This window comes from Streptomyces zaomyceticus, assembly GCF_014656215.1.
Classification (GTDB): Bacteria; Actinomycetota; Actinomycetes; order Streptomycetales; family Streptomycetaceae; genus Streptomyces; species Streptomyces zaomyceticus.
Genome location: NZ_BNBZ01000033.1, coordinates 1 through 57,671 on the forward strand (window position 1 = coordinate 1; position 57,671 = coordinate 57,671).

The window sequence follows — 57,671 nt, forward strand, 5'->3', positions numbered from 1 at the left end:
GAAAAGCTACGTTGCATTCACAGAACTGACAACGAGCACATTGCATGCGATCGCCATCACCGCAGGTCAAGGCAGAGAAATCGTTGCAGTGACCCTGTTACTTAACGCAACAACCCACCCCCGTTCGTTGCAATGAAATGGAAGCGAACGCTATGGTGGATCCCTCACGGACCACGAAGGAGAGCCGATGCCCGGAGGCAGACTCACGCAGCCCGAACGTCAGCAGATCGCGCTGGGGCTGGCCGACGGCCTCGCCTACGCCGAGATCGCCAGGCGGCTCGAACGCCCGACCTCGACGATCACCCGGGAGGTGATGCGCAACGGCGGCCCCACCGGCTACCGCGCCGACCTCGCCCATCGCGCCACCGAACGCCGCGCCCACCGGAGCAGGCAGACCACGCCCCGGGGAACACAGACACCCCCGCAGGCCCACGGGCGCGACGCCGAGGCCGTCCGCGAGTACGAGGAGATCTTCACCACCGTCCTCATGCAGTCGGGCATGCCCAAGATGATGGCCAGGGTGATGGCCTGCGTCTGCCTCACCGACACGGGCAGCCTCACCGCGGCCGAACTCGTCCAGCACCTCCAGGTCAGCCCGGCGTCCGTCTCGAAGGCGATCGCCTTCCTGGAGAGCCAGGACATGATCCGCCGCGAACGCGACGAGAACCGCCGCGACCGCTATGTCGTCGACGCCGACGTCTGGTACCAGTCGATGATGGCCAGCGCCCGCGCCACCGCGCACATAGTCGAGATCGCACGCCAGGGCGTCGGGGTCCTCGGCTCCGACACCCCGGCCGGCACCCGCCTCGAGAACATCGCCCGCTTCCTCGACTACGTCTCCGAGAGCACCGCCCGCGCCGCCGCGCAGGCCCGCGAGATCCTCCACACGAAGGCGGAGCCGGCTGCGGACAGCACCGCCTGAGCCGGAACCACCCTCCGGCCGAGGGCGCGCCCGGCACCCGCACCCCCCGCCGGACGCGCCCGGCACCCCCGCACCCCCGCACCCCGCCCGACGCCCCCGGCACCCGTACGGCCTTCCGCGGATTGCCGGGGGCCCGGGGGCGGCCGAGGATCGGGACATGTTCAGTGGCGCGCATGTGATCCTCTACACGAAGGACGCCGAGGCCGACCGGGCCTTCCTCAAGGACGTCTTCGGCTTCGAGCACGTGGACGCCGGGGGCGGCTGGCTCATCTTCAAACTGCCGCCCGCCGAGGTGGCCGTGCATCCCACGGAGGACGAACCGAAGCACGAGGTCTACCTCATGTGCGAGGACCTCACCAGGGTCCTGACCGAACTCGAGGACCGGGGCGCCGAGATCTCACGGGCCATCACCGACCAGGGCTGGGGCCTGCTGGCCGCCGTACGGCTGCCGAGCGGAACCGAACTCCCCCTGTACGAACCGCGTCACCCGACTGCGCACGGCCTGTCACCCTGACGGCCCACCCCGACGACAGGGGTCATCTCATATCTGAGATAACGTGACGCCATGGCAGACGACTACCTCGTACGCATCGGCAAGCTCATCCGTGACGCCCGTCAGCACCGTGGCTGGACACAGACGCAGCTCGCCGAAGCACTGGCCACGAGCCAGAGCGCCGTCAACCGGATCGAGCGCGGCAACCAGAACATCAGCCTTGAGATGATCGCCCGGATCGGCGAAGCCCTCGACAGCGAGATCGTGTCCCTGGGTTACGCGGGACCGATGCACCTCCGGGTCGTCGGCCGCCGCCGGCTCTCCGGCGCCATCGACGTCAAGACGAGCAAGAACGCCTGTGTCGCGCTGCTCTGCGCCTCCCTCCTCAACAAGGGCCGCACAGTGCTTCGCCGGGTCGCCCGCATCGAAGAGGTCTTCCGGCTGCTCGAAGTCCTCAACTCCATCGGAGTGCGCACCCGCTGGATCAACGACGGGGTCGACCTGGAGATCGTGCCGCCCGCCGAACTGGACATGGAGTCCATCGACGCCGAGGCCGCGATCCGTACCCGCTCGATCATCATGTTCTTCGGCCCGCTGCTGCACCGCATGGACCGCTTCCGGCTGCCGTACGCCGGAGGCTGCGACCTCGGTACGCGCACGATCGAACCGCACATGATCGCGCTGCGCCGCTTCGGCCTCGACATCACCGCGACCGAGGGCATCTACCACGCCCAGGTCGAGCGCTCGGTCTCCCCCGACCGCCCGATCGTGCTGACCGAGCGCGGGGACACGGTCACCGAGAACGCCCTCCTCGCGGCCGCCCGCCACGACGGCGTGACCGTCATCCGCAACGCCTCCTCCAACTACATGGTCCAGGACCTGTGCTTCTTCCTGGAGGCGCTCGGCGTACGGGTGGACGGCATCGGCTCCACCACCCTCACCGTGCACGGCGTGCCGCAGATCGACGTGGACGTCGACTACTCCCCCTCCGAGGACCCGGTCGAGGCGATGAGCCTGCTGGCCGCCGCCGTCGTCACCGAGTCGGAGCTGACGATCCGCCGGGTACCGATCGAGTTCATGGAGATCGAGCTCGCGGTCCTGGAGGAGATGGGCCTCGACCACGACCGTACGCCCGAGTACCCGGCCGACAACGGGCGGACCCGCCTGGTCGACCTGACGGTCCGCCCCTCCAAGCTGGAGGCGCCGATCGACAAGATCCACCCGATGCCGTTCCCCGGCCTGAACATCGACAACGTGCCCTTCTTCGCCGCCATCGCGGCCACGGCGCAGGGCAAGACCCTGATCCACGACTGGGTCTACGACAACCGCGCGATCTACCTCACGGACCTGAACCGCCTGGGCGGCCGCCTCCAACTCCTGGACCCCCACCGCGTCCTGGTCGAGGGCCCCACCCGCTGGCGCGCCGCCGAGATGATGTGCCCGCCGGCCCTGCGCCCTGCGGTGGTCGTCCTCCTGGCGATGATGGCCGCCGAGGGCACGTCGGTCCTCCGGAACGTGTACGTCATCAACCGCGGCTACGAGGACCTCGCGGAGCGCCTGAACTCGATCGGCGCGCAGATCGAGATCTTCCGGGACATCTGAGCACGTCCGGGGAACCCCGTGCGGCCCGACGGGGGCCGACCGGACCTCACGAACCCTTGAGGCCCCCTCGCTCCTCCTGAGCGAGGGGGCCTTTCGCGCCGTTCGTCAGGAGGCCGTCGGGGTGGTCGGGTCCCGGTACGGGGCGCGGGTCTCGAGGCGGGTCAGGAGGGAGGTGCGGTGGGCGGGGGTGGTGGCCAGGTCGAGGGCCGTCCAGGCCATCGCGAGGCCGCCGTCGAGGACCGCGCGGTCGGCCTGCGGGGTCGTGCCGTACCGGGTGAAGTCGGGGTTGTGCATGATCGTGTCTCCGCAGTCGTAGCCGATCATGGGGTGGATGGTCGGGACGTGGTGCGAGACGTTGCCCATGTCCGTGGAGCCGCCGCGGATCGACGGGTCCTCGGCCTTGGCGTCGCGGCCCAGCGCGCGGGCGGCGGCGAGGTAGCTGCGGCCCATGGCGAGGTCCTGGCGGAGGTCGGCGTAGTCGTTGCCGACGGCCTCCAGGGCCAGTTCGGCGCCGGTGGCGAGGGCGCCGGCCTCGAAGCAGGCGCGGACGCGGGCCTGGAGCTCGCGGAGTTCCTCGCTGGTGCCGGCGCGGCAGTCGTAGTCGGCGGTGGTACGGGCCGGGATGACGTTGGCGGCCTCGCCGCCGGAGGTGACGAAGCCGGAGACGACGGCTCCGGGCCGCATCTGCTGGCGGTACGCGGCGATGGCGACCTGCGCGATCATCATCGCGTCGGCGGCGTTGACGCCGCGCTCGGGCATGGCCGCGGCGTGTGCGGCGCGGCCCGTGTAGCCGACCTGCCAGCTGCTGATGGCGAGTGAGCTCATGCCGACGGAGTCCGAGGGCGCGGCGTGCACCATCATCGCGGCGGCGACGTCGTCGAACGCGCCGCCGCGCAGCATGTCGACCTTGCCGCCGCCGGACTCCTCGGCCGGGGTCCCCAGGAGCTTGACGGTGATGCCGAGTTCGTCCGCCAGCGGCGCGAGCGCCAGGGCCGCGGTGACGGCGGCGGCGCCGTTGACGTTGTGGCCGCAGGCGTGGCCGATGCCCGGCAGCGCGTCGTACTCGGCGCAGATGCCGAGGACGAGCTCGCCGCTGCCCGCGGTGGCGGTGAACGCGGTCGGCAGGTCGCATACGCCTCGGGTCACGTCGAAGCCGGCCGCCTCGACGAGGTCGGTGATCCGGCGCGCGGAGCGGTGTTCCTCGTAGGCGAGTTCGGGGTCGGCGTGGAGCTGGTGGCTGAGGGCGAGGACGGCGTCCTGGCGTCGTGTCACGACGTCGCGGGTGCGTGCGCGCAGCGGGTCGAGAAGCGCCGTGGTGGTGGTCATGAGCGGGCCTCGCGGTCCTTCGGGGTGCGGTAGAGGAGGGAGAGCGCGGCGCCGGCCAGGGAGACGACCGCGCAGATCGTCCAGGACGTGGTGTAGGCGCCGAGAGCGGGCAGGGTCTCGCCGGCCGGGGTGCGGGCGGCGAACACGGTGAGGACGATCGCGGCCCCGACGGAGCCGCCGACGTTGATGAGGAGTTCGTTGATCCCCGAGCCGACCGATGTCCGGTCGTGCGGGACGGACTCGACGGCGAGGGTACGGGTGGAGTGCTGGAGGAATCCGATGCCGAGCCCGGCGACGGCGGTGCCGATGAGGAACAGCGGCATCGAACCGTGCCAGGCCAGGGAGGCGACGTAGCCGGCGGCCATGAGCAGGGAACCGGTGCAGAGGGTGAGCCGGTCGGAGATCGCGGCGGCGACCGCGGGCGCGGCCAGGGCTCCGGCGGCGATGGCGAGGAGGTTGGGCAGCATGGCGAGGCCGGTGGCGAACGGGTCCAGGCCGAGGCCGTAGCCGTGCTCGGCGGGGCCGGTGCCCATGAAGACGGGGTTGGCCACCTGGAGGCCGATCATCGGGACGGTGAAGGTCACGGTCACCAGGGAGACGGTGACCACGTTGCGGCGCCGGAACATCCGGACGTCGATCATCGGCTCGGCGGTCCGCAGCTCGACGCGGACCCACAGGGCGGTGACGAGCGCGCCGCCGACGAGGCAGCCGAGGGTGCGCGGCGAGGTCCACTCCCAGCCGGGCAGTCCGCCCATGCCGAGGCCGAGCATGACGGCGACGAGGCCCGCGCAGAGGAGGATGCCGCCCGCCCAGTCGATCCGCCCGCCGGGGCGCGCCTGGGACTCGGGGAGCAGCGGCCACGTTGCGGCGAGGGCCAGGCCGACGGCCGCGGTGGGGACCCACAGGGCCGCGGTCGGGCTGTCGACGGCGCGGGCCACGAATCCGCTGGCGACCAGGCCGACCGCGATGCCGGCGACCAGCGCGGCGACCATGTAGCTGATGCCGCGGCGCGACTCCCCCTCACCGTCCTTCCCGCGGCCGCCGCCGCGGTTGCGGAGGATGCCGACGAGCAGCGGGAAGAAGCCCGCGAACGCGCCCTGCAGGATCTGGCCGGCGAGCAGGACGCCGAAGGAGCGGCTGAAGCCCACGAGGACGGAGCCGAGCAGGACGATCGCGAGGTTCCAGCGCAGGATGCGCCGGTGGCCGTAGAGGTCGCCCATGCGGGACAGGACCGGGGTGAACGCGACGGACGCGAGCAGGTTGGCGATGCTGATCCAGTTCAGGTCCGCGGCGGTGACCCGGAGGGTCTCCGTGAGGCCTTTCAGCAGCGGGGAGAGGAAGCCCTGAGTGATGCCGCTGGACAGCTCGACCAGTGCGACGGAGGCGATCACGGCGGCGCCGGGGGTCGCGCGGACGGCGGCCCGCGACGCCGGTGGCGTACGCAGGGTGTCGGTGTCCGTCATACGTACCACCTGTTCGAGGGAAGGGGGCCGGAGGGCCTGGGCGGGGAGTGCCGGGAGCGCGGAGAGCTCGCGGGCGGGTGACGGAGAAGCCTGCCGACGGCCGGTCGTCGACCGGCGGCCGCACGGCGGAATCCGCACCACAATGTCCCCAGCCGACGGGCAATCGGGCAAGAGTGCGCCTCACAATCGGGTGAAGGCGTCATTCGACGGGCTCGGATCGGCGGATCCTGGCGCGGTCCGCCCTCCGGCGCCCCTCCTCCGACACGCCCTCGCGGTCCGCCGGGCCCGCGCCGTAGGGTCCGGCCCCGCACCCCGCCCGCTCCCCAGGAGGTCCCCCCGATGCCGACCGGACCCTCACGGCCCGAGGCGCTCGACGCCCTGGACCACGCCGTGCTGCGGGCACTCCACCGCGACCCCCGGGCCCCCTTCTCGGAGGTGGCCGCCGCGGCCGGGGTGCACGAGCGCACCGCCGCGCGGAGGCTCGACCGGATGACCGCGACGGGTGCGGTCGGGTTCACCGCGGCCCTCGTCCCCGAGTACCTCGGCGAGGGAGTCACCGCGGAGGTGGCCGTACGCTGCGCCCCCGGCCGCGTGCACGACACCGCGCTGGCCCTCGCCCGGCGGCCGGAGGCGCGGTCCGTGGAGGTCGCCACCGGCGCGCTCGACGTGTTCGCCGAGCTGATCGTGCCCGACCACGACGCCCTGCTGACCCTCGTCGACGCGGGGATCGGCAGGCTCGACGGTGTCGTCGACATCCACTCCTCGGTGGTGCTGCGGCTGCTCCTCACCACCAGCGACTGGGCCCCGTACGACGACGAGCCCACCGACGTGCGCCGCCACGCCGTCGAGGGCCGGCCGCTGCCCGAGCCGCCGGTGGTGGACGAGCTCGACCGGCGCCTGGTCGCGCTGCTCCACCGCGACGCCCGGATGTCCACCACCCGGTTGGCACGCGAACTCCGGGTCGGCGAGACCACCGCGCGCCGCCGGCTGGGCCGGCTGATGGCCTCCCACGTCCTCCATCTGCGCCTGCACGCGGAGCCCGAGGTCCTCGGCTACCCCGTCGAGGCGCGGTTTCGGCTGGCCGTCGGGCAGGCCCGCCTCGATGACGCGATCCGCCGCCTGGCGGGGGCGCCGGCCGTCCGCCACCTCGTGGTGACGACCGGCACGACGGCGCTCCTCGGCTATTCGAGCCACCGCTCCACCCGGGACCTGCACGACTTCACCGTGCGCGTCCTCGGCTCGCTCGACGGCGTCACGTCGGCGGAGGTCGCCGTCCTGATGCGCACCTACAAGCGCGCCGGCTTCGAGTCGGGGCCCTGAGCCGGGCCGTGTCCGGGGTGGGCCGCCGGTCCTGGTTCAGGCGCCCACGCCCGGCCCCACCCCGCCCTTGAGGCGGTCGATGTCCGACTGGCGGACCTGGATCACAAAGAGGGCCACCAGGGCGCCGACCACGGCGAAGATGGCCGCCGTGACGAAGCCCGCGGAGACGCCGGAGGTCAGTACCTGGTCGCCCCAGGGGGCGGGGAGTTGGCCCGTTCTGGCGAACTCGGCCTTCTCCAGCGGGGTGGCCTGGGAGAGGAAGGCGGGGACCTGTACGTCCGCCTCGTTGCGGCTGGCCGTGCCGAAGACCGTCACCAGGATCGACAGACCCAGTGAACCGCCCACCTGCTGCATGGCGTTCAGCAGTCCGGACGCGGCGCCCGACTCCTGGGGTTCGACGTTCGACAGCGCCATGATGGTCAGGGAGACGAACATCAGGCCCATGCCGAGGCCGAAGACGAGGATCGGTCCGAGGATGCTGCCGAGATAGGTGGAGTCGATGTCGGTCAGGGTCAGCCAGGACAGTCCCGCCGCGGCGAGTACCGAACCCACCACCATGAAGGGTTTCGGGCCGTACCGGGGCAGCAGGTTGGACGTGAGGCCGGCGCCGACTCCGATGATCGCGCTGACCGGCAGGAACGCGAGACCTGTCGCCAGGGGGCTGAAGCCCAGCACCTGTTGGACGAACAGGGTGAGGAAGAAGAACATCCCGAAGATGGCCGCCGCCAGACAGAGCATGATGATGTAGGTGCCCGAGCGGTTGCGGTCCGCGAACATGTGCAGTGGTGTGATGGGTTGTTGGGAGCGCCGCTCGATCAGGATGAAGGTGGCCAGGAGGACGACCGCCGCGACGAACGAGCCGATCGTGTACGGGTCGCTCCAGCCTTCCTGGGCGGCCCGGATGAAGCCGTACACCAGAGCCACCATGCCGAGTGTGGAGGTGAGCGCGCCGGCCAGGTCGAAGTGGCCGGGGTGCCGCTCGGACTCCTTGACGTGTCGCGGGGTGAGGAAGGCGATGAGCAGGGCGATCGGCACGTTGACGAAGAAGATCCAGCGCCAGTCGAGCCATTGCACGAGCATGCCGCCCGCGACCAGACCGATCGCGCCGCCGCCGGCCGAGACGCCCGCGAACACACCGAAGGCCCGGTTGCGTTCCGGGCCTTCGTCGAACGTCGTGGTGATGAGGGAGAGCGAGGTCGGGGAGGCTATCGCGCCACCGACGCCCTGCAGGGCACGGGCCGCGAGGAGTTGCCACTCGCTCTGGGCCAGTCCGCAGAACAGTGAGGCCAGTCCGAAGAGCAGCACGCCGAAGATGAACACACGCCGCCGGCCCAGGATGTCGCCGGCGCGTCCGCCCAGCAGGAGCAGACCGCCGAAGGTCAGGGTGTAGGCGTTGACGACCCACGACAGGCTGGTGGTGGAGAAGTCCAGCGCGGTCTGGATGTGTGGGAGCGCGATGTTCACGATCGTGATGTCGAGAACGACCATCAGTTGACAGGAGGCGATGACGAACAGGGCGATGCCCTTGCCGTCACTGCCTTTCCTGGGGGTGGCCGTCTGTGCCGGGGGCGTCGGCTGGGGTGTACTCATTTGGCGACCTCGGGTCCTCGCCTGGTGAGTGAGCCGTGGGCCGGTCAGTCCACCTTTCGACACTAAGCCCGGCCTGCCGGGGTGACCAGTTGATCAAGCGTGGACGGGCTCGTCCAGGACCGCGAAGCCGTCCAGTTCCACCCGGGCCTGCTCGTCCCAGAGGCGTACGACTCCGATGACGGCCATGGCCGGGTAGTCGCGGCCCGCCAACCGTCGCCAGATCCTCCCGAGTTCGTGGGCGTGGGTGCGGTAGTCGTCGACGTCGGTGGTGTAGACGGTGACGCGGGCCAGGTCGGCGGGGGTGCCGCCGGCGTGCCGCAGGGCGGTGAGCAGATTGCCGAGGGCGGTGGTGAACTGCTCGGTGAGGGTGTCCCCCACGACGGCGCCCTCGTGGTCGAGGGCGGTCTGCCCGGCGAGGAAGACCAGCCTGGAGCCGGTGGCCGTCACGGCGTGGGAGAAGCCGGTGGGCGGGGCGAGTTCGGCGGGGTTGTGCCGGTGCAGGCTCATGAGGACGGCACCTCCTGGAGGCTGTCGAGCCTACGCCGGTGGGACGCGTACAGCTCCTTGGCGATGATCGTGCGCTGGACCTCGGTGGCTCCCTCGTAGATCCGGGGCGCGCGGACCTCGCGGTAGAGGTGTTCGAGGAGGTGACCGCGTTGCAGGGCGCGGGCTCCGTGGAGTTGGACGGCGGAGTCGACGACGTACTGGGCGGTCTCGGTGGCGAGGAGTTTGGCCATGGCGGAGCGGCGGGGCACGTCCGGGTCTCCGTCGTCGTACGCGGTCGCGGCCGCGTAGACGAGCAGGCGGGCGGCTTCGGTGCGGGTGGCCATCTCGGCGATCCGGTGGGCGACGGCCTGGAGGTCGGCGAGGTGTCCGCCGAAGGCGGGGCGGTCGGCGGTGTGGGCGAGGGCGGCGTCCAGGGCGGCCTGGGCCATGCCGACGGCGAACGCGCCGACGCTCGGCCGGAAGAGGTTGAGGGTGTGCATGGCGACCCGGAAGCCCTGGTCGGGTTCGCCGAGCAGGTCTTCGGGGCCGACGGGGACGCCGTCGAAGGTGAGGGTGCCCAGGGCGTGCGGGGCGAGCATGTCGAGGGGGTCCCCGCCGAGTCCGGGCCGGTCGGCGGGGACGAGGAAGGCGCTGACCCCGCGGGCTCCGGCGCCTTGGGTGGTGCGGGCGAAGACGGTGGCGAAGTCGGCCTCGGGGGCGTTGGAGATCCAGCGCTTCTCGCCGTGGAGGCGCCAGCCGCCGGCGCCGTCGGGGCGGGCCTCCAGGGCGAGTGCGGCGGCGTCGGAGCCGGCGTCGGGTTCGGAGAGCGCGAAGGCGGCGACGGCCCGTCCCGCGGTGGCCTCGGGCAGCCAGCGGGCACGCTGCGCGGGGGTGCCGAAGGCGGCGACGGGGTGGGTGCCGAGGCCCTGGAGGGCGAGGGCGGTCTCGGCCTCGGTGCAGGTGCGGGCGAGGGATTCGCGCAGGAGGCAGAGTTCGAGGGCGCCCGCGTCGAAGAGCCGGGCGAGCAGGCCGAGCTCGCCGAGGGCAGCCACGAGGGGGCGGTTGACCCGGCCGGGTTCGCCCTTGTCGGCGAGGGGTTTCAGGCGTTCGGCGGCGAGTGCGCGGAGTTCCGCACACCAGGTGATCTGTTGCGGATCGAGCGAGAATGCGGGCATGTGGGCCCTCTCCGACGCCCTCGGGCGTCTTCGTCCCTGCGCCGACGGGCGGGTGCGTCCCCGCGCCGCCCGGCGCCTTCCTCCGAGTGCTTCCCCGCACTCTTGTCGCGAACCGTTGACTGCCGTCACCAACACGATACGCTCGTGGAGCGACGGGCGACCCCACCACGACAGGGGGACGGACTCATGGAGCTGACACCCTCGGCCCACCTCGATACATTCGCCCGCGACCGGCTGCCGCCGCCGGATCGGTGGCCGCGTCTCCTCTTCGACCTCCCGGAGCTCTCGTACCCCGACCGGCTCAACTGCGGGACGGAACTCCTCGACCGCACGACGCGGCGATTCGGCGCCGACCGGCCCGCCTTCCTCGACGGCGAGGGCGGTGTCTGGACCTACGGGGAACTCCAGGACCGGGTCGACCGGATAGCCCATGTCCTCACCTCCGACCTGCGGGTCAGGCCCGGGAACCGGGTCCTGCTGCGCGGCCCCACCACCCCCTGGCTGGCCGCCTGCTGGCTCGCCGTGATGAAGGCGGGCGCGGTCGCCGTCACCGTGCTGGCCCAGCAGCGCGCCCCCGAACTGGCCGTGATGGCCGACGCGGCCCGCTGCACCCACGCCCTCTGCGACGCCCATGTCCTCGACGAACTCCTCGCGGCCCGGATCCCGGGACTCCGCGTCACTCCCTTCGGCGGCGACGGACCGGACGACCTGCTCGCCCTGACCGCCCGCCGCAGCGGCCCCTACACGGCGGTGGAGACGGCCGCCGACGACGTGGCCCTCATCGCCTTCACCTCCGGCACGACCGGCCGCCCCAAGGGCTGTGTCCACTTCCACCGGGACGTCCTGGCCGTCGCCGACACCTTCTCCGCGCACGTCCTGCGCCCGCTGCCCGACGACGTCTTCGCCGGCTCGCCGCCCCTCGCCTTCACCTTCGGCCTCGGCGGGCTCGTCGTCTTCCCCCTGCGGGCCGGGGCGAGCGCGGTCCTGCTCGAACAGGCCGGGCCCAAGCAGCTGCTCGCCGCGATCGAGCGGCACCGGGTGTCGGTGCTCTTCACCGCCCCGACGGCCTACCGCGTCATGCTCGAGGAACTCGACCAGGGCACCGCCCCCGACATCGGCTCGCTGCGCCGCTGCGTCTCGGCCGGCGAGAACCTCCCGGAGGCCACCTGGACGGCCTGGTACACCCGCACCGGCCTGCGCATGATCAACGGCATCGGCGCGACCGAGCTCCTGCACATCTTCATCTCCGCCTCCGACGGCGACATCCGCCCCGGCACCACCGGCCGCCCGGTGCCCGGCTGGCAGGCCAGGGTCGTGGACCACGAGGGCAGGAACGTCCCGGACGGCGAGGAGGGGCTGCTCGCCGTCCGCGGCCCGGTGGGCTGCCGCTATCTGGCCGACCCCCGCCAGGCGGAGTACGTACGCGAGGGCTGGAACGTCACGGGCGACACGTACGTCCGCGAGCCCGACGGCTACTTCCGCTATGTCTCACGGGCCGACGACATGATCATCTCGGCCGGGTACAACATCGCGGGACCGCAGGTCGAGGAAGTCCTCCTCGACCACCCCGACGTCGTGGAGACGGCGGTGGTCGGCCGCCCGGACGAGCTCCGCGGCCAGGTCGTCGTCGCCTACACGGTGGTACGGGACGGGGTGCCGCGCGACTCCGCCACGGCCGCGGCCCTGCGGGCCTTCGTCCGCGCCCGCCTCGCCCCCTACAAGTCGCCCCGCGAGATCGTCTTCCTGGACGCGCTGCCGCGCACACCCACGGGCAAGCTCCAGCGCTTCCGGCTGCGGGACCCGGCATGACGACGATCCCGCCGGCGGCCCGCGCCGGGAGCCGCCGCCCGGCACGACCGGGCGCGGCCGGGCTCGACCGCAGGAGCCGGCACGACCGACGAGCCCGCCCGCGGAACCACCCTCTAAAGTGATCACGTGGCCGAGCAGCACACTCCCCGATCCCTCATCGTCTCCCTCTACGGCGCGTACGGCCGTACGCCCGACGGCTCGCCGATGCCAGTGGCCGCGCTCATCCGGCTGCTCGCCGTCCTCGGGGTGGACGCGCCCTCGGTGCGCTCCTCGGTGTCGCGGCTGAAGCGGCGCGGACTGCTGCTGCCGGGCCGGACGGCCGACGGGGCCGCCGGGTACGCCCTCTCGGCGGACGCCCGCCGGCTCCTGGACGACGGCGACCGCCGGATCTACGCCCGCACCGAACCGAAGCTCTCCGAGGGCTGGGTCCTCGCCGTCTTCTCGGTCCCCGAGGCCGAGCGGCACAAGCGGCATCTGCTGCGCTCCCGGCTCGCCCGCCTCGGCTTCGGCACGGCGGCCCCCGGCGTCTGGATCGCGCCCGCGCGGCTGTACGAGGAGACCCGGAACGCCCTGGAGCGCCTGGAGCTCTCCCCGTACGTGGACCTCTTCCGGGGCGACCACCTCGGCTACGCGGCCACGGCCGGGGCGGTGGCCCGCTGGTGGGACCTGCCGTCGATCGCCGGGCTCCACGAGGAGTTCCTCGCCGCCCACGAGCCCGTGCTGCGGGCCTGGCGGGCGGCCCCGGCGGGCGCCGAGGACGCCTACCGGGACTATCTGCTCGTCCTGGACTCCTGGCGGCGACTGCCCTACGCGGACCCGGTGCTCCCGGCGGAGCTCCTTCCGGACGACTGGCCCGGCCGGCGCTCGGCCGAGGTCTTCGCGGCCCTGCACGAGCTGCTGCGGGACCGGGGCGCGGAATTCGTCCGCCCGTTCGTCTCCGGCGCCGGGGAGCACTCCGGGGACGGTGACCCGACCGGGGCCGGGGACTAGTCCCGGGACCGGCTCCTCGCCGCGAAAGCCCCGAGCAGGCAGACGAAGCCCGCCGTGCTCAGGACGGCGCGGACGATGTTCCACGCCACCCAGGGGCCCTCGAAGGCGTCACGGGCGGCCGACACGTCCCCGGCGGCCGCGAGCGCGTCGTTGAGCGGCACGTTCACCGCCGAGGTGACCACGAGGACGGCCACCGAGAGGGCGAGACCGGCGAGCGTCCAGACCCTCGTCCGGGTGGCGCGGTACTGCCAGGCCGCCACCGCCGTGAGGATCGGCGCCCCGAAGAACACGCCGAAGAAGAGCGGGTTCTGGATCACCTCGTTGATGTTCCGCATCACCTCGGCGAAGACCCGGTCGTCGCTGCGTGCCAGGGCCGGCATCACCGAGCAGACGTACGCGAACCACACACCCGCGACCAGTCCGGTCGCCACCGTCGCCGCGCCGAGGACCGCCCCGGCACCCTTCCCACCCCGCTGCTGTGTCATGTCCTCATTCAAGGGCAGGGGCGGTGCGCGGACCATGGTCCCGCGTCGCACCCGCATACGCGAGCGTCCACGGGCTGGGGCGGCCCCTCAGCCCCGGCGGCCGGTCGGGGGCGGGCGGTTGCCCGCGCGGTACGGGGCCGGCCAGGGCGCGGCGGGGCCCTCGTAGCCCTGTTCGGCCGCCGCGTGCAGGGTCCAGTGCGGGTCGTAGAGGTGGGGGCGGGCCAGCGCGCACAGATCGGCACGGCCCGCCAGGAGCAGCGAGTTGACGTCGTCCCACGAGGAGATCGCGCCGACGGCGATCACCGGGACGCCGGTCTCGTTGCGGATGCGGTCGGCGTACGGGGTCTGGTAGGAGCGGCCGTATGCGGGTGCCTCGTCGGGGACGACCTGACCGGTGGAGACGTCGATCGCGTCGGCGCCGTGGTCCGCGAAGGCGCGGGCGATCGCGACGGCGTCCTCCTCGCTCGTGCCGCCCTCGGCCCAGTCGGTGGCCGAGATACGGACGGTCATGGGGCGCTCCTCCGGCCACACCTCCCGTACCGCGTCGAAGACCTCGAGCGGGAAGCGCAGCCGGCCGTCGAGGTCTCCCCCGTACGCGTCGGTGCGGTGGTTGGTGAGCGGGGAGAGGAAGCCGGAGAGCAGGTAGCCGTGGGCGCAGTGCAGTTCGAGGAGGTCGAAGCCCGAGCGGGCGGCGCGCCGGGCGGCGGAGGTGAACTCCTCGCGCACGGCGGTGAGTCCGGCGCGGTCGAGGGCTCGGGGCGTCTGGTTGACGCCGGGCCGGTACGGGAGGGGCGAGGCGGCGACGAGCGGCCAGTTGTCCTCGGGCAGCGGCTGGTCGATGCCCTCCCACATGCGCCGGGTGGAGCCCTTGCGGCCGGAGTGGCCGAGCTGGACACCGAGCGCCGTACCGGGTGCCTCGGCGTGCGCGAAGGCGGTGATCCGGGACCAGGCGGCGGCCTGTTCGTCGGTCCACAGGCCGGTGCAGCCGGGGGTGATCCGGCCCTCGGGACTCACGCAGACCATCTCGGTCATCACGAGTCCGGCGCCGCCGAGGGCTCTGGACCCGAGGTGGACGAGGTGGAAGTCGCCGGGGACGCCGTCCTCGGCGACGTACATGTCCATCGGGGAGACGACGACCCGGTTGCGCAGGGTCAGTCCGCGGAGCCGGAAGGGGGTGAACATGGGCGGGGTGCCGGGCGGGCAGCCGAAGTCGCGTTCGACGGTGGCGGTGAAGGCCGGGTCGCGGAGGCGCAGGTTGGCGTGGGTGACGCGGCGGCTGCGGGTCAGCAGGTCGAAGGCGAACGGGCGGGGCGGCCGGTCGACATGGCCGGCGAGTTCCTCGAACCAGCGGAGGCTGGCGGTGGCCGCGCGCTGGGTGGACTCGACGACGGGGCGGCGTTCGGCCTCGTACGCGGCCAGGGCCTCCGGGAGGGTGCGGTTCCCGCCGTCGGCGGCCGCGTGCCCCTCCAGGCTGTTCACCAGGGCGAGGGCGTCCTCGACGGCCAGTTTGGTGCCGGAGCCGATGGAGAAGTGCGCGGTGTGGGCGGCGTCGCCGATGAGCACGGTGTTGCCGTACGACCAGTGTGCGTTGACGACGGTACGGAAGGCGGTCCAGGCGGAGCGGTGGGAGCGCAGCTCCCGGCCGCCGAGCGCCTCCGCGAAGATCTTGGCGCAGCGGGCGGTGGACTCGGTCTCGTCGAGCTCCTCGAACCCGGCGGCCCGCCAGACCTCCTCGCGCATCTCGACGATGGCGGTGGAGGCCCCTGCCTCGTAGGGGTAGGCGTGCAGCTGCATCACGCCGTACTCCGTCTCGGCGATCTCGAAGCGGAAGGCGTCGAAGGCGAAGTCCGCGGCGAGCCAGATGTAGCGGCAGCGGTGGGTGGTGATCCGGGGGCGGAAGTGCGCGGCGTGGGCCTCGCGGGTGCGGCTGTGGACGCCGTCGGCGGCGACGACCAGGTCGTGGCCGGCGGCGAGGACGTCGGGTGGCGGTGCCTCGGCGCGGAAGCGGAGCCGTACGCCCAGCTCGGTGCAGCGGGCGTGCAGGATCTCCAGGAGCCGGCGGCGGCCGAGGGCGGCGAAGCCGTGGCCGGTGGAGGTGGTGCGGTGGCCGCGGTGGACGACGTCGATGTCGTCCCAGCGGACGAGGTCGCGGCGGAGTGCCTCGTACACGACGGGGTCGGCGTCCCGGATGCCGCCGAGGGTCTCGTCGGAGAGGACGACACCGAAGCCGAAGGTGTCGGAGGGGGCGTTCCGCTCCCAGACGGTGACCTCGCGGCGGGGGTCGAGCCGCTTGAGCAGGGCCGCGGCGTAGAGGCCGCCGGGGCCGCCCCCGACCACGGCGATACGGGACGGGGTGGGGCCTGAGGGGCCGGCGGCGGAAGCGGCGGGGATCCGGTCGGGGCCGGGCACCGTCAGCACCCCCGCCATTTCGGGGGCCGCTTCTCCGTGAAGGCGGCGTGGAACTCGGCGTAGTCCGCACCGTTCATCAGGAGCGCCTGGGTGGCCGCGTCCATCTCGATCGCGGCGGCGAGCGGCATGTCGAGTTCGGCGGTGAGCAGCGCCTTGGTCTGGGCGAGGGCGAGCGCGGGTCCGTCGGCGAGACGGCGGGCGAGTTCGGCGGCCCGCTCCCCCGCCCGGCCCTCCTCGGTGAGCTCGGAGAGCAGTCCGATCCGCTCCGCCTCGGCGGCGTGGACGGGTTCGCCCAGCATGAGGAGGCGGGTGGCGTGGCCGAGTCCGACGACCCTCGGCAGCAGATAGGCCGCGCCCATGTCGCCGCCGGAGAGGCCGACCCGGGTGAAGAGGAAGGCGAAGCGGGTGGTGGGGTCGGCGATCCGGAAGTCGGCGGCGAGGGCGAGGACGGCCCCGGCGCCCGCGGCGACCCCGTGAAGGGCGGCGACGACCGGGAAGGGGCACTCGCGGAGGGCCCGGACCACCTGGCCGGTCATCCGGTTGAAGTCGAGGAGCTGGGCGGTGTCGAGGGAGAGGGTGGCGCCGATGATCTCGTCGACGTCGCCGCCGGAGCAGAAGCCGCGGCCTTCGCCGTCGAGGACGAGGGCGCGGACGGACCGCTCGCGGGAGAGCTCGGCGAGGAGGTCGCGCAGATCGGCGTAGGCGCCGAAGGTGAGGGCGTTGAGTTTCGCGGGGCGGGCCAGCGTGACGGTGGCGACGCCCCGGTCGATGTCGAGGCGCAGATGCTGCCAGCGTGCCGTGCGGGGCGTGGAGCCGGTAAAGGGGCTCATCCGGAACGGCCTCCTTCCTCCGTTCGGAGGGTATCACTCTACTGTGACCGTCGTCACGAGCGCGCGATAAAGGAGGGATGCGAAAGGGGCGCCCAAGGTCCTCGGCAACAGATGACCGAGGTCCCTACCGCTCAGGGAGGGGCGCCCCTGGAGAAGAAACGCGCACCTCGTAGGGTTGAAACCAGGACGTCTCGGGATGCTCCACCGCACTCGCCCACCCGCCCCCACTCGGTGAAGGGAGCCCGCCCCCATGCCCGAAGCCTCCGGACCCTCGGCCGGCGGAGCCATTCCCGGCGGATCCGCCGGACCCCCCTCCCTCCGGGCCCCCAACGGACCCGGTGAAACCCCCGCGCTCCTGGCCGCCGCGGGTTCCCCCACCTCCTGGCGCGTCCGGCTGCCCCACACCACCGCCGCCGTGCCGATCGCCCGCCATCTGATCCGTGCCGCGCTCGACGACCTCGGACCCGGGACCGTCGGCCTGCCCGACGGCGACACGGCGGAACTGCTCACGGCCGAGCTCGTGGCCAACGCCGTCGAGCACACCGCGGGCCTCGGCCCCATCGAGCTGGTCGTCGAGCTGTTCTCCGCGCCCGGCGGCTGCCAGATCGAGGTCCACGACTCCCAGCCCGCCCGCCCCGGCGAGCTCGACGGCCCCGCCCCGGGCACCGAGGTCGACCCCTGGCAGGAGCACGGCCGCGGCCTGCTCCTCATCCGCGCCCTCAGCAGCGACTGCGGTCACCGCCCCACCGCGCACGGCAAGGCGGTCTGGTTCACACTCCCGGGGATACCGGCCCAGCGCCGTCCGCCGCCGTGACCAGCCGCGAGCGGCTCCGCCCGTAGAACGCGTACACCAGCGTCCCGACGACCAGGAACCCGGCGAACTGCAGCCAGGTCGTCCAGCCCGTGCCCCAGATCAGATAGAGGCAGAATCCGATCCCGAGGATCGGGCTCAGCGGGAAGAGCGGCACCCGGAACGAGCGCGGCAGCTCGGGGTTCCGGCGCCGCAGCACCATCACCGCGAGGTTGACGACCGCCATGATGGCGAGCGTGCCGATGGTGGTCAGGTTGACGACCACGTCGAGCGAGGCGAAGGCCGCCGGTACGGCGAAGACGGCGGCCACGATCCAGGTGTTGGCCACGGGAGTGGCGGACTTCGGCGAGACCCGCTCGAAGACCCGGGGCACGAGACCGTCGCGGGACATCGACATCAGGATGCGGGTCTGCCCGTACATCACCGCGAGGACGACGGACGCGATGGCGACGACCGCGCCGAAGGCGATGATCCCGCCGCCGACCGACGACCCGGTGACCTGGTCGACGACGAGCGAGAGCGCGGCCGGCTGACCGGCCACGGCGTCGGCTCCGAGTGCCCCGATCGCGGAGAGCGCGACGGCGCAGTAGAGCAGGGTGACGAGCCCGATGCAGACGAGGATGGCGATCGGGATGTTCCGCCGCGGGTTCTTCACCTCCTCGCCGGCCGTGGTGATCGCGTCGAAGCCGATGTACGAGAAGAAGGCCACCGAGGCGCCCGCGGTGATCCCGCCCACGCCGTGCTCGGCGAACGGCGACAGGTGGCCGGCCCGGAAGGCCGAGAATCCGATCGCGCAGAAGACGATCAGGATCCCGATCTTGAGGACCGCCATGGCGGCGGTCGCCCGCGCGCTCTCCCGGACCCCGCGCACCAGCAGGGTGGCGGCGAGCAGGATGACGACGACGGCGGGGACGTTGACGACACCGCCGTCGGCGGGCCCGGCGGACAGCGCCTCGGGGAGCTGCACGCCGATGAGGCTGTCGAGCAGCTCGTTGAGGTACTGGCTCCAGCCGACGGCGACCGCGGAGACGGAGACGCCGTACTCCAGGAGGAGGCACCAGCCGACGAGGAACGCGGTCCGTTCGCCGAGGCTCGCGTAGGCGAAGGAGTAGGAGGAGCCCGAGACCGGGATCGCGCCGCCCAGTTCCGCGAAGGAGAAGGCCGTGAAGACGCAGGTGATCGCGGCGAGGACGTAGGAGATCACGACCGCGGGGCCCGCCTCGGCGACGCTGTCGGAGAGGCCGACGAAGATGCCGGTGCCGACGATCGCGCCGACGCCGAAGCACACGAGCTGGAAGAGCCCCATGGTGCGCTTGAGGCCGTGGCCTTCGAGGTCGGCGCCGGATTCGGCGAGGAGCTGCTGCGGGGATTTGATCCGCGAGGTCCGCGAGGTCATGCGGTGGTTCTCATTCCTGGTGGTGCATGCGTGAGGGGGTCCGGACAACCGCACCCGAACCCCCTGAAGGATGCGATCCTAAGCCGCACCACGCATATTCACCCAATCGGGCGTAAAGCTATGCCGTCGCCTCGGCCGTCGCCGTCGTCGCCGCCGGATCCGCGCTCGGAGCCGGGTCGGCCATCGTCGCGACCAGGACCGCCTTGATCGTGTGCATCCGGTTCTCCGCCTCGTCGAAGACGACCGAGTGCGCCGACTCGAAGACCTCGTCGGAGACCTCCAGCTCGGTCAGGCCGTGCCGGGCGTGGATGTCCCGCCCGACGGCCGTGCCCAGGTCGTGGAAGGCCGGCAGACAGTGCAGGAACTTGACGTCCGGGTTCCCGGTGGCGCGCAGCACGTCCATGGTCACGGAGTACGGGGCGAGGGCGGTGATCCGCTCGTCCCAGACCTCCTTGGGCTCACCCATGGAGACCCAGACGTCGGTGGCGACGAAGTCGGCGCCGCGGACGCCCTCCGTCACGTCCTCGGTGAGGGTGACGGTGGCGCCACTGGTCTCGGCGAGCTCGCGGGCGGCGGCCACGACGCCCTGGGCCGGCCAGTACGCCTCCGGGGCGACGATCCGCACGTCCATGCCGAGCAGGGCGCCGGTGACCAGGTAGGAGTTGCCCATGTTGAATCGGGCGTCGCCGAGGTAGGCGAAGGCGATCGTGTCCAGCGGCTTGTCCGTGTGCTCGGTCATGGTGAGCACGTCGGCGAGCATCTGGGTGGGGTGCCAGTCGTCGGTGAGCCCGTTGAAGACGGGGACGCCGGCGAAGGCGGCGAGCTCTTCGACCAAGGCCTGCCCGTCGCCCCGGTACTCGATGCCGTCGAACATCCGGCCGAGGACGCGGGCGGTGTCCTTGACCGACTCCTTGTGACCCATCTGGGAACCGGAGGGGTCGAGGTAGGTGGTGGAGGCGCCCTGGTCGGCGGCGGCGACCTCGAAGGCGCAGCGGGTGCGGGTCGAGGTCTTCTCGAAGATCAGGGCGATGTTCCTGCCGCGCAGCCGCTGGACCTCGGCGCCCGCCTTCTTGGCGGCCTTGAGTTCGGCGGCGAGCGCGACGAGGCCGCGGAACTCCTCGGCGGTGAAGTCCAGCTCCTTGAGGAAGTGGCGGCCGATGAGGTCTGTGGCCATGACACGCGCTCCTGTGGGTACGGTCGGGGGACGGCGATCGAGGACCCTGGAAGTCTATACGCAGTCCAGCATTTATATACAGCCCCCTCCGTGCGGGACCCGGATGCGGCCCAGGCCCGGGCGCCCAAGCCCCGGCTCACGTCCGACAGCCGACGGCACCGGATTCCCCGTGACCGTGGCTGTGACCTTCCCCGTGACCGTCAGGAGGCGTCGCGCTCCACCGGGCAGCTCATACAGCGCGGGCCACCCCTCCCCCGGCCCAGCTCGCTGCCCGGGATCTCGATCACCTCGATGCCCTGCTTCCGCAGATGCGTGTTCGTGGTGACGTTCCGCTCGTACGCGACCACCACCCCCGGCTCCACGGCGAGCACGTTGCACCCGTCGTCCCACTGCTCGCGTTCCGCCGCGTGCACGTCCTGCGTCGCCGTCAGGACGCGGACGTCCGGGAGCCCGAGCGCCGCGGCGATGGCACTGTGCATCTGCTCCGGCGGATGGTCGGTCACCCGCAGCGGCTGCCCCTCGTCCCCCGGTTCGATCGTGTACGAGCGGAGCATCCCGAGCCCCGCGTACTGGGTGAACGTGTCCTGGTCGACCATCGTCATCACCGTGTCCAGGTGCATGAACGCCCGCCGCTTCGGCATGTCGAGCGCGACGATCGTGCGCGCCGAACCGGCCGCGAACATCCCCCGGGCCAGCATCTCCACCGCCTGCGGCGTCGTCCTCTCGCTCATTCCGATGAGCACCGCGCCGTTGCCGATGACCAGGACGTCCCCGCCCTCGATCGTCGACGGGTAGTCGGCCTGCCCCTCCGACCAGTGGTGGAACGACCCGGCCTCCGCCCCGGTGAAGAGCGGGTGGTGCTTGTAGATCGCCTCGAAGTGGACGGTCTCGCGCTGCCGGGCCGGCCAGCGCATCGCGTTGATCGAGACGCCGTCGTAGATCCAGGCCGAGGTGTCCCGGGTGAAGAGATGGTTCGGCAGCGGCCCGAGGAGGAAGTCGTCCAGATCCATGGCGTGGAACCGGACCGAGGTCGGCTCGCGGTGCGCCGCCAGGAACTCGCGCTTCGTCATCCCGCCGACGAGCACCTCGGCCAGCGCGGGGGCGTCCAGCGAGTCGAACGCGGCCCGGAGATGATCGGTGGCGAGCGGCCCGTACTCCTTCTCGTCGAAGACCCGGTCCAGCACCAGCGCGCGGGCGGTCGGCACCTCGAGGGACTCGCTCAGCAGGTCCCCGAAGAGATGCACCTCCACGCCCCGGTCCCGCAGCACGTCCGCGAATCCGTCGTGCTCCTGACGGGCCCGCCGCACCCAGAGCACGTCGTCGAAGAGCAGGGCGTCCTTGTTGGTCGGGGTGAGCCGCTTCAGCTCCAGATCGGGCCGATGAAGGATGACGCGGCGCAGCCGCCCGGTCTCGGAGTCGACATGGAATCCCATGCGCCCATCCTGACGGAGCATCGCGGCCGTGGCCCGCCTTTCGGAGCAGGCCGGGCCGGGGCGCGTCGGAGGGGACGCCGGACGGGAGCCGGGGGCGTCGGCGGGTGCCCCGCCGACGCCGGGGGACGCGGTCAGCCGAACCACTCCCCCACGGCCACCAGGAGAAGGATCGCCACCACCAGACCGCCGAGCAGCATCGCGGCGCGGCGCAGGAAGCGGCGGGTGTAGCCGTTGCCCGGATCGTCCGGGTGGTAGGCCGCCGGGGAGGCGGGCGCTCCCGGGCGCGGTGCCGTACGGGGTACGCCGTACGCCTCCCGGAGAAGACCGAGCCAGACCGCCTCCGGCAGGCCGGGGCGCTCCCCGTCGACGATCAGCCAGAAGGCCTCGCGGGCGGACGGCGCCGGACTCCTCCGCAGCCGGGAGAGGAGCTCTCCGACCGTGCCGACCGGAGCGTCGCCGCCGCTCAGGAGCGGGCGGACCGCCCAGCGGTGGAGCTCGGCGGCGTTGGCCGCGCGCTGCTCCTCCGCCGGCTCGGTGGGGTCGGCCCCGCCGCCCGCCGGCCCGACGGCCCAGAGCTCCCGGCCGAGGGCCACCTCGCACAGTTCCCGGCGCAGCGGATGCTCCCAGGACGGCAGGCGCCGGGCCGTCTCGCGGAGGAGCAGGGTGAGGACGACGTACGCCTGCGGGCGGCGCAACGCGTCGAGCAGTTCGCGACTGCCGGCCCGCTCGACGAGCGCTCGGGCCTCGTCCGAACTGCGGGCGGTCGGCAGCTTGTGCACGAGGCCCGTCTCGGCCTCGCGCTCCCTGCCACGCCCCCGCAGCCGGGGCCAGGGCCGTCCTCCGGCCCCGCCGGGGCCGGTCCAGGCGGGCTCGGCCGAGGGCAGGACGGGACGGGGATACGGGTCGGCGTCAGGACCCGGGGGCGGCCGGTGGTACGGCCCCTCCTGCGCGGTCCGGCCGCCCGGCCCCTCGGGAGCAGGCGTCCCGGGCGCGCGCGACGGTTCGTCCCGGCCCGGGGACGCCGACCGGTCGCCGGGCTCGGGGAGGCGCTTCGAGAGATCGGGGCCGTGGGGGTCCACGGGGCGGCTCCGGTGCGGGGGAGCCGGTGGGTCCTGGGGGTCGGGGCGGATCTCCGTATCGGCTCGACCGGGCCGAGCGGGGACGGCAGGGGGGCCGGAGAGGTCGGGGGCGGCAGGGAGGTCGGGGCGGGAGGGGAGGTCGGGGCGCGTCGGCGGTTCGTCCTGGCCGGGGCGGTACGAGTCGGCCGGTGGGCGCGGGAGTTCGGTCTCCGTGTCCGCCCGGCCGCGACGGTAGGCACCGGTCCGTGGGTCTACGGGGGTGGGGGACGACGGTCGGGCGGCGTCGTACCGAGGGGAGGGGGCGGGCATGTACGGCTCGTACGGCTCGTACGGCTGGGGGTCCGGGACAACGGCGGCCGCGGCGCCGGACCGGCCGTCCGGAGCCGACGGGCGATCCCCACCGTCCGGAGCCGAGGGACGGTCCCGGTCGACGGCTCCGGGCAGACGGTCCCGGTCGACGGCCCCGGACAGGCGGTCCCGATCGGCGGCCCCGGACAGGCGGTCCCGATCGGCGGCCCCGGACAGGCGGTCCCGATCGGCGGGGGGCGACGGGCGGTCCCCGTCGTCCTCCCCCTCCGGGTCCTGGCGGAACCAGAGGTCCGGGCGTTCCGAAGGGCCGGGGCGGTCGGCCCCTCGGGGCTCTCCCTCGGCGGGCCCGGAACGGCCGTCCGGCGGCGGGGCGTCCTCCGCGGGTCGTCCCCCCGAGGCCCAGGGCCACAGCCGCCCCGGAGCCCTCTTCGACGGGGCGGGCGGGGGCTCCGGCGGGGCGGCGGGCTGCCGGGGCACCGGGGAACGCGCGCTCTCCGGCGCGCCGCCGGTGGCCCGGCCGCCCGGGCCCGACGCACGCCCGGCGCCGGACGCGTACCCGGCGCCCGGGGCGGGTCCGCGCCCCGCACCCGGGCCGGGCGGGTACCCGGTGCTCGGGCCGCCGGCGCGCCGGTCGAGGTTCTGCAGGGCCTGTGTCGCCGTCTCCAGGAGCGAGGCGCGGCGGGCCGCGAGCGCGGAGGAGGCCGCGTGGAGGGCGCTGCCGACCGCGTACTCGCCGCCGTCTCCCTCCGCGACTCCCCGCAGGTGGTGGCGGACGAGTCGGGCCGCGATCCCGTCCGCCCGGTCGCCGGTCCGCTCGATCGGGTCGACGCGGCGGCGTTCGCTGTTCGGGCTCGCCGCGCCCGACCACTGGCCGACGAACACGAAGCGGAGCGCGCTGAGTTCGACGGTGTCGTGGGTGGCGAAGGCCCAGCGGCCGGTGAGTGCGCCGAACATGCTGTGCAGCCCCCAGAGCACGGGGCAGGCGGTGTCGCCCCGTGCGTCGAGGACGGTGAAGCGTCCCTCGGGATGGCGCAGCAACTCCGCGACGGTTCCGGTGAGTTCCTCGGCGGCGTGGACCAGGAGGCCGTCGAGGTCCCCCTGCCCCCGCCCGGCCGCGGGAAGGAGGACCTCCTCCGGGATCACGGGCAGCGGCCCGAGCACCCGCTCGGCGTTCACGTCCGCGCCCTCCCAGTTCCAGGCGTGGAGCCCGAGGCAGGTGGCGGGTTCGAGGAGGCCGGGCGAGCCGACGAGGGCGTGGCAGAGCACGGAGGTGCCGCCGTCGGCGTCCTTGAACGGCAGGCGCCGGATCAGCATCACGTCCGCGCGCCGCTGGAGCCGGATCAGGGCGGGCCGGGTCTCCTCGCCGTTGGCGCGCAGCACGGGCCCGGAGATCCGGTAGAGGTTCTCCGCCTCGTCGCGCGGCCCGGACCAGGCGACCGGTCCGAAGCCGGTGCTGCCGGTGGGGTTCTCGCTGTCCCAGCGGAAGACGATCTGGTCGACCTCGTTCTCCGACCGTGTCATCGGACGTTCCCCTCCCTGGGGCTCACGGGTTCCGCCCCGGGCAGCAGCCCGCACATGGCGAAGAGGGACAGCAGTGGAGCGAGGACCCGGCGCGGCCGGGCCCCGTGCGGAAATCGGTCGCCGCGCGCCTGCCCGCCGGTGGCGGCGACGAAGTGCAGGGTGCAGTCGGCGCAGTCGTCGAAGGGCTTGAGCCAGGCGGCGCTGGCGTGGTGGGCGAGAAAGGCGTAGGTGTCCCGGCTCTCGGCCCGGAGCGCGGCCGGGTCGTGGCGGCTCGGCAGGGCCCTGCCGAGCCAGCGGTCGACGACCGGTTCGAAGCGCACCAGGTCGCTCTTGTTGACGGCGAGCGCGGCGGGTGCGGCGACGAGGCCGCCGCGCTGCCGGGGGATCCGGTTGAGCACGGTGGCGAAGGCCTCGTCGCCGAGCTCGCGCCGCCGCAGTCCGCTCTGTTCCCGTACTGGATCGAGGGCGGGGAGCCGGAGCGCGCGCAGCGGGTCGAGGACGAAGATGAACGCGTCGACGCCCATGAGGAAGCGGCCGACCTCGCTGTCCTCGGCGAGGTCCTCGCCCGCGAGGTCGAAGAAGACGACGGGCCGGGGGGTGGCGCCGGCCGCCGAGACGAGCAGCCCGTCGGCGAACCGCGCGAAGGTCTGCTGGCCGGTTCGGGCCAGCTGCCGCCCCTGCTGGAGGCTCTGGACCCGTTCCCGCAGATAGGTGCGGTGCGCGTCGGGGTTGAGCGGCAGGCATTTGAGTCCGTACGGTTCGAGGCCGCCGAGTTCGACCTCGCCGAGCATGGCGGCCAGGAGGTGGGTCTTGCCGACGGAGGAGCTGCCGACGAGGGCGATGGAGAGCGGTTCCCCGTTGACGAGGTAGGGCACGGGGAGTTCGTGTCCCTCACCGCCGTCCCTGGTGTGCGGGCAGAGGTGGTACGCCTTGCGCAGGGCGTCCGCCCGGTGGCCGGGCGAGGGTTCGCCGCCGAGGTCCAGCGGGATGCGGTTTCCCTTGGTGTCGATGGTGACGAGCAGCCGTTCGTCGAACTCGACGGGGAGCAGGCAGTGCGGGCACATCCGGCTCCTGGCCGGTGGTGCCGGAAGGGGTTCGGCCGCCGCCGTGGGCGGGGTGGGACGGGCTGACGGGTCGGCGCCGCCGAAGAGCCGCCCGATCAGGGAGGTGCGCGGCAGGCGGGGGTCCCGGGCCGGGGCCTTCGGGGGCGCTCCGGCGTGCTCGGAACCCGGCCGGGCTCCGCCGGACAGTCCGCGCTTCCGCTCGATCTGGCCGTCGTACTCGGCACGCCATCTGTCGAGCGGATCGACCACACCGCCGGTGAGCGGGTCGGGTACGTGGAGGAGCCTCAACAGCTCGCTCGGGTGCGGTCGTTCCGATGCGTTCGGCGAGAAGAGGCCGCTGTGCTGGAGGGCGGCGAGACGGCGGTACTCGGCGAGATCCGCCGGGGGTCCCTCACCCCGGTCCGGGCGCCCGGAGAGCAGGTAGTAGGCGAGGGCGGCGACCGACCACAGATCGTCGCGGGGGTCGGCGGCGCCGCGCCCCGCGCGCTGTTCGGGCGAGGCCCAGGGGGCGGCGCCGAAGGGCTCGCGGGTCTCCCCGGCGCGCAGTGCCGCGTGCGGCTCACGGAGCCGCACCCTGGCCCCGTCCCACCGCACCGTCTCGGGCGTGATGGCCCGGTGGACGAGGTCGAGATCACCCAGGAGGCGTACGGCCATGGCGAGTTGGCCGGTGATCCGTTCCTGCGCCTCGGCACCGAGGCGGCCCGTCCAGTCGGAGAGGGGACGCCCGGTCGGCGGCCGGTAGAGGACGAAGGGCTCGGCGGCGGTCAGGTCGAAGCCGACGATCCGGGTGAGGACGGCGCCGAACTTCTCGCTGCCGTACCGCCGTTCGAGGGCGACGGAGGCCGCCACCTCCCGTTCCAGGAGTCCGTACGCCTGGGGGTCGTCGTGCGCGGACGAGGTCAGCCGGTACTGGAGGACCGGCACCGCCCCCGCTCCGAGGAACGCCCGGCGCCCGAGGAAGCCGGGGCGGTCGAGGGGCCGGTGGTCCTCGCCGTACCGCACGACGAAGCGGCTGTGCTCCTCCCTCGGGTTGAGGAACTCCAGTTCCCGGTAGTACGGGTGGGGCGGCGGGCTCGACCGGACGAGGTGGTCCGGATGGTCCGGGCCGATGGGCCGGTTCGGGTCGGCCGGACGGCGACGGCGATCGGCGTCGGGGTCGACCCCGGGTCCGGGGCCGGGATCGCGGCCGCGGCCGCCGTCGGGGTCGATGCCGGAGCCGTCCCCGAGGTCGATGCCGGAGCCGTCCGGGCGGTACGAGAGGGCCGGGCCGGTCCGCTGATCGGGCTCGTCCGAGTAGTCCTCGTACTCCCATCGGTTCCGGTCGACCCGACGGCTCGGATCGCCCGGATCGCCCGGATGGTTCGGGTGCTTCGGATGGTTCGGGTCGGTCACGGTTCTCCCGCCTCCTCGGCGCGGACGGTGTGCACGACGTCCGCGCGCAGGGGTACGAGACGGAGGATTCCGGCGTGGCGTCCCGCACCGGTCCAGACGACGTCCTCGGCGGTGCCCCGCCAGACGTCGTCCCCGGCGGCCCCGCGCCGCATCGCCTCGGGCACGAAGCGGACCTTCCGGGCGGCGAGCGGGTCGTGGGAGAGCAGCCGCAGATGCTCGGGACCGCAGAGCGCGACCGTGCGGCCGGGGTCGTCCTCGGCGAGCAGCAGCCGGGCCACCGCGTCCGGGGCGACCCCGGTGAGCCGGGCCGCGTCGGGCCGGTCGGAGCGGTCGGTGAAGGAGGAGAGGGCGGAGAGCGCGTCCGCGTCGCGGACGCCCTCGTGGCGGGGCGGCGGCGAGGCCGCCACATCGCGCTCCAGACGGATCCGGGTCTCGTCCAGGAGCTCCGCGATCCGCTGCTCGTGGACCGTGGACGCCATGGCCCCGGGGTCGCGTTCGACGCCCGCCCAGCACCCGTCGAGGATCAGGAGGGTACCGGCGACCAGGTCGCCGACGAGCGTGTCGACGAGCAGGGGGCCGCCGTCCCCGTACCGCCGCTCCAGCCACGCGGGCGCGGGGAGGGAGCCGGGCACGGGCGGGGGCCCGCCGTCCGCACGGACCGGGTCCCGGTCGGACGGGCCCGCCGGGTACGGGGACCCGGGCGGCGGGCCCGGGGCACGTACGACCGGTTCCTCGTCCATGTCGGACCAGACGTCGTCCTCCACTGTGTCCCATTCCTCCCAGTTCCAGGAGGAGGTACCGCTGTCCGGGCCCGGGGGCTCGGAGCCGGAACCCGCCCATTCCCCGCTCCCCCGCGCGTCGGCCGGGGCCGCGTACGACCGCTCCTGCCCGTTCGGCCGACCGTCCGGGCCCCCGTGGGGCCGGCCGCGGGCGTCGGCCGTCTCCGCGAGGCCGTGGAGCAGCCGGGCCACCGCGCCCGCGCCCGCCGAGCAGTGGTGCCGCACCTCGGCGAAGAGCCAGTCGTGCACGGCGGTCGTGACGACGAGGGTCTGGATCTCCCGCAGGATCCGCCAGGCCTCCTCCGGGTCGGCCCGCGCCCACCAGTCGTCCACGGCCAGGCTCCAGTCCCGCAGCGCGAGGAGGACGACGGCCACCAGGGACACGGTCAGCGCCACGGCCCCCGCCCACGGCGGAAGGCCGAGGAACTGGCCGAGACCCGCCCCGGCGAGGCCGCCGAGCACGCCCCCGAAGAGCCGGGGCGCCGCACCCGTGGCGCCGCCGCCGTCGATCCGCCCGTCCGGCGAACGGTTGGGCCTGCGCCGCAGCATCAGATGGGCGAGTCCCGCGGCCAGCACTCCGACGGCCGGGCCGAGGACCCAGCCGAGGAGCGGCCAGACCCCGGCGAGCAGGGCCAGGACCCCGGTCACGGCGAAGGCCACGGGCCGCGAACCACCCGCCGTGAAGGGATACCGGCCGCCGAGCCTCCGCAGCCGCTCCGGCCCGCAGAGGGCGTCGAGCCGGGCGAGCCGGGCGGCGCTGCCCACGGGCGCGGTGCGCGCGGAGAGTGCGGAGAGCCGGGCCGCCACCGAACGCAGCGGCAGCCCCTTGCCGATCAGCTCGTGCGTGTGGTCGCGCAGCGCCGGGACGATCCCGGCCCGCGAGATCTCCCGCGGCAGCTCCGGGAGTTCGATCCCCCGGTCCCTGAGCACGCCCCGGTGCTCGGCGGTGAGCCGGCTGCCGCCCGCGGCGGCGAACGCGTCCGCGACGGCCGCACGGACCCGGTCGAGTTCGGCCGTCACCCGCTCGATGTCCCCCGGCAGATCGACGGCGCGGCCGGCCCCGGTGAGGAGCCCCGCCGCGCCCCGTACTCGGTGGTAGCCGTCGACGGCGTCCCCGACGGCCTCGTCGCAGGCGGCGATCCGGGCCCCCGCCCGGCCCTGGGGCGGCAGCCAGCGGTGGTCGGAGAGCGATCGCGGAACGCCCTCGTCGAGCAGGAGCGCGAGCGCGCCCGGCACCTGCTCGGCGGAGACGGTTCCGGCCGGGACGTCCGGGCCGGTGAGCCCCTCCACCGCCTGCCGCCAGGCGCGCGCCCGCGCCTCGTCGCTCAGGTCGTGCTCCAGGACGCGCACGGCGGGTACGGCGACGCCGTGCACCACCTCGCCGAGCGCGCGCAGGACGGCGTCGAAGACCTCGGGGGTGGACAGCACGTCGACGAGCGGGCGCAGCACGGCCTCGCCCGGGACGCCTTCGTCCGCCGTGTCGAACACCCACAGGACTCCGGCGGCGGGCGGGCGGAGCGTCGGGGTGCGGCTCAGGGTCCGCTCGCGGCGGCCGCCGACGGCCAGGCAGACGATGCGGGCGGGCCCGTACGAGGAGAGACGCTCGTAGAGCAGCTGGTGGGCGACGAGCCGGTCGGCCTCGTCGAGGACCAGGAAGCGGCGCTCGCCCCCGGGTTGCGGGGCGTCCAGGGCCGCCCGGACGACGGCCTCGGGGTCGTACTCCCCCGCCGGCCGCAGATCGAGGCAGACGGCGTGGCCGGGCAGCGGCCGCTCGGGCAGGACACGGGCGCTCACTCCGCCTCCCCCGCACGGTCGCGGGGGCGCGGCTCGTCGTCGAGGTAGGCGTCGAACTCCGGCTCGGGCTCCAGCTCCCACCCGTCCCCGAAGGCGGATTCCCGCGGGGGCGGCGCTGTCGCCCCGGAGCCCGGTCCGGGGGTGCCGCCGTTCCCGTAGGCGGTCCGGGGATCGGGCACGGTGGCGTTCCCGTTCCCGTACGGGGGGCGGGGGCCGTCCCTGTACGGGGGGCGGGGGCCGTCCCCGTACGGAGGGCGGGGGTCGCCCCTGTACGGAGGGCGGGGATCACGCTCGTACGGCGGACGGGACGCGCTCTCGTGTCCGGGTGGGGCGTCTTCGCCGTACGGGGGACGGGCGCCGGGCTCGTAGGCGGGCCGGGAGCCGTTCTCGTACGCCGGGCGGGGGCCGTTCTCGTACGCCGTGGGCTCGTACCCCCTGCGCGGACCGGAACCCTGACCGGAGCCGTGCCCCGACACCTGCCCCTGACCCTGACCCGGTCCTCGTCCCTGCCCCGGGCCTCGGCCCGCCCCCTGCCGCGGGGCGTGCCGTTCGTACAGGGCCCGCAGGGACGACCTCGTCGCGCGGGCCGCCCTGGGGAAGCGCATGTCGAGGGCGCCGGGGAAGGTCACCTCCCAGAAGTGGCGCAGGGGCGCCAGCCATTCGGTGTCCGTCTCGCCGTACTCGCCGTACTCGGCGACGAGTTCGGCGATCAGGCCCAGCTGGCGCGGGGCGACCTCCTCCACGAAGTGGATGAAGAGCGGCGACGGGGGCGCCGGCACCTGTGCGAGCCCCTTCGGCAGGGCCTGCATCAGACGTTCGCAGAACTGCTCGATGATCTGTCCCTCGTCGAGCAGCGCCCAGCGCTCGTACGCCCGCAGCAGCCCCACCCAGCTGGAGAGCGAGCCGTCGAAGGCCTCCAGGCGCAGCGCCATGGTCGCCGAGTCGCCGTCCTGGAGGCGGATGCGGACGACGTGCGGCGAACCGGCCGGGCCCTCGGTGTCGATGTGCCCGTTCCACATCGCGCAGAGCAGCCGGTGCAGGATGCGCTGCCGGTCGCTCTCGGTGGAGACCAGCCAGTCGTCCTGGTAGCCGAGCCGCTGCCGCCAGTGCAGGAAGTCGTCCTCGCCGGCCGAGTCGCGGGCCTCGGCCCAGAGGGTGAGGACGTTGCGGACCTCGGAGATGTCGGTGAGGTTCATACCGCTGCGGAAGAAGACGACGGTGATGGAGTCGGTGTCGCCGGCCCGGCTCTCCGGGGTCACCCGGGCGGGCAGGTTGAGCTCCTGCTCCAGGTACTCGCGGGCCCGGCCGTCGGCCTCGCTCGACGGGTGCACGATGAGGATCTTCAGCGGGCCGCTGCCGTCGGGGACGAAGCCCACCGGAATGAGTCCCGCGAGACGGGCGCGGAACTGGTCGAGCCAGCGCCGGTCGATCTTCGCCTCGGCGGTCTCGTCGCCCGACGCGGCCCGGAGGAGCAGCTCCATGGACGGCAGCAGGGGGCGGGCGAAGTAGTCCTCGTTGGCCTCGCCGAAGAGCCGCTTGACCCGCCGTTCGAGGACCTGCTTGATCTCCTTCACCGCCGCGCCGCCCGGGCGGCGGACCGCGTCGAGGGCCCGCCGCCAGTCCTCGGGGCCGATGAGCCGGCCGAGCAGGGTCGCGGCGTCGGCGGTCTCGCGCAGGCCCTCGCTCTGGGCGAGCCGGTCGACGACGTCGTCGTAGAAGGCGCGCAGGGTGTTCTGCGGGGGCAGCAGATAGGCGATCCCGGCGCGGTCGTCGCGGTAGAGGTCGCGACGGCTGTCGGCGAAGGACTTGGCCTCGTCCTGCTCGTGGGAGCGGAGCACCTTGGCGAGTTCGGTGACCTCGGAGGTGACCCGGTTCAGGGAGGGGCGCCACTGCGCCTCGCCCGCCTGCCAGCCGCGGTGCCAGAGGGTCCGGGCCCGCCACTGGTACCAGGCCTCCTGTGCGGCGAGCGCGTCCTGGACGTCGGGGTCGTTCCAACGGGCCGGGACGACCCCGCCGACCGTGCCCTTCACCTGGGGGATCGCGGGGGCGGAGGTCTGGACGTGCGCGGGCCGTTCGGGTTCGTTGCGCCGGTTGTCGAGCATGCCGGTGAAGCCCTCCCTGGCCACCCGGTCGGGGTGGCCGGGCAGGCCGGTCAGCAGGACCTCGATCTGGAACGGGTCCATGGAGCCCAGGAGTTCACGGACCCCGGCGCCCGGCCGGAAGTCCTCGGTGAGGCGCGGGATCTCGCGGGCCAGACCGGAGTCGAGGCGGCGCAGGGCCTCCTCCATGTCCCCGATCCGGTTGCGCAGCTCCTGGATGACCTTGCCCTTGCCCCGGGGCAGTTGCTCGGGTGCGGGGACGTCCGGGGCGTCGCGGCTCCAGAGCCGGCCGATGCCGGAGCGGGTGAACAGGTCCCGGACGTTGGTCTGCCCCTCCCGGTCCGGTCGCCGGGCGCGGTCGGACATGCCGCGGACGGCCTGGGCGAGGAGCCGGGCGGCGACGATCTCGGCGAGGTCGTCCACGGGCACGGTGAGGGAGGCGGCGAGGCTGGTGGACATGCCGCGGTAGCCGATGCCGCTGCGGGCCGGCGTGGAGCGCTCCACGCTCTTGTTGATGAAGCTGGCGGCGAAGGACTGGTAGTCGTCCTCCGCGCGGGTCGCCGAACCGGTGTCCTCGCCGAGGTCGGTCCCGATCAGCGACATCACCATGGCGGCGATGGAGCGCCGCAGGTCGTCGCTGCCGATGACGGACGGCTTGGAGAAGAGGAACGCCGTCTGCATGGTGGCGGGGCGGAGCGCGACGACGCCGTCGCCCGGGTACGTGACGCTGAGCCGGCCCCGGTTCTCGACGTCGCCGACCTGGTCGACCGCGTCGGGCACGTTCTGGTCGTCGACGAGCCGGGAGAGGTCCACGAGGGCGCGCGCCGCGTTGAGTTCGGCCTCGCGTCCGCCGCCGGCCTCCAGGGGGAAGGCGGAGGGCATGACGACGAGCGGGTAGATCTTCACCCCGGGCACCCGGGCGTTGCGGAACTCGTGCCCGATGAGATGGATGAAGTCGTAGAAGATGCCGGCCCCGGTGCCGCCCGCCACGGAGAAGGCGACGAACACGTCGCAGCCCCGGATCCGGCCGCCGCCGACCCGCCGGAGGTCGCCCGCCGCCTGGCCGATGGACCCGATGGCCTCGCGGAGCTGACGCAGCACGGGTTCGAGCCCGGACCGCAGGGTCGCGAAGAGCGCGGCGCGCCCGACGGTCGGCAGCTGGCCGGCGCCGCTGTTGAGGGGGGCCACACGGGGCTGGCGCGCCTTCGGCGGCAGCCAGAGCCCGGTCTCCTCGGGGATGGAGGTGCGCAGCATGCGCGTCACCTCGGACGAGGAGTCGAAGTCGGTGGGCAGCAGGTCGCGGACCATCCGGGAGGTACGGGCGAAGGCGGCGGCCTCGGCGCCCTTCGCCTTGAACTGCGGCTGCTGGAGCAGCTCGGCCTCGCTGAAGTCGGCGTAGACGAACTGGAGGCAGTCGGGGAGCTGGAAGGGCAGGCGGCGGCCGCCGTCGACCAGGTCGGTGCCGTCGGGTCCGCACAGCTCGCGGCGGAGGCTGCGTTCGAGCTCGCTGCCGATACGTCCGCCGGTGCCGCCGAGGCCGACGAAGAGCATGGGCTGATAGATCTTCATGTCGTTCTCCTCGGTGACCCGTTCAGAAGTGTTCGGTTCCGTCGGTCGGTCCCCCGACGGAATCCTGGACCGGTCCGATGCCGGAGCCCTGGCCGGTGCCCCGGCCCGTATCGCCCCCGGTGCCGGGGCCAGGGCGGCGGGAACGGCGTGGCCACGAGGGGGAGCCACCGCTGCGCGGGGCCGGGCGGCCGCCCCGCACGACGAGCTCGTGGTCACCGATCCCGGCCGGCTCGCCGATCCTGACGGGGACCTGCCCACCGCCCCGGACCCTCAGCAGCAGCTCGCCCGCGCCGTTGCGGCGCAGCACATGGGCGGCGGAGGAGCCGCCGCCGGGGATCCGGCGGAGGGTCGGCGGCCCGCCGTACGGCTCGTCGACGGCGAAGGCGAAGGCGCCGCCGGGGCTCTGCCCCCGGCGGACGGTGAGCGAGTCGTGCGACCGCTCGCCCTGGCGCAGTTCGAGCGTGACGCCGGTGAGGTCCCGGCGGCGGCGCCGGGCCAGGATCCGGGCTCCGATCAGGGCACCGGCGACGAGGACGAGGACCGCCCCGGCGACCACGGCCTTCCACCAGCGTTCCCACCAGGTCGGCGGCGCCTCCACCCGGACGTTCAGGAAGGCTCCGCGCAGGGTGCGGCCGCCGTCGGCGGGGTCCACGACGGTGACCCGGCCGCCGAGTTCGCCGTAGGGGGTGCCCTTTCCGAGGGTGATGGTGAAGGGGATCCGGGTGCTGCCGTTCGGGGGCGCCGTGACGGTCGCCGGGGCGACGGCGAGCTCGGCGCCGGGCGTCTGGTCCTCCAGGGCCAGCCGCAGGGCGCGCGGCGCGGAGTCGTTGTTGGTGACGTCGAGGGTGCCGCGGACGGTGCCGCCGGGGTGCACGGCCGCGCCGTCGACGGTGAGGGCGGCGGTCACGAGCGGGGCTTCGGGGGCCTTGCTCGTGCGCAGCGGGCGCCGGTCGGAGGTGATCCCGGGCGCCTCCATCCGGGTGACGAGCTCCAGGGTGCCGGTGGCGCTCGCGGGGACGGTGGCCGTACCGGTGAACCTGGCGTCGCCCGCCTCGGCGTCGGGGGCCTTCCCGTCGTCGGCGAGCCGGAAGGCGACGGGGTCGAAGCCCTCGCCGGTCAGGTCGGCGGCGGCCGTGAGACCGGCGAGCTGCCGCGGGTCGGTGATGACGACTCCGCGCCGGGTCTGCATCCGTACCTCGACCTTCACCCGCTCCCCGGCGCGCGGGGACGCCGGGTCGAGGACGACGGTGGAGCGGAGCCTGCCCTGCCAGAGGGCCCGGACGGCGACCTCGCGGTCGCGGTGTCCCTCCGGCGCCTCGATGTGCACGCGCCAGGCGCCGGGCAGCGGGTTCTTCACGCGGAGCGCCTCGACCGGGCCGTTCTGCCCGCTGACCTCGAAGGAGGATCCGTCGAACTCGCCCCGGACGGGCACCTTCCGGCCCGCCGGGTCGAAGTAGGTGACCTGGACCTTCGGGTCGTGCTTGGCGACCGTGAGGGAGCCGTCGGTGGCGATGGGCGGGATGGTGACGGTCAGGTCGGCGGGCGGCTTGCCGACGGTGCCGTGGGCGATCCGGGCGCAGCGGGCGGCGGCGAAGGTCTCCTGGAGGGCCTTGTCGATCTCGGCGGAGGTGTCGACGACCCGCATGCGCGGGACGGAGCCGGGGACCTCGGAGCAGGCGCCCCGGTAGCCGCCCTCGGCCATCGCGGTGAGGGCGCCGCGGTCGATCTCGCGGCCGAAGCCGAGGGGCCAGATCTGGACACCGGCGGCCCGGGCGCGGGCGAGTTCCTCGGTGAGCCGCTTCTCTCCGTTGGACTGGCGGCTCTCCGGGTCGGTGCCGTACTCGGGGCTGTCCTTGACGTCGAGCTTGCCGTCGGTGAGCAGGAAGACGACCTTGGGGGTGGGTGTCTTCTTCTCCGTGCCGGTGCCGGTTCCCGTGTCTGATCCGGTGCCGGTGCCCGTATCGGTGCCGGTGCCGGTGCCTGTCCCGGTTCCCGCTCCGGCTCCGGCTCCGGCTCCGGCTCCGGCTTTCGCTGCGGTGAGGCGGGTGACGGCCTGACGGATCGCCGCCGGGAAGTCGGTACCGGGGCCCGTCCGGGCGGCGTCGCGCCGCTCCAGCTCCTGGACGCAGTCACTGAGCCGCTCGCGGCCCGCCGCGTCGACGACGACCAGCGGGCAGACCTCGCGCACGGGCGACTGACCCGGCTTCTCCGAGCTGCCGAAGCCGATCACGGCGGCCCGGGAGCGCTCCGATATCTCCCCCTGGCTGAGCAGCGCGGCCGCCTCGGTCTCGCGCGCGAGATCCTTGTCGGCGAGGCTCGCCGACTGGTCCACGACGACGGCGAAGTCGACGGGGTCGGGTCCGTCGGCCGGGTCCGCGGGGGCGGCCGCGGTGCGGGGGACGGCCCGCGCCCCCGAACCGCCGGGGGCGCCCGCTCCGGGCACGCCCGAGGCGGTGGTCGCCGCGAACGGGCCGGAGAGCGCGATGAGCGCCCCCGCGAGGAGCAGGGCGCCCCCCTTGTTGGTCCACTGCATGTTCTCTCTCACCACAGTTCGCTGAAGAGGGCCAGAAGGGCGCCGAGCGCGAGCGCGCACACGCCCAGGCGCAGCCACCGGTACTTCGCCGCGAGCACGAGGCCGTGCACGCTGGCCTGTTCGAGGAGCCAGCCGGTGGCGTCCGCGCCGGGTGCGGAGAGCCGCTCGCGCAGCGCGGTCTCCGACGGCCCGGCCGTCAGCTCGCGCAGTAGCGTGCGGTCGGCCCCGATCCGGGTGCGGGGCAGCACCACCGAGACGAGCATCAGGACGCCGGCCGTCCAGAGCACTCCCGCCACGAGGAGCAGGGCGAGCGCGGGACCGGCGGTGGGCAGGGGGCCGCGGTCCCCCGAGAACACGACCGCGAGGAAGGCGAGGGCGCCGGAGAGCAGGATCGCGGCCTTGGTGTCGGCCCGGCCGATGTCCTCACGGACGGTGGCGAGCAGCCGCTCGGCCATGAACCTGAGCTCCTCGGAGGGCACGGGGGCGGGGTTCGGTGCCGGGTTCGGCGCGCGGCCGTCCGCGCGACCGCCCGCGGGGACGGGCGCGGGCGCGGGGACGGGCGCGACCCGGTCCGGCGCGGGTGCCTCCGTGCGGTCGGGTACGGGGTCCGGGGCGGGACCCCGGGGGGTGGTCATTCGTCGTCCCAGTCGTCGAACTCGGAGCTGGGGCGGACCGGGCGGGCGGGCCGGCGGCTCCGGTCGGGCCGTTCGCGGTCGTACGGGTCTTCGCGGTCGTAGCGGTCGTTCCGGTCGTCGCGGTCGTTCGCCTCGTTCCGCCCGTACGGGTCGTCGTCCTCGTACCGGTCGTGGCCGTCGTCGAAACCGTCGTCGTGCCGGCCGCGCGACCGGCCCCGGTCGCGGTGGTCGCCCTCACGGGCCCTCCCCCGCTCCCGGTCCCGCTCGCGCTCGGAGCCGGACTCGACCCGGGTCGGCTCGTAGACCCGGGCGTCGCGCGGGGCGTCCCCGTGCTCCTCGTCCCAGTCGGGGCGGCTCGGCTCCGGCAGCGCGTCTTCCAGGGCGAGCCGGCGCGGCCGGCCGTCGCCCGAGGGGTTGAGCACCCGGTCGGTGATGCCGCCGAGGACGCTGCCGGTCTGGGTCCGCAGATACATGAGGACCTGGTACATCTGCTCGCCGATGTCGTGCCGTTCGAGCACACCGGTGTCCAGGAGCCGGTTGAACACGGCCAGGTAGTCCTCCTGGCCCTCGCGCCGCTCCCGCTGGAGCTGGCTGCGGATCTCCCACTGCTTGTCGGGATGCATGGCCATGTGGTGGGCGATCTGAGCGAGGTCGCCGCGCTGGAAGAGGGCCTCCATCTCGCGGGCGCGGTCGGAGATCAGGGCCCGGTCGGCGGCCTCCCTGCGCCGCTCCGCCTCCGCGACGCGCTCGTCGGCCTCCATCGTGACGCCGACCTTGTCCCGGCGTGAGACCTCGGCCTTGACGGCCTCGTCGAGGTCGATGAAGACGATGACGCGGGTCCGCAGCCCGATGTCCCGGCCGAGGCTGAGACGTCCGGTGCTCAGCTCCTCCCGCACGGCCTCGTCGGCGCGCTGCGCCTCGGTGATCCGGAACCTGCGGGAGAGCCTGCGCAGTCCGTCGAGGAGTTCGTCGTGCAGCAGCTCGGCGACGTCCTCCACCCCTTCCCTGACGACGAGGTGCGGGTCGGTCACCACCCAGTGGACCCTGGCGACGGCCTCGAAGAAGACACCGTCCCCGGCGGCCGGGAGCTGGAGCCTGAACTCCGTCACATTGCGTCCCAGCTGGACCTCGAAGACCGTGTACGGGGAGGCGAACATGGGCTTGTTCACATCCTCCGTGCGGTCCGGCCAGACCACCCGGTGGCCGCCGTTGCGGTAGAGGAGAACGGAGGCGATCCGGCCGCTCCGGCGGCGGAACGGAGGCGCGTACTCGCCGAGCAGCGGACCGCGCGGCCGCCCTCCGGACCCGGCCGCGGAACCGCCGCCGGTGTCTCCGCTCCACCGCCCGCCCCGGTCCCGGACGCGCCCCTGCGCCTGCTCCGGCTCGTGGTCCAGCTCTTCCTCCGGGTCCATGTCCAGGTCCTGTTCGTCGTCACGGCCACCGGGGTGCCGGCCGCCGCCGTTCTGCCCCGCGTACCGCTGCTCCTCGTACCGGCGCCCCTCGGACCGCTGCCCCTCGGACCGCTGCCGTTCCCGCCCGTCCCGCTCCGTGCCGTGGCGTGCCCGCTCGTCCCGTGCCCGCTCGTCCCGCCCCCGGCCTTCGCGACCGCGCTCGTCGCGCTCCCGGTCGTACCGGCGTGCCCGCTCGTCCCGTGCGTTCCTGTTCTGCTCGGGCCCGGTCATCGGTTCGCTCCTTCCGTCACGGCGTTCCACATCCGGCGCGCCGCGCCTCTGTCCAGGGGCCGGTCGCGGTCCCGGACCAGTTCGTTCAGCAGGCCCCTGAGCCGGTCGCGGTCGCGGCGGTCCACCGCGAGGCGCGGCAGGAAGGCGCAGACGTGCCCGAGCGCCTCCGGGTCCTTCGCCGCGCGCCGGAGCAGGCTGCCGAGCGCTTCCAGGGCCGCTTCCCCCGAGCGGGCCGTGGCGAGCGCGTGCCGCAGCAGCGACGCCAGTTCCGAGGCGAGCTCGGGCCGGGTGGCGAGCAGTGCGACGAGCAGGGGGCGGGCCGCGTGCCCGTCGAGTTCGGGGACCTCCCGCAGCCCCCAGAGATGGGTGGTCCTGGTGCTCAGGGCGCGGATGACGGCGAGGTGGACCAGGTTGGCGAGGTTGAGCCGGCCGTCCTCCAGCCACTGCCGGAGCCGCCGCAGGACGGGGGCGGGTTCGCCGGAGGCGAGCAGCCGCGCCACGCTGAAGGAGGCGGGCACGAGGACCTCGACGTCGGTCGCCTCACGGTTCCTGACGACCCGGGCGAGGGCGTCGAGCGAGCCGGAGACACTTCCGGCGGCGAGCACATAGCCGTGGGCGAGCAGGGCGGTCCTGACCAGGGTGTCCGAGTCGGAACCGGCCCAGTTCTTGAGGACGTCGGCGACGGCGGGCCGGACGCGCGGATCGCGCGCCGCCTCGGCGAGCGCGGTGGCGGCGGCCATCCGGGCCCTCGGCTCGTCCGTCACCGCGAGCGGCACGACCAGCTCGCGGAAGCCGTGGATCCAGTCCCAGGAGCAGAGCACGCCGGCGGCGATGGAGGCCCGCACCCACACTTCGGGGCGCGCGTCGTCGCAGAGCGAGCGCAGCCAGCGCGCCACCGGGCCGCGGACGTTGTGGTAGCCGTGCCAGATCTCGCCGAGGACGGCCCCGGCGAGGGCCTCCCCCTGGAAGCGGACGGCCCGGACCGGGACCTTGGCCGGTCCGAGGTCGAGCTCGCCGTCCTCCAGGACGGCCCTCGCCTGCACCGGCCGATGCTCGGCGTGGGTCCCGAACAGGCGTCGGCCCGGTGGATGTTCGGGGTCGAGGGTGACCGCGAGTTCCCAGGCGAGGAGTTCGGCGGCCTCGGCGGCGAGGCTGTACGCGGAACCGTTGAAGACGGCGACGGCGATACGGAACGCCCCGGCGCCCAGAGCCGGCAGCGCCTCGGGGAGCGCGCCCGGACGGTCGGCTCCCGCGAACCACTCGCGGGCCTGCGAGCGTACGAACGAGGCGCATTCGGCGAGGAGTTGCTCGTCGGTGACATCGCCGCGCCAGTGCCGGGCGAGATGGTCGGCGAGCCGGGCGGCCTCCCGGGGCCGCAGTTCCTCCAGGCCGAGGGCGGCGACGACGTCCTGCCGTGCGGCGCGCGCCCGCGCGGCGCCCAGGGCCTCGTCGGACTCGGTGCGCAGCTGGTGCCAGAGGTGGCGGTGGAGGACCTCGTCGGCGGGCGGCGGCGCGCAGTACATCCCGTACCGGCCGCGCAGCAGCCGGTCGGCGAGCTCGCCGTTCTCGACGAGGACGACCCCGTACGCGTCCCGGCCGCGCAGCAGGTCGCCGAAGCGGTCGAGGTGGAGTTCGGAGAGGCGGGCGGCGGGGCGGCGGGCGGCGCCGGTGTGTTCGCCCCGGCCGGTGCGGTGGGTGAGCGGTTCGCTCTCCGCGCGGATGTCCTCGGCGAGGAGTTCCAGGAGGTGGCCGCCGCTCTCCTGGAGGACGTCCTCGGTGATCTCGTCGACGCCGTGGCGCGGATCGAGGCGGAAGACCTTGCCGCCGGTCAGTTCGTCGAGCAGGGCGAGCGCGGTGGCCTTGCGGCCGCTGCCGGGTTCTCCGCACAGCACGAGGACCCGGTGGTCGCGGAGCCGGTCGCGCATCCGCCGGTACCCGGCGGTCGCGCAGTACACCCGGCCGAGGTGGTCGAGCGTCTCGGGCGGTACGGGTCCCTGGACGAAGTGCGAGGTGCGGTCGGAGCCGTACAGGGCGAAGATCTGGTTGCCCTCGAAGACGGTGCCGTCGCCGTGGATGGTGGTGAGCCGGTCGGCGCCGCCGCCCGCCCAGGTGCGGACGGCCCGGCGGGCGGTGGCGGCGCCGCCGGTGTCGCTCTCGCCGCCGAGGGGGCCCCGGTCGGCCGCGGCGAAGACGCTCGGTTCACGCGGCTGTTCGGCGGTGCCGTCGGTCCGCTCGGAGGCACCCGCCCGATCGCCGTCCCGGTCGCGGCCGTCCCGGTCCCGGCCGTCCCGGTCCCTGTTGTCCCGGCCTCCCCGGCCCTCGCCGCGGTCCGGCCCCCGGTCGCCGCCCCGGTCCTGCGCGTCCCCCCGGTCGCCCTGGCCGCCGTGGCCGCCGTCCGGGGCGTCGTCGTGCTGTCCGGCGTCGTCCTGGTCGCTCACTCCGACTCACCCGCCCCCGCACCCGACCCGGGACCGGAACCGGGACCGGAGCCGGGACCGGGACCGTGGCCGGCGCTGGGACCCGAGCCGGGACCGCGGCCGGGGCCGGAATCCGCCGTGGATCCGGATCCGGCGTCCTTCCGAACGGCGGTGAAGCCGCCGTGGATGGTGTTGCCGTGGACGTCGACGAGGTCGCCGCCCACGTTGTACGTCCGGTTCCCGTCCCGGGTCGGTGGCGTTGGGCCGTCCCCCCGCGACGGCCCAACGCCGGTCCGTGCCCCCGCGGCCGACAGCCGTTCCCTCCCGGCCACCGGCCGCTCCTCCCGCGCGCCCTCCCCCTCGGGCGGCAGCTCCCCGTCGAGCCCGATCAGCGGCGGAGCGGGCCTGCGCGGTACGTGGAACCAGGCGGCCTCGTCGGTCTCCTTGGACCGGACGCGGGCCGACCTGTAGTGGTCCGGTTCGACGTACCGCCCGCCCTCGGCGACCACGTTCACGTACAGCCAGTCCGAGACGACGACCAGGAGGCTGACGTCGGGGGTCTCACTCATGATCCGCCTGGCCGGAGAGCTGTCGCAGAGCCGGGCGGCGACGTCGACCGCCCGCCCGACGATCCCGTGCCGGTCCTGGACCACGAGTCCCGCGTTCATGCCGATCCGCAGCCGCAGCGGCCGGCCCCGGCCCTTGTTGTGGGCACGGAGGCTCTCGTAGAGGGTGTCGATCCACCGTCCGACCATCAGCGTCGGCGGTACGTCGGGGCGCAGGGCCGCGAGGATGCCGTCCCCCCGGTCCTCCTGGTGGAAGGTGCCGGGCTCGACACCGACGGAGCTGTACGCGTCGTCGAAGGCGGCGTACATCGCCGCGCGTTGGTGTTTCTTCTCGGCCATGTCGAGGGTTCCGGAGCCGCAGATGTCGCCGAAGACGACGAACCGGTGGATGCCGCCCACTTCTCCGCCCACTTCCCCGTTCACTCCCGCACTGATCACTCTCGGACTCCCTGTGTGCTGCACCGGTGCCGCTGGTGCCGTTGCCCCTGGTGCCGTTGCCGTTGGTGCCGTGGTGGTTCGTGTCCAGACTGGCCGCGTTCCGCGACCGGCGATGTAGCCGTTTACACACCCGGCGGAGATTCGTCCGCCGGGTTCCCGCCGGGGCGTGCGCGCCCCTCCGCGAGCAGCACCAGGACCCGCATGTCGATGACGACGACGGTGCGGTTCGCGGTGCGGACCACGTCCTGTTCCCGCAGCAGGCGCAGCGCCTTGGCCACCGCCTCCCGGGTGGCTCCGATGGCCGCCGCCAGATCGTGCTGGGGCAGCGGCAGTTCGAGTACGGTCCCGGTCTCGGCCCGCCGTCCGGCGCGCTCGGCCAGTTCGACGAGCCGGGCGGCGAGGCGCTGCAGGACGGTCTCGGAGGCGAGCGCGCGCCGCTCGACGTCGGCGCTGCGCAGCCGGGTGGCGAGCTGTCGCATGATCAGCGAGGTCGCGTGCGGCCGGGCCGCGAGGAAGCGCCGGAACCGGTCGCCGGAGATGGCCACCGCCTCGACCGTGCCGAGGGCGGTGACGCTGGCGCTGCGCGGGCGCCGGTCGACGGCGGCGAGGTCGCCGACGACCTCGCCGGCGCCGCGGAGGGCGAGGATGAGGCGTGATCCGCGTTCGGTGCCCACGGAGACGACGGACCATCCGGTGAGGAGCGCGAGGACGTACGCGCTGGTGTCGCGTTCGCGGATCATCACCTCCCCGGGTTCGTAGACGCGGCGGGCGCCCTCGGCGAGCAGAGACCGCCGGTCGGTGGCCGGGAGGGCGTGGAGAAAGGAGCGGTCCTGGCCGAAGAGACTCACCGCCCGCTCACCCTCCGTACCGTCCTCGGGCCCTCCGGGGAAGACCGCCCGCCGGTGATCGACCGGCGCGTTCGCGTGCGCGTTCCCACCTCATGTGACCTGTCCCGTCACACTGTTGACGCTGTGTCACGTCATGGGGTGAAGAACGCTAGAGGGTGCGGAAGAAATGCGACAACGGGCACGGGGGGCGCAGGGGAGCGCCGCACCGGACACCCCTGCGCCCCCCGGTCCGGTCCGGGCGGAGAACGCGCGCGGGCCTCGCGAAGACCTCGCGAAAGCCCGACGAAGGGCGCGCGAGAGCGCCACGGGAAGACACTGCGACGGCCGACGCGCAAAGGAGCCCCGGGCGCGGACCGAGGGCCTACGGGGGTGTCCGGAAAGTCCCTGGGGGAGGCAGCACGAAGGCCCCCGCGGAGACCCCGCCCGGTTCCGGGTGGGGGTCCGCGGGGGCCTCGGGGTCGTCTCCTCCGGATCCGGCCCGGCCCGCGTCGCCGGAGACGACGCGGGCGTCAGAGCCTCGGGTCCACCGGCTCCGATTCCAGGGCGAGGACCGCGAAGACGGCCTCGTGGACCCGCCACAGCGGTTCCCCGTCCGCGAGGCGGTCCAGGGCCTCCAGGCCGAGCGCGTACTCCCGCAGCGCGAGCGAGCGCTTGTGGCCGAGGAAGCGCTGCCGCAGCCGCTCCAGGTTCTCCGGCCGGGTGTACTCGGGGCCGTAGATGATCCGCAGGTACTCGCGGCCGCGCACCTTCACGCCCGGCTGGCCCAGCCGGCCCTTGGCGTCCCGGACCACGGCCGCGAGCGGCTTGACGACCATGCCCTCGCCGCCGGCTCCGGTCATCTCCAGCCACCAGTCGACACCGGCCGAGACCGAGGCCTCGTCGCCGGTGTCGACGACGAGCCGGCGGGTGACCTGGAGCAGCCCGGTCGGGTCGTGCTCCACGAGCCGGTCGAGCCAGGCCAGCTGCTCGTCGTGCGGCACGGCCGCGAGCGACCGTCCGCGCGCCGCCAGGAGCTGGAAGGGCGCGAACCGCACCCCGTCCAGACCCTCGGTGGGCCAGCAGTACCTGCGGTAGGCCTCGGTGAACGCCTCCGCGTCCACCGCCCGCTCCCGCTGCCGGGCGAGGAGCCCGTCGACCCCCTCGACCCCGCGCGCCACCGCCTGTTCGAGGGCGGAGATCGCACCGGGGAAGACGGCACCGGAGGCCGCTCCGACCGCCGCGTACTGCGCGCGGAGCAGCCCGGCCGACTTGAGCGACCAGGGCATCAGCTCGCCGTCGAGCAGCAGCCAGTCCGTGTCGAGCTCGTCCCAGAGTCCGGCGGCGCCGATCGCGGTCCGCAGCCGGTCGAGGACCTGCTCCGTGACGGCCGGGTCGTCGAAGAACGGGCGCCCGGTACGGGTGTGCAGCGCGCCGGTCACCCCCGCTTCGGCGTCGACGCCGAAACGCTCACGCGCCGCCTCGGCGTCCCTGCAGACCAGGGCCACGGCCCGGGAGCCCATGTGCTTCTCCTCGCACACGACCCGTGCGACACCGTCCGCCCGGTACTGGGCGAACGCCTCGGCCGGGTGCTCCAGGAACCCCTCCTCCTTGGACGTGGCGGTCGGCGCCATCGTCGGCGGCAGATAGGCGAGCAGCCGCGGGTCGACCGCGAACCGGCTCATCACCTCGAGCGCCGCGGCGGCGTTCTCCTCGCGCACGGCGACGTTGCCGAGCTGTCGGGTCTCCACGATCCGGCGGCCGTGCACGTCCGCCAGGTCCAGGGGGCGCCCCTGGTGCCCGCCGGGCGCCTCGGTCGCGAGCGGCCGGGCCGGCTCGTACCAGACGCGCTCGGCCGGCACGTCGACGAGCTCCCGCTCCGGCCAGCGCAGCGCGGTCATCTTCCCGCCGAAGACGGCCCCGGTGTCGAGGCAGAGGGTGTTGTTGATCCAGGAGGTGTTCGGCACGGGGGTGTGACCGTAGACGACGGTGGCCCGCCCCCGGTACTCCTCCGCCCACGGGTAGCGCACGGGCAGCCCGAACTCGTCGGTCTCTCCCGTGGTGTCCCCGTACAGCGCGTGCGAACGCACCCGCCCCGAGGTGCGGCCGTGGTACTTCTCCGGCAGCCCGGCGTGGCAGACGACGAGGTCGCCGCCGTCGAGGACGTAGTGGCTGACGAGGCCCTCGATGAACGTCCCGACCTCGGCCCGGAACTCGTCGCTCTCGTGCCCCAGCTGCTCGATGGTCTCGGCCAGCCCGTGGGTCTCCTGGACCTTGCGGCCCTTGAGCCAGCGGCCCAGCTTGTTCTCGTGGTTGCCGGGGACGCAGAGGGCGTCGCCGGCGGCGACCATCGCCATCACCCGGCGCAGCACGCCCGGCGAGTCGGGGCCCCGGTCGACGAGGTCGCCGACGAAGACCGCCGTACGCCCCTCGGGGTGGTGCCCGTCGACATAACCGAGCTTCGCGAGCAGGGTGTCGAGCTCGGAGCGGCAGCCGTGGATGTCGCCGATGATGTCGAAGGGGCCGGTGAGGTGGCGCAGGTCGTTGAAGCGGCGCTCCAGGACGACCTCGGCCGCGTCGACCTCCTCGACGGACTTCAGGACGTGCACCTTGCGGAAGCCCTCGCGCTCCAGTCCGCGCAGCGAGCGACGCAGCTCACGGCGGTGGCGCTGGATGACGTGGGCGGGCATGTCCGCGCGGTCGGGCCGCCCGGCGTTCCTGTCTCGGCAGACCTGCTCCGGCATGTCGAGGACGATCGCGATGGGCAGCACGTCGTACGACCGGGCCAGCTGGACGAGCTGACGCCGGGCCTCCTGCTGCACGTTGGTCGCGTCGACGACGGCCAGCCGGCCCGCCGCGAGACGCTTGCCGACGATGTAGTGGAGGACGTCGAAGGCGTCCCTGCTCGCCGACTGGTCGTTCTCGTCGTCGGCGACGAGTCCCCGGCAGAAGTCGGAGGACACGATCTCGGTCGGCTTGAAGTGGCGCCGGGCGAAGGTGGACTTGCCGGAGCCGGTGGCGCCGACGAGCACCACGAGGGACAGGTCGGTGACGGGCAGCGTACGGGCCGGGGTGGTGGCCGGGGGCGTGGTCTCGGCGGTCATGCCTGTTCCTCCTTCGCCGTGGTCGGGTCGGCGGTGCGGGTCTTGCCGGTCGCAGGATCGGCGGTGCGGGTCATCTCGGTGGCCGGGTCGGGGGTGCGGGTGAAGACGGCCATCTGGGTGGGCGGGCCGACCTCGGGGTCGTCGGGGCCGACGGGGGTGAACCCGACGCCGTATCCGTACCGCTCGGCGACCGACGCCGCCCAGCTCCGGAACTCCTTCCGGGTCCACTCGAAGCGGTGGTCGCGGTGCCGGACGTGCCCGGCCGGGAGCGACTCCCAGCGCACGTTGTACTCGACGTTCGGCGTGGTCACGAGGACCGTACGCGGCCGGGCCGAACCGAACACCGCGTACTCCAGGGCCGGCAGCCTCGGCAGATCGAGGTGCTCGACGACCTCGCTGAGCACCGCCGCGTCGTAGCCGGTCAGCCGCTTGTCGGTGTACGCCAGCGAGCCCTGGATCAGCTTCACCCGGGCCGCCTGCCGCTCCCCCATGCGGTCGAGCCGCAGCCGGCGCGCGGCGACGGTCAGCGCCCGGACGGACACGTCGACGCCGACGACCTCCGTGAAGCGGGTGTCCTTGAGCAGCGTCTGCACCAACTGGCCCTGGCCACAGCCCAGATCGAGGACGCGGCTCGCCTCGGCCGCGGTCAGGGCGGCGAGGATCGCCTCCCGGCGCTGCTCGGCGAGCGGCACCGGTCGCTCCTCGGTGTCGGTCGACTCGTCGACCGCGTTGTCGACGTCGTCGACGTCCAGGCCCTCGGCCTCGGCGAGCCGCACCAGTTCGAGCCGCTCCGTCGCCGCACGGGCCAGGCCCCAGCGGCGGGAGAGATAGCGTGCCGTGATCAGCTGCCGCTCGGGGTGTCCGGCGAGCCAGCCGTCACCGGCGCGCAGCAGCTTGTCGACCTCGTCGGGCGCGACCCAGTAGTGCTTGGCGTCGTCGAGCACGGGCAGCAGCACGTACAGATGGTTGAGGGCGTCCGCGAGCCGCAGCTCGCCCTCGAGGACCAGGCGTACGTAACGGGAGGCGCCCCACTCGGGGAACCGCCCGTCCAGGGCCACCGGCTCGGCCTCCACGGTGTCCCAGCCCAGCGGCCCGAACAGCGCGCGCACCAGATCGGCACCGCCCCGGGCGGGCAGCGCGGGGACCTCGACACGCAGCGGCAACGGCGCGGCGGCCCGCTCGGGCATCGCCTGGCACACCCCGTGCAGCGCCGTCTTGAAGACCTTGGCGAGCGCGACGGCGAGCAGCGAGGACGCCGCGTAGGGCCGGTCGTTCACGTACTGCGCGAGCGCGGAGTCCGGGGCGCCGCCCCGACCCTTGCCCTTGCCGCGGCGCACCAGCGCCACGGGGTCCACCTCCAGAAGAAGTGCCGCGGTGCACCGCTCGGGGCTCGCCTCGGGATAGAGGACGTGCGCCGTGCCGTGCGAGGTCGAGAACGTCTGCGCCCGCTCGGGATGCTTGTGCAGCAGAAAGCCGAGATCGGTCGCAGGACGCTCCGGGTTGCCGGTTGTACTGATCGTCAGGAACACACATCCGAGTATGGGTGGCCACGCCCCTCCCCACCAGGCATTTTCCGGGGGCCGCGCAGCGTTCGGGTCCGGCTTCAGTCGCTCGCGCCGGTGGGCCTGTCGGGGGCGTCGGCCGGGGTGGCGGTCAGGGTGGTGGCGAGGGTGGTGATCGTCGCCGGGCCCACCCGGCAGCAGCCGCCGATGAGCCGGGCGCCGGAGGCGGCCCAGTCGGCGGCCCTGGCCGGGTCGAAGGCGACGTCCCCGCGCCAGCCCCGCGCGCTGGCGTCCCACCGCTCGCCGCTGTTGGGGTAGACCACGGCCGGTTTCCCGGTCACGCCGACGGCGAGCTCCACGGCGGGCCCCGCCTCCGCGGGATCGCAGCAGTTGACCCCGACGGCGACGACCAGATCGTTCCCGGCGGCGACCGCGAAGGCCTCCGCCAGATCCTGTCCGGCCCGGGTCCGACCGCCCTCGACCGTGTAGGAGAGCCACACGGGCACCCCGCACCCCTCGACGGCCCGCAGCAGCGCCTCCGCCTCCTCCGCGTCCGGAACGGTCTCCAGCGCCAGGACGTCCGGCTCGGCCGCGGCGAGCACCTCGATCCGGGGCCGGTGGAATGCCGCGAGCTCCCGTACGGACAGCCCGTACCGTCCCCGGTACTCGCTGCCGTCCGCGAGCATCGCGCCGTACGGCCCCACGGAAGCGGCGACCCAGACCTCTTCCCTCGCGCCCCCGGCCGCGGCCCGGGCGAGCTCCACACTGCGAGTGAGAAGCCGCGCCGCCTCGTCGCGGCCGACGCCCCGCCGGGCGAAGCCCTCGAAGGTGGCCTGGTAGCCGGAGGTGATGAGCACCCGCGCCCCGGCCCGTACGTACGCCGCGTGCGCCGCCTCGATCTGCTCGGGGCCGTCGGCGAGCAGCCGTGCGGACCAGAGCGCGTCCGAGAGGTCGCAGCCCTGGGCCTCCAGCTGGTTGGACAGCCCGCCGTCGAGGACGAGCACGTCCTCCCCGAGGGCTTCGGCGAGGGTACGGACCGGCTTCATCGGATCGCCCCGCTCATCCCAGCTGCGACTGGACCTGCGCGGAGATCAGCTCCAGGTGGTCCAGGTCGTCCAGGTCGAGGACCTGGAGGTAGACCCGGGAGGAACCGATCGCCGCGTACCGCCCGATCTTGTCGACGACCTCTGCGGGCGATCCCGCGAGTCCGTTCGCCTTCAGTTCGTCCACGTCCCGCCCGATGGCGGCGGCCCGGCGGGCCACCTCCGCGTCGTCCTTGCCGACGCAGACGACCAGGGCGTTCGAGTAGACCAGGTCGTCGGGCGCTCTTCCGGCCTCCTCCGCCGCGGCCCGGACCCGGCCGAACTGCCGCTCGCTGTCCTCCAGGGAGGCGAACGGGATGTTGAACTCGTCCGCGTACCGCGCGGCGAGGCGCGGTGTGCGGCTCGCGCCGTGTCCGCCGATGAGCACCGGGATCCTGTCCTGGAAGGGCTTGGGAAGCGCCGGCGAGTCGGTGAGCCGGTAGAACTCCCCCTCGTGGCTGAAGGTCTTGCCGACCTCGGTCTCCCACAGACCGGTGACGATTGCCAGCTGCTCCTCCAGCCGGCCGAACTTCTCCTTCGGGAACGGAATGCCGTAGGCCCGGTGCTCCTCCTCGAACCAGCCCGCGCCGAGACCGAGTTCGATCCGTCCGCCGGACATCCGGTCCACCTGGGCGACCTGGATGGCGAGCACTCCGGGGAGCCGGAAGGTGCCGGCCGTCATCAGCGTGCCGAGGCGGATCCGCTTGGTCTCCCGGGCGAGCCCGGCCAGGGTGATCCAGGCGTCGGTCGGCCCGGGAAGCCCGTCGCCCGAGCCCATGCCGAGGTAGTGGTCGGACCGGAAGAAGGCGTCGAAGCCGAGCTCCTCGGTGGCCCGTGCCACCGCGAGGAGGGTGTCGTAATCGGCCCCCTGCTGGGGTTCCGTGAAGATGCGAAGATCCATGCCTCCATCCTGCACCTTCGGGCGGGTGTCAACCTCTCCGTCAGCTGCTGGTGCGCCCCGGCCCTGTCGGGTGAATATCCCGCCCCCTGGCGGGCCGCGTCCGCCCCGGCCAGTGACCGGGGCCCGGCGGCCGTCGTTGGCTCGGGCGGAGCCGGACCGCCCGGCCCGCGCGCCGGCGGCCGCTGCCGGTGCGTCGCTCTCTCTCGTGGTCCCGTCCTCGGCGGCGGGGTCCGGGCCGAGGAGGCCCCCATGTCCCAGGAAGCCGCGCCGGAGCGGGTCGTGCCCGAACAGCCGGTGCCGCAGTCCGTGCCCGAGCAGAAGGGCGCCGGCGCCCCCAAGGGTCTGCTCCAGCAGATGGAGGAACTGATGGAGGCGCTCTCCGCCGACCTGAGTCGGCTGGACGCCGACCTCCAGTCCACGGCCGACCGCCACGAGCAGGACCAGGACCGGCACGACGAGCGCGAGCCCCGAGTCCCCTAGGGCAGAGCGCAGGGGGCGTGCGGGAGGTCCCGCCCGGCTCGCGACGCCCGGCTCGCGCGCTCGCCGGCGTCCGTCCTCCCGGCGGTCCGCCTCCCCGTCCGATCGCCGGGCACCGCTCGTCACCGGCCCCGCCCGGGGCCCGCGCGGCCGCGGGCGGGGTCGGGCGGGCGGGCCCGCTCCCCATCCCGCACGGCCAGACGCCGCAGCATCCCGCGGACCCGGTCGCTCGACTCGTCGGCCGCGTCGATGGCTTCGATGCACTGCCAGTAGAGCCCCTCGTCGTCGGTGGCGCAGGCCACGCCGACCAGCGCGATGCCCACCTCTCCGAGCAGCTCACCGAGCTGCGTCAACGCCCCGCTCGGGTCCGCCACTTCGGTCAGCCGGGCCGCACGCGGCCCGCCGGCTCCCCACGCCGGGTACTCCCCGATCTCGCTCAGCCCCCGGGCCTCGCCGCGCAGTTCCTGCGGGCCGCAGAGCGCGAGACGGTTCCCTATGGCCTGGGCGAGCGCCTGCGCCTGCCAGGCCTCCGCCACGATGTCCTGTGCCGATCCGCTCTCCGCCAGCGCCTGCCGGCCCAGCGTGATGAGTCGCTCCGCTTCCATCAACGCCGCCCCCGTTCGTACGACTTATCTGCCCACTCAGTCCACTACCCAGAGTGAGGCGGCCTGAGCCCCAACACCAGGGGAATTCGGAAATCTGTGGACAGGAGGCCTGACGGGGAAAAGTCGATCACTCCGAAGAGTGACGATCCTTGATCGAATCCCCTTCCGCGCCCCCCTTGTACGCCCCCTATTCCTCCCCTCCCCCTCCTGTCCCTTCTCCCTCGTCCCCCTCTGCGCCCTCGGCGTCTCCGCGCCGCCTGCGCGCGGGAAACCGGACCTCGTTCCGGTCGATCTTGGCGGCGAGCGCGGCCAGCGGATCGACCCCGAGGACCCCGCAGAACTGGAGGAGATAGGCGAGTACGTCCGCCACCTCGTCGGCGACCCGGTGCGCCGACTTCGGGTCGTCCATCACCCGCTCCGCCTGCTCGGGCGTCAACCACTGGAAGATCTCCAGGAGTTCGGCCGCCTCCACGCTCAGGGCCGCCGCCAGGTTCTTGGGCGTGTGGTAGGGCTGCCAGTCGCGGGCAGCCGCGAACACGGCCAGTCTGCGCTGCAGTACCGCTACGTCGTTGTCCGTCACGCGCTCAGGTCTACCACCGTCACCCCGGGCGTCCGGCGCGCCTCCGCCGCCGACCGCTCCCCGACCGTCCCGGCGACCCGGATGTGCCCGTCGGCGGCGATGCCCGTGGCGAGCCCGAGCAGTTCGCTCACCTGCCGCCCGTCCAGCCCCCGGTCGAGGCCGTCGGCGAGGAGGGTCAGGGACTGCATGGCGTCGGGCACCTCGGCGAGCCGGTCCATCGCGAGGACCCCCGGCCCGGTGAGCAGGGTGAGCGCGAGGGCGAGATAGCGCAGTTCCCCGTCCCCGAGGCGGCCGAGGGGGGTCGCGGGCCTGCCGCCCCGTTCGAGTACCGCGCGGACCGTGCCGTCCGGCAGCTCCTGCACCCCGAGCCCGGTGACGGGTCCCGCGCAGCCCGCTCCCGCCACGGCCGCGAGGCGGAGGTGGCGGCGCGGGCAGTCGGTACGGGTGCGGTGCAGGACCTCGGCGAGGTTGCCGCAGCCGCGCCGCAGCCGCCCCTCTCCCGGGAACACGGGGGCCCGCATCCGCTCGGGCCGGGGGTCGCAGGCGAAGGCGGACCTCAGTCCGATGACCACCTGCTCGGCGGCGGCCAGGACCTCCAGCTGCCCCGGGGTCTTGCCCGCGACCCGCAGCGGCAGCAGGGCCGTGCCGAGGAGGTCGTCGGGGAACGGCGCCCGGGTGAAGGGGGTCGTGCCCGCGGTGTGCCACTCGGCCTGGACGGTGGAGCGGCCCGGGTCGCGCAGCGCGGTGGCGAGGAGGGTGCGGCCGCGGCCGGTGAGCCGCTCGCCGACGATCCGGAGCCGGGGTTCCGCCTGGACGGCGAGGTCCAGGTGGACGGGGCCTTCGGGGCCGTCCACCGTGCACCCGATGCGGAACCCCCGCCTGCCCTGGGCGTCGGGGCGGGCCCGCTCGGGGACACAGTCGGCCGCGTCGGGGAAGACCTCGCCGAGCGGGTCACCCGCTCCGAGCCGGGCCAGCGCCTCGTACGCCCGCAGGGTGGTCGACTTGCCGCTGCCGCTGGGGCCCGCGAAGAGGGTGACGGGCCCCAGCGCGTGCACGGCGGAGCGGTGACCGGCGAACGCGGAGAGCCGCAGCTCGGTGACGGCGGGCCTGGCCCGGAGTCTCCCGCGCCCCGCCCCGCCGCCGGACCCGCCCTGGGGTGCCCGCCGGGCCCGGCCGGCCTCCGACGCCACCGGGCCCCGCGCCTCGGGGACGGAGACACGCGGACCGGACCCACCGGTGCGGAGCGGGACGACGCCGGAGGAGGACCCGGGAGACGGCGCACCCGGGGAAGGGGCCACAGGGGGAGGAACGACAGGGGAGGAGTGGTCGAGCGTGAAGCCACCGGTGAGGTCCATGCCCGGACCGTACGCAGATCATTCCCTGACGAACCGTTACGTCGAGATGACCTTCCTACGATCGGGGGACGCCGGCGGTCCGGCCGCCCACGACACCCTCCTCGTCCTCGCCTTCCGCGCCCTCGACCTCCGTACCGGCCGGGGCGAGAAGAAAAACGTTCCGGTCGACGCGGTGCATCCCGCTCCCGAGACCGAACACCACGCCGCTGCTGAAGTCGAGGATGCGCTTGGCGACCTCGGTGTCGGCGCTCGTCAGATCGAGGAGCACCGGGATCTGCGCGATGAGGTACTCGGCGACCTCACGGGCGTCGGCGAACACCTGCACGCGGAGCACGACCATACGGCGCTGCTCGGCGGTTTCGTACTGCTCGGGGATCGTGCGGTGGTCGACCCTGGACGGCCATTCGTCACGGCCGCGCAGGGGCACGACCTGGGCGAGGCCCTCCCACTGCTCGTCGGTGACGTCGTACCTCTCGTACCTACTCATGGGCACATCCTCCCGCTCCTCACCCGTTCGGCCCAACAACGACACGAGGTGATGACCGGGTGAGGCAGCCGAACGGGCTACGCGGGCCCGATGTTCCCCGTGACCTGGCCGTTCTTCGCGGCCAGGTCACTCCTCACGGCCTCGGCGTTCTCGCGCCCCGGCGTCCTTCGCGGCCGGGACGTTCCTCGGGCAGGGGCTCCGGAGCGACGGCGCCGGCCGGCCTGCTCAGGCGAAGCTCTTGGCCAGCCTGCGCAGCCCTTCCCTGATCTCGTCGGCCGAGTGGGTGGTGAACGAGAGCCGCATCGCGGCCGGATCCGGCTCCCCGCAGAAGAACGGCGCCCCCGGCACATACGCCACCTCGTGGCCGACCGCCGTCTTCAGGAGGGCGGTCGCGTCGTGGCCGGCGGGCAGGGTCACCCAGATGAACATTCCGCCCTCGGGCCTGTTCCACCGGCTGCCCTCGGGCAGCGCGGCCGGCAGGCCTTCGAGCATCGCGTCCCGGCGCTCGTGGTATGCGGCCCGCATCACCGCGACATGCGCGTCGAGGTCGCTGTCGCGCAGATAACGCGCCGCCGCGGCCTGGTCGATGGTCGAGGTGTGCAGGTCGGCGGCCTGCTTGGCGATCACACAGGCGCGGCGCAGCCCGGCGGGGGCACGCAGGAAGCCGAGCCGGAGGCCCGGGGCCATCACCTTGGAGAAGGAGCCGAGCAGCACGGTGCGGTCGGCGGCCGCCGGGTCGGCCGCGATCCAGGGCACGCGGTCCCCCTCGAAGCGCAGCTCGCCGTACGGGTCGTCCTCGACGATCCAGAAGCCGATCCGTGCCGCGGCCGCGGCGACGGCCCTGCGGCGCTCGGCGGGAAGGGTGCGGCCCGTGGGGTTCTGGAAGGTGGGGACGAGGTAGAGGAGGGTCGGCTTCTCGCGGGCCGCGATCTCCTCCAGGGCCTCCGGGACGATGCCCTGGTCGTCGGTGGGCACCGGGACCACCCGCGCGCCGGCGAAGCCGAAGGTCTGGAGGGCCGCGAGGTAGCAGGGGTCCTCGACGAGCACGACGGCGCCCGGTTCGACGAGTGCGGTGGTGAGGAGTGTGAGGGCCTGCTGCGAACCGGTGGTGACGAGCACGTCGTCCGCCTCGGTGGGCAGGTGACGGGCGGTCAGCCGGGCGGCGACGGCCGTGCGCAGCTCGGGGTCGCCCTCGGTCGTCGAGTACTGCAGCGCGTACTGGGGGTTCTCCGCCAGGACCCCGTCGTACGCCGCCCGGATGCCCGCGACGTCGAACAGCTCCGGGGCGGGCAGACCACCGGCGAAGGAGATCACCTCGGGCCGCGCGGTCAGCGCCAGGATCTCCCGCACCGGCGACGAACCGACGTGGGCCAGCCGGGAGGCCATGGCCGGCGGCGGCACTGAGGGGGTGGAACCGGTGTCGTTCGCGGGCCCTGAGGCGGCAGACAGCATGGTGTCAGCATATAGAGGTTCAAGGCGCTGTCCAGGTTGCCCGATTCTCCCTGCACCAGGCCCAGTTGGCGCCCGGTCGCGGGTCGCGACCCGCGCCCCGCGACCCCCGCGGCAGACCCTGTCACCACCCCTGCCGAGGCCGCGTCACGCCCTCCGTCGCGACCTCCTCACGGCCCCTGTCGGCGACCGACCGGTTCGTCGCGGGCGTGGGCCCACAGCGACCGCACGTGGCCGAGGTGTCGGTGCATGCAGGCCTCGGCCCCGGGCGCGTCGCCCGCGATCATCAGGTCGAGGAGTTCGAGGTGCTCCTCGGCGGAGGAGACGAGCTTGCCGGCCTCGTCGAGGCCCGTCAGCCCGTACAGACGGGAGCGTTTGCGCAGGTCCCCCACCGTCTCGACCAGCCGGTCGTTGCCGGAGAGGGCGAGCAGGGCGAGGTGGAAGCGGCGGTCCGCCTCCAGGTAGCCGATGAGGTCGTGCTCCCGGGCGCGGGAGACGATCTCCTCCGCGACCGGGCGCAGGGCCTCCAGTCGCGCGCGGTCGGCGGTCCGCGTGACCCGGCCGACGGTGGGGACCTCGATGAGGGTGCGCAGTTCGGTGAACTGGTCGAGGTCCCGCTCGCTGACCTCGGTGATACGGAAGCCCTTGTTGCGGACGGGTTCGACCAGGCCCTCCCGGGCCAGGTCGAGCATGGCCTCGCGGACCGGGGTCGCGGAGACGCCGAGGTCGCTCGCGAGCCCGGGGGCCGAGTAGACCTGCCCGGGCCGGAGTTCGCCGGCGATCAGGGCCGCGCGGAGGGCGTGGCCGACCTGGTCGCGGAGCCGTTCCTGCGCTCTGACGAGGCCGTACTGTTTCAGGTCACCCATCGTGCGTCCTCCGAGAAGTCACGGAGGAGCATCGTACAATGTCACGTTTCTCCGTCCGCGTTCAGAGGAGGAACCCGGCGGGGAAGGGGTCCTCGGGGTCGAGGAAGTACTGGGCGGTGCCGGTGATCCAGGCCCGTCCGGTGACGGTCGGAACGACGGCGGGCCGTCCGCCCACCTCCGTCTCCCCGACGATCCGCCCGGTGAACTCCGTACCGATGAAGGACTCGTTCACGAAGTCGGTCCCGGGGGCGAGCAGCCCCCTGGCGTGCAGCTGCGCCAGCCGGGCGCTGGTCCCGGTGCCGCACGGGGAGCGGTCGAACCAGCCGGGATGGATGGCCATCGCGTGGCGCGAGCGGACCGCGTCGGAGCCGGGTGCGGCGAGGTAGACGTGCTTCACTCCGGCGATGGCGGGGTCCTCCGGGTGGACGGGCCGGTCCGGACCCGCGTTGATCGCGTCCATGATGGCGAGCCCGGCGGCGAGCAGCTCGTCCTTGTGGGCGCGGTCGAAGGGCAGCCCCAGGGAGTCGAGGGCGACGAACGCGTAGAAGTTGCCTCCGTAGGCGAGGTCGTAGGTGACGGTGCCGTATCCCGGCACGTCCGCCTTGAGGTCGATCCCGGCGGCGAAGGCGGGCACGTTGGTGAGGGTGACGGAGCACGCGCGGCCGTCCTCGACCCGTACGTCGACGGAGACGAGCCCCGCCGGGGTGTCGAGACGGACGGTGGTGACCGGTTCGACGACCGGCACCATGCCGGTCTCGACGAGGACGGTGGCGACCCCGATGGTCCCGTGCCCGCACATCGGGAGGAGTCCGGAGACCTCGATGAAGAGGACTCCGTAGTCGGCGTCGGGGCGGGTCGGCGGCTGGAGTATCGCGCCGCTCATCGCCGCGTGGCCGCGCGGCTCGTACATCAGGAGGGTGCGGACGTGGTCCAGCTCGGCGGCGAAGTGCAGCCGCTTCTCGGCCATCGTGGCACCGGGGACGACCCCGACACCGCCGGTGATCACCCGGGTGGGCATGCCTTCGGTGTGGGAGTCCACCGCGTGGTAGACGTGGCGGGTGCGCATGGGGTCCCCTTCGGGGTCGCTCTACGTGGGCGGGTGGGTGAATGGGTGGTGGGTGGTGGGTGTACGGACGGGCCCGCACACCGGGGGCTCGCATGTGAGATGCGCGTGAGGCGCGGGGCGTGAGGTGTGCGTGCGGTACGGGTGAGGCGCGGGTGACGTCCTACGCGTGGCCCTCGGCGAGGACCTTCTCCGTCGCGGCCCGCACCACGGCCTCCTGCTCGGGTGCCAGCGGGACGCGAGGGGCGCGGGTGGGGCCGCCGTACCGGCCCGCGAGGTCCATGGAGAGCTTGATCGCCTGGACGAACTCGACCTTGGAGTCCCAGCGGAGCAGGGGATGCAGGGACCGGTAGAGCGGGAGCGCGGTGCCGAGGTCTCCGGCGACGGCGGCCCGGTAGAGCGTGGCGCAGCTGCGCGGAAGGGCGTTGGGGTAGCCGGCGATCCAGCCGACCGCGCCGGCGAGGGCGAGTTCGAGGAGGACGTCGTCGGCGCCGACCAGCAGATCCAGGTCGGGAGCGAGTTCGGCGAGTTCGTAGGCGCGGCGGACGTCTCCGCTGAACTCCTTCACGGCGACGACGGAGCCGTCGGCGTGCAGCCGGGCGAGCAGGGCGGGCGTCAGGTCGACCTTGGTGTCGAGCGGGTTGTTGTAGGCGACGACGGGCAGGCCGACGGCCGCGACCTCGGCGTAGTGGGCGCGCACGGAGCGCTCGTCGGCCCGGTAGGTGTTGGGCGGGAGCAGCAGGACCGAGCCCGCGCCGGCCTCCGCGGCCTGTTCGGCCCAGCGCGCGGCCTCGGCGCTGCCGTAGGCGGAGACACCGGGCATGACCCTGGATCCGTCCCCTGCGGCCTCGACCGCGGTGCGTACGACGCGGGCGCGCTCGCCGTCGGTGAGGGTCTGGTATTCACCGAGGGAGCCGTTCGGGACGACCCCGTCGCAGCCCTGGTCGATCAGCCAGGCGACGTGTTCCGCGTAGGCGTCGTGGTCGACGGCGCCGTCGTCGCGCAGGGGGAGGGCGGTGGCCACCATGATCCCGTGCCAGGGGTGGGCGCGGTGCACAGGGGCTTGCTCGTGGGTCATGAAGAACTCCCTTGTGTGGTGTGTGACATTTTATTGATGGGGGCGAGCGCCACAAGAGTCCGGTCGGCATTCAGTTCTGACACATGATCAGAGACGGTCGCGATCACCCGCCACCATCGGGGCCGCACGGCACCCGGCCCCGACCCACCGGCCCACCGGCCGCCCCGCACCCCGACCGGCCCCACCCGGCGCCCGGCGGGGCCTCGGCCCACGGGGTACCCCCCGGAAAGATCGTTCCGGCCGACCCGGATCATCGAACGCATGCTCGTTACGTCCGTGTCCGTGATCGCCCTGGCCGTGGTGCTGGTCTGCGCCGTCGTCCGCCCCTTCCGCCTGCCCGAGGCGGTCTTCGCCGTGCCCGCCGCGGGCGCCGTCCTGGCCGTGGGAGCGATCACACCCGAGGCCGTACGCGAGGAGGCCGAACGACTGGGTCCGGTGATCGGCTTCCTGGCGGCCGTCCTCGTCCTCGCCAAGCTCTGCGACGACGAGGGACTCTTCCACGCCTGCGGCAGCTGGATGGCCCGCTGGGCCCGCCGCCGCCCCCAGCGGCTGCTCGGCGCCGTCTTCGCCCTGGCCTCGCTGATCACCGCCGTACTCAGCCTGGACGCGACGGTCGTCCTGCTCACCCCGGTGGTCTTCGCCACCGCCACCCGGATGGGCGCCCGCCCCGGGCCCCACGCCTACGCGAGCGCCCATCTGTCGAACAC

42 protein-coding genes (1 of these 42 running past the window's edge) are annotated in these 57,671 nt (G+C 73.8%); 9 read left to right on the forward strand and 33 right to left on the reverse strand.

What is annotated here, in order from left to right; genetic code table 11:
• The first annotated feature begins 187 nt into the window (after positions 1–187).
• The 3 genes from IE311_RS30340 (at position 188) to IE311_RS30350 (ending at position 3,017) form a co-directional block, all read left to right on the forward strand.
• Positions 188–922, forward strand: a complete 735-nt coding sequence (locus IE311_RS30340; RefSeq protein ID WP_189835051.1) for a helix-turn-helix domain-containing protein — start codon at positions 188–190, stop codon at positions 920–922.
• 157 nt (positions 923–1,079) lie between these two features.
• On the forward strand, positions 1,080–1,436 hold the full coding sequence (locus IE311_RS30345) for a VOC family protein (protein ID WP_189835052.1): 357 nt from the start codon (positions 1,080–1,082) through the stop codon (positions 1,434–1,436).
• Between the two features lie 51 nt (positions 1,437–1,487).
• Positions 1,488–3,017: a helix-turn-helix domain-containing protein gene (locus IE311_RS30350; RefSeq protein ID WP_189835053.1), complete on the forward strand. Its 1,530-nt coding sequence runs from the start codon at positions 1,488–1,490 to the stop codon at positions 3,015–3,017.
• Positions 3,018–3,122: 105 nt separating this feature from the next.
• Here the strand turns inward: IE311_RS30350 and IE311_RS30355 are convergent, their stop codons facing one another.
• A complete protein-coding gene (locus IE311_RS30355; protein ID WP_189835054.1) occupies positions 3,123–4,343 on the reverse strand; it encodes an amidohydrolase in 1,221 nt (406 codons plus the stop codon).
• Positions 4,340–5,806, reverse strand: coding sequence for an MFS transporter (locus tag IE311_RS30360; RefSeq protein WP_189835055.1), 1,467 nt, complete (start codon positions 5,804–5,806; stop codon positions 4,340–4,342). The genes IE311_RS30355 and IE311_RS30360 overlap by 4 nt, the downstream gene beginning before the upstream one ends.
• Positions 5,807–6,145: 339 nt before the next feature.
• On the opposite strand from IE311_RS30360, the gene IE311_RS30365 reads away from it, so the two are divergent.
• Positions 6,146–7,126, forward strand: coding sequence for an Lrp/AsnC family transcriptional regulator (locus IE311_RS30365; RefSeq protein WP_189835056.1), 981 nt, complete (start codon positions 6,146–6,148; stop codon positions 7,124–7,126).
• Between the two features lie 36 nt (positions 7,127–7,162).
• Here IE311_RS30365 and IE311_RS30370 read toward each other — a convergent pair whose 3' ends face one another.
• From IE311_RS30370 to IE311_RS30380, 3 genes are all read right to left on the reverse strand, one after another.
• On the reverse strand, positions 7,163–8,716 hold the full coding sequence (locus tag IE311_RS30370; protein WP_189835057.1) for an MFS transporter: 1,554 nt from the start codon (positions 8,714–8,716) through the stop codon (positions 7,163–7,165).
• 93 nt (positions 8,717–8,809) lie between these two features.
• Positions 8,810–9,223, reverse strand: coding sequence for a RidA family protein (locus IE311_RS30375; RefSeq protein ID WP_189835058.1), 414 nt, complete (start codon positions 9,221–9,223; stop codon positions 8,810–8,812).
• A complete protein-coding gene (locus IE311_RS30380; RefSeq protein ID WP_189835059.1) occupies positions 9,220–10,377 on the reverse strand; it encodes an acyl-CoA dehydrogenase family protein in 1,158 nt (385 codons plus the stop codon). Before IE311_RS30380 ends, IE311_RS30375 begins: the two co-directional genes overlap by 4 nt.
• A 186-nt stretch (positions 10,378–10,563) precedes the next feature.
• On the opposite strand from IE311_RS30380, the gene IE311_RS30385 reads away from it, so the two are divergent.
• Positions 10,564–12,186, forward strand: a complete 1,623-nt coding sequence (locus IE311_RS30385; RefSeq protein WP_189835060.1) for an AMP-binding protein — start codon at positions 10,564–10,566, stop codon at positions 12,184–12,186.
• A gap of 126 nt (positions 12,187–12,312) precedes the next feature.
• Positions 12,313–13,176, forward strand: a complete 864-nt coding sequence (locus IE311_RS30390) for a PaaX family transcriptional regulator (RefSeq protein ID WP_189835061.1) — start codon at positions 12,313–12,315, stop codon at positions 13,174–13,176.
• On the opposite strand, the gene IE311_RS30395 is transcribed toward IE311_RS30390, so the two are convergent.
• The 3 genes from IE311_RS30395 to IE311_RS30405 all read right to left on the reverse strand — a co-directional run bounded on the left by IE311_RS30395 (position 13,173) and on the right by IE311_RS30405 (position 16,900).
• Positions 13,173–13,661 (reverse strand): anthrone oxygenase family protein, encoded by a 489-nt coding sequence (locus IE311_RS30395; RefSeq protein ID WP_189835062.1) that lies wholly within the window; start codon positions 13,659–13,661, stop codon positions 13,173–13,175. The two genes, IE311_RS30390 and IE311_RS30395, sit on opposite strands and share 4 nt — an antisense overlap.
• A gap of 87 nt (positions 13,662–13,748) precedes the next feature.
• On the reverse strand, positions 13,749–16,088 hold the full coding sequence (locus tag IE311_RS30400; RefSeq protein ID WP_229902258.1) for a bifunctional salicylyl-CoA 5-hydroxylase/oxidoreductase: 2,340 nt from the start codon (positions 16,086–16,088) through the stop codon (positions 13,749–13,751).
• Positions 16,073–16,900, reverse strand: a complete 828-nt coding sequence (locus IE311_RS30405) for an enoyl-CoA hydratase family protein (protein ID WP_189835063.1) — start codon at positions 16,898–16,900, stop codon at positions 16,073–16,075. The genes IE311_RS30400 and IE311_RS30405 overlap by 16 nt, the downstream gene beginning before the upstream one ends.
• 250 nt (positions 16,901–17,150) lie before the next feature.
• Here IE311_RS30405 and IE311_RS30410 point away from each other — a divergent pair, with 250 nt between their 5' ends.
• Positions 17,151–17,714: an ATP-binding protein gene (locus IE311_RS30410; RefSeq protein ID WP_189835064.1), complete on the forward strand. Its 564-nt coding sequence runs from the start codon at positions 17,151–17,153 to the stop codon at positions 17,712–17,714.
• Here the strand turns inward: IE311_RS30410 and IE311_RS30415 are convergent.
• The 17 genes from IE311_RS30415 to IE311_RS30495 all read right to left on the reverse strand — a co-directional run bounded on the left by IE311_RS30415 (position 17,671) and on the right by IE311_RS30495 (position 49,004).
• Complete coding sequence (locus tag IE311_RS30415; RefSeq protein WP_189835065.1) at positions 17,671–19,107, reverse strand: amino acid permease; 1,437 nt, start codon at positions 19,105–19,107, stop codon at positions 17,671–17,673. The genes IE311_RS30410 and IE311_RS30415 overlap by 44 nt on opposite strands.
• Before the next feature lie 118 nt (positions 19,108–19,225).
• Positions 19,226–20,281, reverse strand: coding sequence for an ornithine carbamoyltransferase (gene argF / locus IE311_RS30420; RefSeq protein WP_189835066.1), 1,056 nt, complete (start codon positions 20,279–20,281; stop codon positions 19,226–19,228).
• 200 nt (positions 20,282–20,481) lie between these two features.
• Complete coding sequence (locus IE311_RS30425; RefSeq protein ID WP_189835067.1) at positions 20,482–21,714, reverse strand: arginine deiminase; 1,233 nt, start codon at positions 21,712–21,714, stop codon at positions 20,482–20,484.
• 131 nt (positions 21,715–21,845) lie between these two features.
• Positions 21,846–24,623 carry a hypothetical protein gene (locus IE311_RS30430; protein WP_189835068.1) on the reverse strand — a complete coding sequence of 926 codons (2,778 nt, stop codon included), beginning with the start codon at positions 24,621–24,623 and terminating at the stop codon, positions 21,846–21,848.
• A complete protein-coding gene (locus IE311_RS30435; RefSeq protein WP_229902259.1) occupies positions 24,620–27,079 on the reverse strand; it encodes a protein kinase family protein in 2,460 nt (819 codons plus the stop codon). Before IE311_RS30435 ends, IE311_RS30430 begins: the two co-directional genes overlap by 4 nt.
• Complete coding sequence (locus IE311_RS30440) at positions 27,076–29,652, reverse strand: hypothetical protein (protein ID WP_189835069.1); 2,577 nt, start codon at positions 29,650–29,652, stop codon at positions 27,076–27,078. Before IE311_RS30440 ends, IE311_RS30435 begins: the two co-directional genes overlap by 4 nt.
• Positions 29,649–33,320, reverse strand: coding sequence for a tubulin-like doman-containing protein (locus IE311_RS30445; RefSeq protein WP_229902260.1), 3,672 nt, complete (start codon positions 33,318–33,320; stop codon positions 29,649–29,651). The genes IE311_RS30440 and IE311_RS30445 overlap by 4 nt, the downstream gene beginning before the upstream one ends.
• A gap of 22 nt (positions 33,321–33,342) precedes the next feature.
• Positions 33,343–35,853: a vWA domain-containing protein gene (locus tag IE311_RS30450; protein ID WP_229902261.1), complete on the reverse strand. Its 2,511-nt coding sequence runs from the start codon at positions 35,851–35,853 to the stop codon at positions 33,343–33,345.
• 8 nt (positions 35,854–35,861) lie between these two features.
• Positions 35,862–36,488 (reverse strand): Pycsar system effector family protein, encoded by a 627-nt coding sequence (locus tag IE311_RS30455; protein ID WP_229902262.1) that lies wholly within the window; start codon positions 36,486–36,488, stop codon positions 35,862–35,864.
• Complete coding sequence (locus IE311_RS30460) at positions 36,485–38,170, reverse strand: hypothetical protein (protein WP_189835070.1); 1,686 nt, start codon at positions 38,168–38,170, stop codon at positions 36,485–36,487. The genes IE311_RS30455 and IE311_RS30460 overlap by 4 nt, the downstream gene beginning before the upstream one ends.
• On the reverse strand, positions 38,167–40,608 hold the full coding sequence (locus IE311_RS30465) for a hypothetical protein (protein ID WP_189835071.1): 2,442 nt from the start codon (positions 40,606–40,608) through the stop codon (positions 38,167–38,169). Before IE311_RS30465 ends, IE311_RS30460 begins: the two co-directional genes overlap by 4 nt.
• The gene (locus tag IE311_RS30470) at positions 40,605–41,576 is read right to left on the reverse strand and encodes a nucleotidyl cyclase domain-containing protein (protein ID WP_189835072.1); all 972 of its coding nucleotides are present in this window, start codon (positions 41,574–41,576) and stop codon (positions 40,605–40,607) included. Before IE311_RS30470 ends, IE311_RS30465 begins: the two co-directional genes overlap by 4 nt.
• 137 nt (positions 41,577–41,713) lie before the next feature.
• Positions 41,714–42,439 carry a Crp/Fnr family transcriptional regulator gene (locus tag IE311_RS30475; protein ID WP_189835073.1) on the reverse strand — a complete coding sequence of 242 codons (726 nt, stop codon included), beginning with the start codon at positions 42,437–42,439 and terminating at the stop codon, positions 41,714–41,716.
• A gap of 509 nt (positions 42,440–42,948) precedes the next feature.
• Positions 42,949–45,519, reverse strand: a complete 2,571-nt coding sequence (locus IE311_RS30480; RefSeq protein WP_189835074.1) for a polynucleotide kinase-phosphatase — start codon at positions 45,517–45,519, stop codon at positions 42,949–42,951.
• Positions 45,516–47,048 carry a 3' terminal RNA ribose 2'-O-methyltransferase Hen1 gene (locus tag IE311_RS30485; protein WP_189835075.1) on the reverse strand — a complete coding sequence of 511 codons (1,533 nt, stop codon included), beginning with the start codon at positions 47,046–47,048 and terminating at the stop codon, positions 45,516–45,518. Before IE311_RS30485 ends, IE311_RS30480 begins: the two co-directional genes overlap by 4 nt.
• Before the next feature lie 74 nt (positions 47,049–47,122).
• Entirely contained in the window at positions 47,123–48,067 is a 945-nt protein-coding gene (mmuM, locus tag IE311_RS30490; RefSeq protein WP_189835076.1) for a homocysteine S-methyltransferase, read from the reverse strand.
• A gap of 13 nt (positions 48,068–48,080) precedes the next feature.
• Positions 48,081–49,004, reverse strand: a complete 924-nt coding sequence (locus tag IE311_RS30495; RefSeq protein WP_189835077.1) for an LLM class F420-dependent oxidoreductase — start codon at positions 49,002–49,004, stop codon at positions 48,081–48,083.
• Between the two features lie 249 nt (positions 49,005–49,253).
• Between IE311_RS30495 and IE311_RS30500 the strand changes: the two genes are divergently transcribed.
• Positions 49,254–49,484 carry a hypothetical protein gene (locus IE311_RS30500; RefSeq protein WP_189835078.1) on the forward strand — a complete coding sequence of 77 codons (231 nt, stop codon included), beginning with the start codon at positions 49,254–49,256 and terminating at the stop codon, positions 49,482–49,484.
• Positions 49,485–49,603: 119 nt separating this feature from the next.
• Here the strand turns inward: IE311_RS30500 and IE311_RS30505 are convergent, their stop codons facing one another.
• The 8 genes from IE311_RS30505 to IE311_RS30540 all read right to left on the reverse strand — a co-directional run bounded on the left by IE311_RS30505 (position 49,604) and on the right by IE311_RS30540 (position 56,964).
• Positions 49,604–50,086: a DUF6099 family protein gene (locus IE311_RS30505; protein WP_189835079.1), complete on the reverse strand. Its 483-nt coding sequence runs from the start codon at positions 50,084–50,086 to the stop codon at positions 49,604–49,606.
• Between the two features lie 187 nt (positions 50,087–50,273).
• A complete protein-coding gene (locus tag IE311_RS30510; protein ID WP_189835080.1) occupies positions 50,274–50,666 on the reverse strand; it encodes a nucleotide pyrophosphohydrolase in 393 nt (130 codons plus the stop codon).
• A complete protein-coding gene (locus IE311_RS30515; protein WP_189835081.1) occupies positions 50,663–52,021 on the reverse strand; it encodes an AAA family ATPase in 1,359 nt (452 codons plus the stop codon). Before IE311_RS30515 ends, IE311_RS30510 begins: the two co-directional genes overlap by 4 nt.
• A 55-nt stretch (positions 52,022–52,076) precedes the next feature.
• Positions 52,077–52,508, reverse strand: coding sequence for a cell division protein SepF (locus IE311_RS30520; RefSeq protein WP_189835082.1), 432 nt, complete (start codon positions 52,506–52,508; stop codon positions 52,077–52,079).
• Positions 52,509–52,733: 225 nt separating this feature from the next.
• Positions 52,734–53,960, reverse strand: a complete 1,227-nt coding sequence (locus tag IE311_RS30525) for an aminotransferase-like domain-containing protein (protein ID WP_189835083.1) — start codon at positions 53,958–53,960, stop codon at positions 52,734–52,736.
• Positions 53,961–54,127: 167 nt separating this feature from the next.
• On the reverse strand, positions 54,128–54,823 hold the full coding sequence (locus IE311_RS30530; protein ID WP_189835084.1) for a GntR family transcriptional regulator: 696 nt from the start codon (positions 54,821–54,823) through the stop codon (positions 54,128–54,130).
• Between the two features lie 61 nt (positions 54,824–54,884).
• Positions 54,885–55,889: a proline racemase family protein gene (locus tag IE311_RS30535; RefSeq protein ID WP_189835085.1), complete on the reverse strand. Its 1,005-nt coding sequence runs from the start codon at positions 55,887–55,889 to the stop codon at positions 54,885–54,887.
• A gap of 160 nt (positions 55,890–56,049) precedes the next feature.
• The gene (locus IE311_RS30540; protein ID WP_189835086.1) at positions 56,050–56,964 is read right to left on the reverse strand and encodes a dihydrodipicolinate synthase family protein; all 915 of its coding nucleotides are present in this window, start codon (positions 56,962–56,964) and stop codon (positions 56,050–56,052) included.
• A 261-nt stretch (positions 56,965–57,225) separates the two neighbouring features.
• On the opposite strand from IE311_RS30540, the gene IE311_RS30545 reads away from it, so the two are divergent.
• Positions 57,226–57,671 carry the 5' end (the start) of an SLC13 family permease gene (locus tag IE311_RS30545; RefSeq protein WP_189835087.1) on the forward strand. 802 nt of this gene lie beyond the right edge of the window, so the window shows 446 of its 1,248 coding nt (coding positions 1–446); its start codon is at positions 57,226–57,228; its stop codon lies off the right edge, out of view.

Excerpts from the sequence above, each read along its gene's own strand:
- IE311_RS30340 (WP_189835051.1), top strand. The coding sequence starts at position 188 with ATGCCCGGAGGCAGACTCACGCAGCCCGAACGTCAGCAGATCGCGCTG.
- IE311_RS30345 (WP_189835052.1), top strand. The coding sequence starts at position 1,080 with ATGTTCAGTGGCGCGCATGTGATCCTCTACACGAAGGACGCCGAGGCC.
- IE311_RS30350 (WP_189835053.1), top strand. The coding sequence starts at position 1,488 with ATGGCAGACGACTACCTCGTACGCATCGGCAAGCTCATCCGTGACGCC.
- IE311_RS30355 (WP_189835054.1), bottom strand. The coding sequence starts at position 4,343 with ATGACCACCACCACGGCGCTTCTCGACCCGCTGCGCGCACGCACCCGC.
- IE311_RS30360 (WP_189835055.1), bottom strand. The coding sequence starts at position 5,806 with ATGACGGACACCGACACCCTGCGTACGCCACCGGCGTCGCGGGCCGCC.
- IE311_RS30365 (WP_189835056.1), top strand. The coding sequence starts at position 6,146 with ATGCCGACCGGACCCTCACGGCCCGAGGCGCTCGACGCCCTGGACCAC.
- IE311_RS30370 (WP_189835057.1), bottom strand. The coding sequence starts at position 8,716 with ATGAGTACACCCCAGCCGACGCCCCCGGCACAGACGGCCACCCCCAGG.
- IE311_RS30375 (WP_189835058.1), bottom strand. The coding sequence starts at position 9,223 with ATGAGCCTGCACCGGCACAACCCCGCCGAACTCGCCCCGCCCACCGGC.
- IE311_RS30380 (WP_189835059.1), bottom strand. The coding sequence starts at position 10,377 with ATGCCCGCATTCTCGCTCGATCCGCAACAGATCACCTGGTGTGCGGAA.
- IE311_RS30385 (WP_189835060.1), top strand. The coding sequence starts at position 10,564 with ATGGAGCTGACACCCTCGGCCCACCTCGATACATTCGCCCGCGACCGG.
- IE311_RS30395 (WP_189835062.1), bottom strand. The coding sequence starts at position 13,661 with ATGACACAGCAGCGGGGTGGGAAGGGTGCCGGGGCGGTCCTCGGCGCG.
- IE311_RS30400 (WP_229902258.1), bottom strand. The coding sequence starts at position 16,088 with ATGGCGGGGGTGCTGACGGTGCCCGGCCCCGACCGGATCCCCGCCGCT.
- IE311_RS30405 (WP_189835063.1), bottom strand. The coding sequence starts at position 16,900 with ATGAGCCCCTTTACCGGCTCCACGCCCCGCACGGCACGCTGGCAGCAT.
- IE311_RS30410 (WP_189835064.1), top strand. The coding sequence starts at position 17,151 with ATGCCCGAAGCCTCCGGACCCTCGGCCGGCGGAGCCATTCCCGGCGGA.
- IE311_RS30415 (WP_189835065.1), bottom strand. The coding sequence starts at position 19,107 with ATGACCTCGCGGACCTCGCGGATCAAATCCCCGCAGCAGCTCCTCGCC.
- argF (WP_189835066.1), bottom strand. The coding sequence starts at position 20,281 with ATGGCCACAGACCTCATCGGCCGCCACTTCCTCAAGGAGCTGGACTTC.
- IE311_RS30425 (WP_189835067.1), bottom strand. The coding sequence starts at position 21,714 with ATGGGATTCCATGTCGACTCCGAGACCGGGCGGCTGCGCCGCGTCATC.
- IE311_RS30430 (WP_189835068.1), bottom strand. The coding sequence starts at position 24,623 with ATGACACGGTCGGAGAACGAGGTCGACCAGATCGTCTTCCGCTGGGAC.
- IE311_RS30445 (WP_229902260.1), bottom strand. The coding sequence starts at position 33,320 with ATGAAGATCTATCAGCCCATGCTCTTCGTCGGCCTCGGCGGCACCGGC.
- IE311_RS30450 (WP_229902261.1), bottom strand. The coding sequence starts at position 35,853 with ATGCAGTGGACCAACAAGGGGGGCGCCCTGCTCCTCGCGGGGGCGCTC.
- IE311_RS30455 (WP_229902262.1), bottom strand. The coding sequence starts at position 36,488 with ATGACCACCCCCCGGGGTCCCGCCCCGGACCCCGTACCCGACCGCACG.
- IE311_RS30460 (WP_189835070.1), bottom strand. The coding sequence starts at position 38,170 with ATGACCGGGCCCGAGCAGAACAGGAACGCACGGGACGAGCGGGCACGC.
- IE311_RS30480 (WP_189835074.1), bottom strand. The coding sequence starts at position 45,519 with ATGACCGCCGAGACCACGCCCCCGGCCACCACCCCGGCCCGTACGCTG.
- mmuM (WP_189835076.1), bottom strand. The coding sequence starts at position 48,067 with ATGAAGCCGGTCCGTACCCTCGCCGAAGCCCTCGGGGAGGACGTGCTC.
- IE311_RS30495 (WP_189835077.1), bottom strand. The coding sequence starts at position 49,004 with ATGGATCTTCGCATCTTCACGGAACCCCAGCAGGGGGCCGATTACGAC.
- IE311_RS30500 (WP_189835078.1), top strand. The coding sequence starts at position 49,254 with ATGTCCCAGGAAGCCGCGCCGGAGCGGGTCGTGCCCGAACAGCCGGTG.
- IE311_RS30505 (WP_189835079.1), bottom strand. The coding sequence starts at position 50,086 with ATGGAAGCGGAGCGACTCATCACGCTGGGCCGGCAGGCGCTGGCGGAG.
- IE311_RS30515 (WP_189835081.1), bottom strand. The coding sequence starts at position 52,021 with ATGGACCTCACCGGTGGCTTCACGCTCGACCACTCCTCCCCTGTCGTT.
- IE311_RS30520 (WP_189835082.1), bottom strand. The coding sequence starts at position 52,508 with ATGAGTAGGTACGAGAGGTACGACGTCACCGACGAGCAGTGGGAGGGC.
- IE311_RS30525 (WP_189835083.1), bottom strand. The coding sequence starts at position 53,960 with ATGCTGTCTGCCGCCTCAGGGCCCGCGAACGACACCGGTTCCACCCCC.
- IE311_RS30530 (WP_189835084.1), bottom strand. The coding sequence starts at position 54,823 with ATGGGTGACCTGAAACAGTACGGCCTCGTCAGAGCGCAGGAACGGCTC.
- IE311_RS30535 (WP_189835085.1), bottom strand. The coding sequence starts at position 55,889 with ATGCGCACCCGCCACGTCTACCACGCGGTGGACTCCCACACCGAAGGC.
- IE311_RS30540 (WP_189835086.1), bottom strand. The coding sequence starts at position 56,964 with ATGACCCACGAGCAAGCCCCTGTGCACCGCGCCCACCCCTGGCACGGG.